38 protein-coding genes, 5 tRNA genes and 2 pseudogenes (1 of these 45 only partly in view) are annotated in these 57,671 nt (G+C 60.8%); 16 read left to right on the forward strand and 29 right to left on the reverse strand.

Annotation, left to right across the window (positions count from 1 at the left end):
• Nucleotides 1–88 (forward strand): annotated as a pseudogene (locus J5M71_RS11100) (septum formation inhibitor Maf); the annotation flags it as partial.
• A gap of 281 nt (nucleotides 89–369) precedes the next feature.
• On the opposite strand, the gene sppA reads toward J5M71_RS11100, so the two are convergent.
• From sppA to rluC, 3 genes are read right to left on the reverse strand one after another with little or no spacing between them, the layout of a single operon-like run.
• Complete coding sequence (gene sppA / locus J5M71_RS11105; protein WP_207832204.1) at nucleotides 370–1,359, reverse strand: signal peptide peptidase SppA; 990 nt, start codon at nucleotides 1,357–1,359, stop codon at nucleotides 370–372.
• 6 nt (nucleotides 1,360–1,365) lie between these two features.
• Entirely contained in the window at nucleotides 1,366–2,040 is a 675-nt protein-coding gene (locus tag J5M71_RS11110) for an HAD family hydrolase (RefSeq protein ID WP_207832206.1), read from the reverse strand.
• Between the two features lie 3 nt (nucleotides 2,041–2,043).
• Nucleotides 2,044–3,000, reverse strand: a complete 957-nt coding sequence (rluC, locus tag J5M71_RS11115; RefSeq protein ID WP_013971570.1) for a 23S rRNA pseudouridine(955/2504/2580) synthase RluC — start codon at nucleotides 2,998–3,000, stop codon at nucleotides 2,044–2,046.
• A 798-nt stretch (nucleotides 3,001–3,798) separates the two neighbouring features.
• On the opposite strand from rluC, the gene rne reads away from it, so the two are divergent.
• Nucleotides 3,799–7,014 carry a ribonuclease E gene (gene rne, locus J5M71_RS11120; protein WP_207832209.1) on the forward strand — a complete coding sequence of 1,072 codons (3,216 nt, stop codon included), beginning with the start codon at nucleotides 3,799–3,801 and terminating at the stop codon, nucleotides 7,012–7,014.
• Nucleotides 7,015–7,200: 186 nt separating this feature from the next.
• Here the strand turns inward: rne and murB are convergent, their stop codons facing one another.
• From murB to J5M71_RS11160, 8 genes are all read right to left on the reverse strand, one after another.
• A complete protein-coding gene (gene murB, locus J5M71_RS11125) occupies nucleotides 7,201–8,220 on the reverse strand; it encodes a UDP-N-acetylmuramate dehydrogenase (protein ID WP_207832211.1) in 1,020 nt (339 codons plus the stop codon).
• Nucleotides 8,217–8,681 carry a low molecular weight protein-tyrosine-phosphatase gene (locus J5M71_RS11130; RefSeq protein ID WP_063911712.1) on the reverse strand — a complete coding sequence of 155 codons (465 nt, stop codon included), beginning with the start codon at nucleotides 8,679–8,681 and terminating at the stop codon, nucleotides 8,217–8,219. Before J5M71_RS11130 ends, murB begins: the two co-directional genes overlap by 4 nt.
• Nucleotides 8,681–9,445: a 3-deoxy-manno-octulosonate cytidylyltransferase gene (kdsB, locus tag J5M71_RS11135; RefSeq protein ID WP_207832213.1), complete on the reverse strand. Its 765-nt coding sequence runs from the start codon at nucleotides 9,443–9,445 to the stop codon at nucleotides 8,681–8,683. Before kdsB ends, J5M71_RS11130 begins: the two co-directional genes overlap by 1 nt.
• Complete coding sequence (locus J5M71_RS11140; RefSeq protein ID WP_011532874.1) at nucleotides 9,442–9,627, reverse strand: Trm112 family protein; 186 nt, start codon at nucleotides 9,625–9,627, stop codon at nucleotides 9,442–9,444. Before J5M71_RS11140 ends, kdsB begins: the two co-directional genes overlap by 4 nt.
• Before the next feature lie 44 nt (nucleotides 9,628–9,671).
• Nucleotides 9,672–10,673: a tetraacyldisaccharide 4'-kinase gene (gene lpxK / locus J5M71_RS11145; RefSeq protein ID WP_207832215.1), complete on the reverse strand. Its 1,002-nt coding sequence runs from the start codon at nucleotides 10,671–10,673 to the stop codon at nucleotides 9,672–9,674.
• Nucleotides 10,673–11,107: a biopolymer transporter ExbD gene (locus J5M71_RS11150; RefSeq protein WP_046617071.1), complete on the reverse strand. Its 435-nt coding sequence runs from the start codon at nucleotides 11,105–11,107 to the stop codon at nucleotides 10,673–10,675. The genes lpxK and J5M71_RS11150 overlap by 1 nt, the downstream gene beginning before the upstream one ends.
• Entirely contained in the window at nucleotides 11,104–11,739 is a 636-nt protein-coding gene (locus J5M71_RS11155; RefSeq protein ID WP_003259970.1) for a MotA/TolQ/ExbB proton channel family protein, read from the reverse strand. The genes J5M71_RS11150 and J5M71_RS11155 overlap by 4 nt, the downstream gene beginning before the upstream one ends.
• Before the next feature lie 183 nt (nucleotides 11,740–11,922).
• Nucleotides 11,923–14,136 carry a DNA internalization-related competence protein ComEC/Rec2 gene (locus J5M71_RS11160; protein WP_207832217.1) on the reverse strand — a complete coding sequence of 738 codons (2,214 nt, stop codon included), beginning with the start codon at nucleotides 14,134–14,136 and terminating at the stop codon, nucleotides 11,923–11,925.
• Between the two features lie 142 nt (nucleotides 14,137–14,278).
• Between J5M71_RS11160 and J5M71_RS11165 the strand changes: the two are divergent.
• Nucleotides 14,279–14,791, forward strand: a pseudogene (locus J5M71_RS11165) (DUF2062 domain-containing protein); the annotation flags it as partial.
• A gap of 3 nt (nucleotides 14,792–14,794) precedes the next feature.
• Here the strand turns inward: J5M71_RS11165 and J5M71_RS11170 are convergent.
• The 3 genes from J5M71_RS11170 to J5M71_RS11180 all read right to left on the reverse strand — a co-directional run bounded on the left by J5M71_RS11170 (nucleotide 14,795) and on the right by J5M71_RS11180 (nucleotide 17,272).
• Nucleotides 14,795–15,574: an ABC transporter permease gene (locus J5M71_RS11170; RefSeq protein WP_085625335.1), complete on the reverse strand. Its 780-nt coding sequence runs from the start codon at nucleotides 15,572–15,574 to the stop codon at nucleotides 14,795–14,797.
• Entirely contained in the window at nucleotides 15,571–16,503 is a 933-nt protein-coding gene (locus J5M71_RS11175; RefSeq protein ID WP_207832221.1) for an ABC transporter ATP-binding protein, read from the reverse strand. Before J5M71_RS11175 ends, J5M71_RS11170 begins: the two co-directional genes overlap by 4 nt.
• A 145-nt stretch (nucleotides 16,504–16,648) precedes the next feature.
• Nucleotides 16,649–17,272 carry a glutathione S-transferase gene (locus J5M71_RS11180; protein ID WP_207832223.1) on the reverse strand — a complete coding sequence of 208 codons (624 nt, stop codon included), beginning with the start codon at nucleotides 17,270–17,272 and terminating at the stop codon, nucleotides 16,649–16,651.
• Nucleotides 17,273–17,459: 187 nt separating this feature from the next.
• On the opposite strand from J5M71_RS11180, the gene J5M71_RS11185 reads away from it, so the two are divergent.
• The 5 genes from J5M71_RS11185 to J5M71_RS11205 all read left to right on the forward strand — a co-directional run bounded on the left by J5M71_RS11185 (nucleotide 17,460) and on the right by J5M71_RS11205 (nucleotide 23,544).
• Nucleotides 17,460–18,950 (forward strand): hypothetical protein, encoded by a 1,491-nt coding sequence (locus J5M71_RS11185; RefSeq protein ID WP_207832225.1) that lies wholly within the window; start codon nucleotides 17,460–17,462, stop codon nucleotides 18,948–18,950.
• A gap of 132 nt (nucleotides 18,951–19,082) precedes the next feature.
• Nucleotides 19,083–21,530 (forward strand): acyl-CoA dehydrogenase, encoded by a 2,448-nt coding sequence (locus J5M71_RS11190; RefSeq protein ID WP_207832227.1) that lies wholly within the window; start codon nucleotides 19,083–19,085, stop codon nucleotides 21,528–21,530.
• Between the two features lie 121 nt (nucleotides 21,531–21,651).
• Nucleotides 21,652–22,062: a PA2817 family protein gene (locus J5M71_RS11195; RefSeq protein ID WP_207832229.1), complete on the forward strand. Its 411-nt coding sequence runs from the start codon at nucleotides 21,652–21,654 to the stop codon at nucleotides 22,060–22,062.
• A 159-nt stretch (nucleotides 22,063–22,221) separates the two neighbouring features.
• Nucleotides 22,222–22,749 carry a fimbrial protein gene (locus J5M71_RS11200; RefSeq protein ID WP_207832231.1) on the forward strand — a complete coding sequence of 176 codons (528 nt, stop codon included), beginning with the start codon at nucleotides 22,222–22,224 and terminating at the stop codon, nucleotides 22,747–22,749.
• Nucleotides 22,750–22,887: 138 nt separating this feature from the next.
• Nucleotides 22,888–23,544, forward strand: a complete 657-nt coding sequence (locus J5M71_RS11205) for a molecular chaperone (protein ID WP_325175957.1) — start codon at nucleotides 22,888–22,890, stop codon at nucleotides 23,542–23,544.
• Between the two features lie 9 nt (nucleotides 23,545–23,553).
• On the opposite strand, the gene J5M71_RS11210 is transcribed toward J5M71_RS11205, so the two are convergent.
• The 6 genes from J5M71_RS11210 to J5M71_RS11235 form a co-directional block, all read right to left on the reverse strand.
• Nucleotides 23,554–25,020, reverse strand: a complete 1,467-nt coding sequence (locus J5M71_RS11210) for a hypothetical protein (protein ID WP_207832235.1) — start codon at nucleotides 25,018–25,020, stop codon at nucleotides 23,554–23,556.
• 51 nt (nucleotides 25,021–25,071) lie between these two features.
• Entirely contained in the window at nucleotides 25,072–27,273 is a 2,202-nt protein-coding gene (locus J5M71_RS11215; protein WP_207832237.1) for an autotransporter outer membrane beta-barrel domain-containing protein, read from the reverse strand.
• 148 nt (nucleotides 27,274–27,421) lie between these two features.
• Nucleotides 27,422–29,380 (reverse strand): hypothetical protein, encoded by a 1,959-nt coding sequence (locus tag J5M71_RS11220; protein ID WP_207832239.1) that lies wholly within the window; start codon nucleotides 29,378–29,380, stop codon nucleotides 27,422–27,424.
• 192 nt (nucleotides 29,381–29,572) lie between these two features.
• On the reverse strand, nucleotides 29,573–33,502 hold the full coding sequence (locus J5M71_RS11225) for an RHS repeat protein (RefSeq protein ID WP_207832241.1): 3,930 nt from the start codon (nucleotides 33,500–33,502) through the stop codon (nucleotides 29,573–29,575).
• A gap of 25 nt (nucleotides 33,503–33,527) precedes the next feature.
• Entirely contained in the window at nucleotides 33,528–36,524 is a 2,997-nt protein-coding gene (locus J5M71_RS11230; RefSeq protein ID WP_207832243.1) for a hypothetical protein, read from the reverse strand.
• Between the two features lie 141 nt (nucleotides 36,525–36,665).
• On the reverse strand, nucleotides 36,666–38,480 hold the full coding sequence (locus tag J5M71_RS11235) for a hypothetical protein (protein WP_207832245.1): 1,815 nt from the start codon (nucleotides 38,478–38,480) through the stop codon (nucleotides 36,666–36,668).
• Between the two features lie 244 nt (nucleotides 38,481–38,724).
• Here J5M71_RS11235 and J5M71_RS11240 point away from each other — a divergent pair, with 244 nt between their 5' ends.
• The 4 genes from J5M71_RS11240 (at nucleotide 38,725) to J5M71_RS11255 (ending at nucleotide 48,893) form a co-directional block, all read left to right on the forward strand.
• On the forward strand, nucleotides 38,725–39,936 hold the full coding sequence (locus J5M71_RS11240; protein WP_207832247.1) for a hypothetical protein: 1,212 nt from the start codon (nucleotides 38,725–38,727) through the stop codon (nucleotides 39,934–39,936).
• Entirely contained in the window at nucleotides 39,933–45,041 is a 5,109-nt protein-coding gene (locus J5M71_RS11245; protein WP_207832249.1) for an RHS repeat-associated core domain-containing protein, read from the forward strand. Before J5M71_RS11240 ends, J5M71_RS11245 begins: the two co-directional genes overlap by 4 nt.
• Before the next feature lie 244 nt (nucleotides 45,042–45,285).
• Entirely contained in the window at nucleotides 45,286–47,811 is a 2,526-nt protein-coding gene (locus tag J5M71_RS11250; RefSeq protein WP_207832251.1) for a fimbria/pilus outer membrane usher protein, read from the forward strand.
• Nucleotides 47,808–48,893, forward strand: a complete 1,086-nt coding sequence (locus tag J5M71_RS11255; protein ID WP_207832252.1) for a fimbrial protein — start codon at nucleotides 47,808–47,810, stop codon at nucleotides 48,891–48,893. The genes J5M71_RS11250 and J5M71_RS11255 overlap by 4 nt, the downstream gene beginning before the upstream one ends.
• Before the next feature lie 104 nt (nucleotides 48,894–48,997).
• Here the strand turns inward: J5M71_RS11255 and J5M71_RS11260 are convergent.
• From J5M71_RS11260 to J5M71_RS11280, 5 genes are all read right to left on the reverse strand, one after another.
• Nucleotides 48,998–49,073 (reverse strand) — tRNA-Gly (locus tag J5M71_RS11260).
• A gap of 86 nt (nucleotides 49,074–49,159) precedes the next feature.
• Nucleotides 49,160–49,235, reverse strand: a tRNA-Gly gene (locus J5M71_RS11265).
• A 3-nt stretch (nucleotides 49,236–49,238) separates the two neighbouring features.
• Nucleotides 49,239–49,314 (reverse strand) — tRNA-Glu (locus tag J5M71_RS11270).
• Nucleotides 49,315–49,406: 92 nt separating this feature from the next.
• Nucleotides 49,407–49,482: transfer RNA gene (locus J5M71_RS11275), tRNA-Gly, on the reverse strand.
• Between the two features lie 4 nt (nucleotides 49,483–49,486).
• A tRNA-Glu gene (locus J5M71_RS11280) sits at nucleotides 49,487–49,562 on the reverse strand.
• A 377-nt stretch (nucleotides 49,563–49,939) separates the two neighbouring features.
• Here J5M71_RS11280 and J5M71_RS11285 point away from each other — a divergent pair.
• A complete protein-coding gene (locus tag J5M71_RS11285; protein WP_207832254.1) occupies nucleotides 49,940–50,707 on the forward strand; it encodes a hypothetical protein in 768 nt (255 codons plus the stop codon).
• A gap of 128 nt (nucleotides 50,708–50,835) precedes the next feature.
• Here J5M71_RS11285 and J5M71_RS11290 read toward each other — a convergent pair whose 3' ends face one another.
• Both J5M71_RS11290 and J5M71_RS11295 read right to left on the reverse strand, forming a co-directional pair.
• Nucleotides 50,836–51,318: a GAF domain-containing protein gene (locus J5M71_RS11290; protein ID WP_207832256.1), complete on the reverse strand. Its 483-nt coding sequence runs from the start codon at nucleotides 51,316–51,318 to the stop codon at nucleotides 50,836–50,838.
• Nucleotides 51,315–52,205, reverse strand: coding sequence for an ATP-binding protein (locus J5M71_RS11295; RefSeq protein ID WP_207832258.1), 891 nt, complete (start codon nucleotides 52,203–52,205; stop codon nucleotides 51,315–51,317). Before J5M71_RS11295 ends, J5M71_RS11290 begins: the two co-directional genes overlap by 4 nt.
• 198 nt (nucleotides 52,206–52,403) lie before the next feature.
• Here J5M71_RS11295 and J5M71_RS11300 point away from each other — a divergent pair, with 198 nt between their 5' ends.
• Nucleotides 52,404–54,761 (forward strand): response regulator, encoded by a 2,358-nt coding sequence (locus J5M71_RS11300; RefSeq protein WP_207832260.1) that lies wholly within the window; start codon nucleotides 52,404–52,406, stop codon nucleotides 54,759–54,761.
• Here the strand turns inward: J5M71_RS11300 and J5M71_RS11305 are convergent.
• Together J5M71_RS11305 and msrB are read right to left on the reverse strand one after the other, a co-directional pair.
• Nucleotides 54,751–55,239 (reverse strand): glutathione peroxidase, encoded by a 489-nt coding sequence (locus J5M71_RS11305; RefSeq protein WP_207832262.1) that lies wholly within the window; start codon nucleotides 55,237–55,239, stop codon nucleotides 54,751–54,753. The two genes, J5M71_RS11300 and J5M71_RS11305, sit on opposite strands and share 11 nt — an antisense overlap.
• Nucleotides 55,240–55,252: 13 nt before the next feature.
• Complete coding sequence (gene msrB / locus J5M71_RS11310; protein ID WP_015269381.1) at nucleotides 55,253–55,648, reverse strand: peptide-methionine (R)-S-oxide reductase MsrB; 396 nt, start codon at nucleotides 55,646–55,648, stop codon at nucleotides 55,253–55,255.
• A gap of 167 nt (nucleotides 55,649–55,815) precedes the next feature.
• Between msrB and J5M71_RS11315 the strand changes: the two genes are divergently transcribed.
• Together J5M71_RS11315 and htpX are read left to right on the forward strand one after the other, a co-directional pair.
• Entirely contained in the window at nucleotides 55,816–57,027 is a 1,212-nt protein-coding gene (locus J5M71_RS11315; protein ID WP_207832264.1) for a pyridoxal phosphate-dependent aminotransferase, read from the forward strand.
• Between the two features lie 291 nt (nucleotides 57,028–57,318).
• Nucleotides 57,319–57,671: the 5' portion of a protease HtpX gene (gene htpX, locus J5M71_RS11320; protein ID WP_003259721.1), read on the forward strand. The gene runs 535 nt beyond the window's last position; the window shows 353 of its 888 coding nt (coding positions 1–353); the start codon lies at nucleotides 57,319–57,321; the stop codon falls past the right edge of the window.

Raw genomic sequence — 57,671 nt, forward strand, 5'->3', positions numbered from 1 at the left:
ACACGGGTGCGATGCGACCAGCCTGATTGGGCTGCCGCTGATTCGGCTGGTGGATATGTTGACCAAGGAAGGGGTGGTGATTCCGTAACCCGCCTTGAGATTTTTAGCGCCTGCGAGATCGAGCGCCGCCCGCGCGGCGCATCGCGAGCGAAGCTCGCTCCTACATTTGTTTCGGGCCAGTAACGCCTGCGCCAGCGCGCGCGACCGCCCTGTTTGCCCGACACGATATCGAGACGGAAGCCAAGGGGCCGCACGCCTGCACCCTCAGGAATAATTGGCCCGAAACAGATGTAGGAGCGAGCTTCGCTCGCGATGCGCCGCGCGGGCGGCGCTCGATCTCACAAACACAGCAAAACGGGCGACGAACCCTCAGCGCAACTGCGGCCCCTGGAACCCCATCCACATCGCCAGGCGCTCAGCCACGCTGGCCCCCACGCGCTTGGAGAAGCGATCGAGCGCCGATTCCTGCACAGTGAAGTCCACCAGCTCCTTCTCACCCACGATCTCACGCGCCACATAGCTGGCACTGCCCAGCCCATCCACCAGGCCCAGCTCCTTGGCCTGCTCACCCGACCAGACCAGGCCACTGAACAGCTCCGGGTGCTCCTTGTCCTTGAGCCGATCACCCCTCCCCTGCTTGACCATGGCAATGAACTGCTGGTGCGTGGTGTTCAGCACGCCCTGCCAGAACTCGGTCTCTTCCGGCTTCTGCGGCGAGAACGGATCGAGGAAGGCCTTGTGCTCGCCCGCAGTGTAGGTACGCCGCTCCACACCTAGCTTCTCCATGGTGCCGACAAAGCCATAACCAGCCGCTGTCACACCAATCGAGCCCACCAGACTGGCCTTGTCGGCATAGATCTCGTCCGCCGCACTGGCGATGTAGTAGGCACCGGAAGCGCCAAGGTCGGTGATGACCGCATACAGCTTGATAGCCGGGTATTCGGCACGCAAGCGGCGGATTTCGTCATACACGTAACCCGACTGCACCGGGCTGCCGCCCGGGCTGTTGATACGCATCACCACAGCCTTGGTCTTGCTGTCCTTGAAGGCCTCGCGCAGGCTCTTGACGATATTGTCGGCACTGGCAGGCTCCTGGTCGGCAATCACCCCGCGCACCTCGACCAGCGCGGTATGGCTGGCACTGCGCGACGCCGCCTTGTCCATGTCCATCAACGGTGTGAACAAGGCCAGGATGCCGAACAGGTAGACGAAGGTCAGCAACTTGAAGAAGATCCCCCAGCGTCGCGCCCGTCGCTGCTCCTGAACACCTGCCAGCAGGGTCTTTTCCAGCAGCTTCCAGCTCTTGCGCTCTTCGCGCTCCTCGGGTTCGGCCTCGGGGGCTTTCCATTCGTCTGCCATGCTTACCTACCTTGGAAATGGAATTGCGGAACCACCCAGCCACTCACGCAACTGGGAGAAATGATCAATGCACACCTGCGGACCAAACTCGGCCAGCGCCTGCAACGACATGGCACCATAGCCCACGGCCACCGAATGCATGCCGGCATTGCTGGCCATCTGCAGGTCGAATGCCGAATCGCCAACCATCAGCGCGCGCCCCGGTTCGACAGCGCAATGGCCGAGGATTTCCTCGAGCATCCGCGGATGCGGCTTGCCGCGGGTCTCGTCGGCAGCGCGGGTGATGTCGAAGAACTGCTCCCAGCCATTGGCCTTGAGCACCCGGTCCAGCCCACGACGCGCCTTGCCGGTGGCCACCGCCAGGCGGTAACCCTCGGCACGGAAGGCATCCAGCGACTCGACCACACCCTCGAACAGCGGCGACGGCTGCTGGTCCAGAGCCATGTAGATATCGGCATAGTGCTGACGGAAGCTTTCGACCTGCGCCGGCGCCAGGTGCGGGTACAGGGTGTGGATCGCCTCGCCCAGGGCCAGGCCGATGATGCCCTTGACCGCAGCCTCGCTGCTTTGCGCCTCACCGGCACGCTCGGCGGCGGCGTTCATGGCCTCGACGATACGCCCGATAGAGTCGGCCAAGGTGCCGTCCCAGTCGAAGATCAGTAGCTCATAGCCTTTTTTCATAGGTCAGGACGCACTCAGACGCTCAACGGTTTTCGCCCAGACTTCATCCACCGGCGCTTCGAGCTTCAGCTCACCACCGTCCGGCAGCGGCACGGTCAGCGCGTAGGCATGCAGGAACAGGCGCTTGCCGCCCAGGTCGCGAATCTCGCGGCTGAAGTCTTCGTCGCCATATTTGCTGTCGCCAGCGATCATATGCCCGGCATGCAGGGTGTGCACGCGGATCTGGTGAGTACGACCGGTGATCGGGCGCGCCTCGACAATGGTGGCGAACTCGCCGAAGCGGCGCAGCACGCGGAACAGGGTCAGCGCCTCTTTGCCCTCGTCGTTCACCTCGACCATGCGCTCGCCGGAACGCAGGTTGCTCTTGAGCAACGGCGCACTGACCTGCTTCTTCGAGGTCGGCCAATGGCCGCGCACCAGCGCCATGTAGCGCTTGTCGACACCATCACCGCGCAGCGCGGCGTGCAAGTGGCGCAGCATGCTGCGCTTCTTGGCGATCATCAGCAGGCCGGAGGTATCGCGGTCCAGGCGATGCACCAGCTCCAGCTCCTTGGCGTCCGGGCGCAACTGGCGCAGCGCCTCGATCACGCCGAAACTCAGGCCGCTGCCGCCATGCACGGCGATGCCGGCCGGCTTGTTCATCACGATCAGCGCCTTGTCTTCGTAGACGATGGCCGCCTCCAGGCGCTGCAGCAGGCCCTGGGCCACCGGCGCCGGTTCGTCACGTTCCGGCAGGCGGACGGGCGGTACCCGCACGATATCGCCGGCCTGGATCTTGTACTCTGGCTTGACGCGCCCCTTGTTGACCCGTACTTCACCCTTGCGCAGGATGCGGTAGACCAAGGTCTTGGGCACGCCCTTGAGGGCCGTGATGAGGAAATTGTCGATGCGTTGGCCGGCAAGTTCCGGCGCGACTTCGATCAGCTGAACGCCGGAAGTCGGAGGGGTATTGGTCGTCATGGCGGGATCATAACAATTTTTTATGGAATTGAAGCACTTAATCATTGCTGCTATAGTCGCGAACGCCGCCAAAAGCGGCAGGCCAGCGGCACCAGGCTTCCAGCCGGCCCCTGACCAACGCAATTCTCCAGGACGCGAGGCCGTCCTACGGGGTTTTCGCCAGTTTACCGAATTGCCTGGAATCGCCACCAGCGCTGTGTAGAGAAGACCGAAAAAAACGACAAGTGCGGTGTTTCACCTGCTTACCCGATTCTTTTCGCTGCACCTCTGCCCGCCCCGTCGCTTCCACGCAACGCCCGGCGAATGCTTCGGAAATACCTGCCTTGGACATGAATGGCGCCAGCGCAGAACCTGCGCTGGCGAAAAATGCAACCCGTTGCGGATTCAGCGCGCGGCAGCACCCGAATTATCAGGGATACGTGCAGGGTGGAGATGCACAGCCCTCGGACCGTGTAGCACCGCGTCCGGCCCACCAGCCCACTGAACGGCTGGCGAGCGGATAAGGTCCTGAACAGATGCCCCCGGGCGTCCACGGCTGACGGTTGATTCCTCCTCCTGACTGAGTGCACAAGGCCCGCTTGGTTGATTCGGATTCCAATTCGAAGCCACCGGGGCCTTGTTGGCACCGCAGCAAACAGGACGCGTCGTCGCGACAACGGCAGGCTGGGCAACCGGCTGGTGCCGAACGTTGCTCGACACGGGGGTGGCCCGGCCACCCTTTGCGCACCTTGGCACCGACCATGAGACGTCGTGTGTGCCGAACGCCGTTTCCGGCAGCCCGGAAACCGACGGTACAACATGAAAAGAATGCTGATTAACGCGACTCAACCCGAAGAGTTGCGTGTAGCCCTGGTGGACGGCCAACGTCTCTACGACCTGGACATCGAGTCCGGCGCGCGCGAGCAGAAAAAGGCCAACATCTACAAAGGCAAGATCACCCGCATCGAACCCAGCCTCGAAGCCGCCTTCGTCGACTTCGGCTCCGAACGTCACGGCTTCCTGCCGCTGAAAGAAATCTCCCGCGAATACTTCAAGAAAACCCCCGAAGGGCGGGTCAACATCAAGGAAGTACTGAGCGAAGGCCAGGAAGTCATCGTCCAGGTCGAGAAGGAAGAGCGTGGCAACAAAGGCGCCGCCCTCACTACCTTCATCAGCCTGGCCGGCCGCTACCTGGTGCTGATGCCGAACAATCCGCGCGCCGGTGGCATCTCCCGCCGCATCGAAGGCGAAGAGCGCAACGAACTGCGTGAAGCCCTGAACGGCCTGACCGTACCGGGCGACATGGGCCTGATCGTGCGCACTGCCGGCCTTGGCCGCAGCAGCGAAGAAATGCAGTGGGACCTCGACTACCTGCTGCAACTGTGGACCGCCATCAAGGAAGCGTCCCAGGACCGCGCCGCGCCATTCCTGATCTACCAGGAAAGCAACGTCATCATCCGCGCCATCCGCGACTACCTGCGCCAGGACATCGGTGAAGTGCTGATCGACAGCATCGATGCCCAGGAAGAAGCCCTGACCTTCATCCGCCAGGTGATGCCGCAGTACGCCAGCAAGGTCAAGCTGTACGAAGACAGCGTGCCGCTGTTCAACCGCTTCCAGATCGAAAGCCAGATCGAAACCGCCTTCCAGCGCGTGGTCGACCTGCCGTCCGGCGGCTCGATCGTGATCGACCCGACCGAAGCCCTGGTGTCCATCGACATCAACTCGGCGCGCGCCACCAAAGGCAGCGACATCGAAGAAACCGCCCTGCAGACCAACCTGGAAGCGGCCGAGGAAATCGCCCGCCAACTGCGCCTGCGTGACATCGGCGGCCTGATCGTCATCGACTTCATCGACATGACCCCGGCGAAAAACCAGCGCGCCGTTGAAGAACGTGTTCGCGAGTGCCTGGAAGCCGACCGCGCCCGCGTCCAGGTCGGCCGCATCTCGCGCTTCGGCCTGCTGGAAATGTCCCGCCAGCGCCTGCGCCCGTCGCTGGGCGAAAGCAGCGGCATCGTCTGCCCACGCTGCTCCGGCACCGGCATTATCCGTGACGTCGAATCGCTGTCGCTGGCCATCCTGCGCCTGATCGAAGAAGAAGCCCTGAAGGACCGCACCGCCGAAGTTCGCGCCCAGGTGCCAATCCCGGTGGCTGCCTTCCTGCTCAACGAGAAGCGCAACTCGATCACCAAGATCGAACTGCGTACCCGTGCGCGCATCATCATCCTGCCGAACGATCACCTGGAAACCCCGCACTTCGAAGTCCAGCGCCTGCGCGACGACAACCCGGAAGTGCTGAGCAACCAGTCCAGCTACGAGATCGCCGCCGCCGAAACCGAAGAAGCGCCGCAGCCGACCGCCACCCGCACGCTGGTACGCCAGGAAGCTGCGGTCAAGACCGCCCCGGCCCGCGCCAACGCGCCGGTACCAGCCGCTGTTGAAGAGCCGCAGCCTGCCCCGGTCGCACCTGCCCCGGCCGCTCCGGAGCCAAGCCTGTTCAAGGGCCTGGTGAAGTCGCTGGTAAGCCTGTTCGCCGCCAAGGAAGAGCCTGCTGCCGCGCCGGTTGTCACCGCCGCCGAGAAACCGGCCACCGAGCGCAGCCCACGCAACGAAGAACGCCGCAACGGCCGCCAACAGACCCGCAACCGCAACGGCCGCCGCGACGAAGAGCGCAAGCCACGTGAAGAACGTGCCGAGCGCACGCCGCGCGAAGAGCGCCAACCACGTGAGGAACGTGCCCCGCGCGAAGAGCGTGCGCCACGCGAAGAGCGTGCACCACGCCAGCCACGCGAAGACCGCCGCGGCAACCGTGGCGAAGAGCGCGTGCGCGAACTGCGCGAGCCACTGGACGCCACCCCTGCCGAACGTGAAGAACGTCAGCCGCGCGAGGAACGTGTAGCCCGTGAAGAACGTGCTCCACGCGAAGAACGCGCACCACGTGAAGAACGTGCACCGCGTGAAGAACGTGCACCGCGTGAAGAACGCGCACCTCGCGAAGAACGTGCTCCACGTGAAGAACGTGCCCCACGTGAAGAGCGCGCACCTCGTGAGGAACGTGCACCTCGTGAAGAGCGTGCTCCACGCGAAGAACGCGCCCCACGCCCACCACGCGAGGAGCGTCAGCCACGCGTAGCCGAAGAAGCCGCCGAGCAGGCTGCCGAACTGGCCGAAGAGCAACTGCCGAACGAAGAACTGCTGCAGGACGAACAGGAAGGCACCGATGGCGAGCGCCCGCGCCGCCGCTCCCGTGGCCAGCGTCGTCGCAGCAACCGTCGTGAGCGTCAGCGCAACGCCAATGGCGAACTGATCGACGGCAGCGAAGAAGAAGGCGGCGAAGAGCAGCCACAACCGCACCAGGCCACCGAGCTGGGTGCAGAACTGGCCGCAGGCCTGGCCGTGACTGCCGCTGTCGCCAGCAGCAACATCAGCGCCGACGCCGAAGCCCAGGCCAACCAGCAGGCCGAGCTTGCCACCGCCGAAGTCGCCCAGCCGGTCGAGCAGGCTGAGAAGGTCGAGCAGGTCGAAGCTGCCGCCAAGGCTGAAGAAGTGGCCGTGGCCCCGGTGGTCGAGCAGCCGGTCAGCGAGCCTGTGGCCGTGATCGAGGCAACTGCCGAGCCGGTGGTCGAAGTCGTTCCACAGCCGGTGGTTGAGGCGGCACCTGCTGCCGAGCCGGCGGTGGTTGCCGAAGCACCGGTAGAAGCACCTGCCGTCGAGGCCGGTGAAATCGAACAGGCCCCGGCCGTGGTCGAAGCTGCTCCGGTTGCCGAGCAACCTGCCCCGGTTGTCGAAGCCCAGCCAGAAGTGGTGGCCGAGCCTGCCCCAGTGGTCGTCGAGCCTGCACCGGTCGAAGCCCCTGCGGCGGTGGAGCCTGCCACTGTCATGCTGGCCAACGGCCGCGCGCCGAACGACCCGCGTGAAGTGCGTCGCCGCAAGCGCGAGGCCGAGGCTGCCGCCAAAGCCGCGCAGGAAGCTGCTGCAGCCGCCGAGGAGCCAGCCCTGGAAGCCGCCGATGAGCACAAGCCTCATCACGGTTGATAGCCAAGGCTGAATGAAAAAGCCCCGCCAGTGCAAACTGGCGGGGCTTTTTCTTGGCTAGGCGTTTTGCCTGTACCGACCTCTTCGCGGGTAAACCCGCTCCCACAGGGACCTCACTACCCTCAGGCCCTGTGAGGTCCCTGTGGGAGCGGCTTTAGCCGCGAAAGGGCCAGCCCAGGCAATGAATCAGTAGAGGTTAGGCTCCATCTCCAGCTCGACCCCGAACCGCTCGAGGATATCGGCCTGGATCCGCCGTGCCAGCGCATGCATCTGCGCCCCGCTCGCCTGGCCATAGTTGACCAGCACCAGCGACTGCAAACGATGCACTCCGGCATCCCCCTCGCGATGGCCCTTCCAGCCAGCCTGTTCGATCAACCAGCCCGCCGCCAGCTTCACCTGGCCATCGGCCTGGGGATAAGCCACCACCCCCGGGTATTGCGCACGAATACGCTCGACCTGTTCAGCCGATACCACCGGGTTCTTGAAGAAGCTCCCGGCATTACCCAGCTCAGCCGGGTCTGGCAGCTTCTCGCGGCGAATGCTGCAGATCGCCTCGCTGATCGCCTGCGCGGTCGGCTCGGTCACGCCTTGCTCTGCCAGGCGCTGGCGCACCGGGCCGTAGTCCAGGCGGGCCTGCAACGTGCGATGCAAGGCAAAGCGCACACGCAGGATCAACCAACGCCCGGGGTTGCGCTTGAACAGGCTGTCGCGATACCCGAAGGCACATTCCACCAGGCCGAAGTCACGCAACTCGCCGGTCTCGCGGTGCAGGGCGGTCAGGCCGACGAACACGTCCTTGATTTCCACCCCATAGGCGCCCACGTTCTGCATCGGCGCGGCGCCCACGGTGCCAGGGATCAGGCTGAGGTTCTCCAGCCCGCAATATCCCTGCGCCAGAGTCCACTGCACGAATGGGTGCCACGGCTCACCAGCCTCGGCCTCGACCACGATACGTTCGCCATCGTCGCTGAGCACACGCCGGCCACGGCTGGCCATGTGCAGCACCAACGCATCGATATCACCGGTCAGCAGCAAATTGCTACCGCCGCCAATCACCAGCACCGGCAAGCCGCGTTGCTGCGCCTGGCTCAATGCCTGGCGCACCTCCTGGTCATCGTGTGCCGGGCTGAAATAGCGCGCCTTCACATCGATGCCAAAGGTGTTGTACGGCTTGAGCGATACCTGCTCCTGCCACTGCACTGTCATAGCCGCCCCTTGATTTCCAGCACCAGCGCCTGGCACGCCGCTTCAACCAGGTCGAGCACCTGCTCGAAGCCGTCGGCCCCGCCGTAGTACGGGTCTGGTACTTCATCCAGCGCTGCGCCATAGCGGCGCAGGAACAGGTCGAGCTCCGCCACTGCCGTGTGCGGGCGCATCGCACGCAAGTGGCCGAGGTTGCTCTCGTCCATGGCCAGAATCAGGTCGTACTCGGCAAAATGCGCCGCCTTGACCTGCTGGGCGCGCTGCTGCGACAGGTCGTACCCGCGCGCCAGCGCCGCCTTGCAGGTGCGGCTGTCAGGCGCCTTGCCAACGTGCCAGTCGCCGGTGCCGGCCGAGGCCACATGTACCCGGTCGGCAAGCCCGGCAGCCTGCAATTGATGGCGCAGCACGCCTTCGGCGGTGGGCGAACGGCAGATGTTGCCAAGGCAGACGAACAGGACGCGCATCAGGCCTCCAGCAAGCGCCGAACGCGCTCCAGGTCTTCAGGGGTATCCACACCCACGGCAGGCGCCTCGATGGCGTCTTCGACGTGGATGCGCACGCCATGCCACAGGGCACGCAGCTGCTCCAGCGCTTCGGTCTGTTCGAGCCAGCACGGGCCCCAGCTGACGAAGTCCTGCAGGAAGCCGACGCGGTAAGCGTACATGCCGATGTGCCGACGATACGGCACGCCTTCTGGCAGCGCGTTGCGGTCCTTGGCAAACGCATCGCGGGCCCAGGGCAGCGGTGCGCGGCTGAAAGTCAGGGCCAGGCCGTTCTTGTCGCTGACTACCTTGACCGCGTTGGGGTTGAATACGGTTTCCGGCTCATGGACCGGTTCGGCCAGGGTGGCGATGCCGGCTTCCGGGTGGGCCGCCAGATTGGCCGCCACCTGGTCGATGATCACCGGCGGGATCAACGGCTCGTCGCCCTGCACGTTGACCACGATGGCATCGGCCGGCAGGCCCAGATGTGCGGCCACTTCGGCCAGACGGTCGGTGCCGGACTCATGGTCGGCACGGGTCATCAGCACTTCGGCGCCGAAGGCCTGGCAGGCTTCGAGGATGCTGGCATCGTCGGTGGCGATGACCACACGGCTGGCACCGCTCTTGCGCGCCTGTTCCCACACATGCTGCACCATCGGCTTGCCGGCGATCGGCAGCAATGGCTTGCCCGGCAGGCGCGTGGAGCGCAGCCGGGCGGGGATCACCACGGTGAAATCCAGGCTCATTTGTCCAGACGCTCTTCGTCGGTCAGGGTACGTGCCTCGCTTTCCAGCATGACCGGGATGCCATCGCGGATCGGGTAGGCCAGGCCCGCGCCCTTGCTGATCAGCTCGGTCTTGTCGGCACTGAGCTTGAGCGGGCCCTTGGTGATCGGGCAGGCCAGGATATCGAGCAGTTTGGTGTCCATTGGAGACTTCCTTTAGGCCAGGTGGCCGGAAATTGAAAACGGGCTCAGGGCTTGCGCAGCAAGCGTTGCAACTGGTTGTCGAACCAGGCGCTGAAAGCCGGCGTAGGCTGCGCCTCGACGGCCAGGTACCACCAGTCGTCAGCGGCGAAGGCCCGGCATTTCACCGCATCCTTCTCGGTCATGACCAACGGCAGCGGCGGGTTGAAGGCCAGGCTCTGGGCACTGAACTGCGCGTGGTCGGCAAAGGGATGCGGCACCGGCTGCCAGTTTAGCCCCAGCAGGGTATTGAAGAAACGTTGCGGGTTGCCGATACCGGCCACCGCGTGCAGGCGTTGGCCTGCGGGGAAGTGGTCAAGCGCGCGCCGCTCGCCACTGCGCAGGTTGACCAGGGCGGACGGCTGCAGGCGGAAGCCGAAGCCATCGGCGCGGTCTGCGCTGGCGCCGTTGAACAGCACCGCATCAGCCTCGTGCAGGCGCTCGGCCGGCTCACGCAACGGCCCCGCCGGCAGGCAGCGGCCATTGCCCAGGCCACGGGCGGCATCGATCAGCACCAGCTCCAGGTCGCGTGCCAGGCGGTAGTGCTGCATGCCGTCGTCACACAGGATCAGGTCGAGGGGTTCGCTGGCCAGCAGTGCCTGCACGGCGCGGGAGCGGTCGGGGTCGATCATCAGCGGCACGCCGGTGCGCTGCACGATCAGCAGTGGTTCGTCGCCGGCCTGCCCGGCCGCCTGATCGGCCCGCACGCGCCAGGGTAGCTGCGGCGGCCTGGCGCCATAGCCACGGCTGACCACGCCCACCTTCAGCCCCTGCTGCCGGCAGTGCTCGATCAGCCAAAGGATCATCGGCGTCTTGCCGGTACCACCCACGGTGATGTTACCCACCACGATGACCGGCACCGGGGCCCGGTAGCTGGCACTTTCGCCACTGAGAAAACGCGCCCGCTTGCGCGTGACCACACGGCGATACAGCGCCTCCAGCGGGCGCAGCAGCGCCAAGGCCGGGTGCCCGGCGTACCAGGCGGCGAGCAGACGGTCGGCGAAGGCCATCAAGGCGTGCCCTGGGCCGCCTCGACGGTGGTCATGCGCAACTGGCTGAAACCGAGCTTGCCGGCGGCATCCATCGCGGTGACCACCGCCTGGTGCGGGGTCTTGCCGTCGGCACTGATGGCCAGCGGCAGCTTGTTGTCGCCGCCCGACTCACGCTCGATCGCTTCGCTCAGGGTAGCCAGGTCGCTCTTGGGCAGCAGGTGGTTGTTCACCGAGTACACGCCTTCGGCGCTGATGGTGATCTCCACCAGCTTGCCCTGGTCGGGTGGCGCCTGCTCGGCGCTGGCGGCTTCGGGCAGCTCGACGCGCAGTTGGGTCTCGCGGGTGAAGGTGGTAGTGACCACGAAGAACAGCAGCAGGACGAACACCACGTCAATCAGCGACGCCAGGTTGATGTCGACGTTTTCCCGCTGGCGATTGCGCCGGAACTTCACGCCTTGCCTCCGGCCACTTCCACTTCACGGTCACCCTGGATCACTTCCACCAGCTTGATCGCCTCCTGCTCCATGCCCACCACCAGCTCGTCGATGCGGCGCAGCAGGAAACGGTGGAAGAACACCGCCGGGATACCGACCATCAGGCCGGCCGCGGTGGTGACCAGGGCCTTGGAGATACCACCGGCCAGCACGGCGGCGTTGGCAGTCATCTGCGAGCCCATGAAGGCGCTGAAGATATCGATCATGCCCAGCACGGTGCCCAGCAGGCCCAGCAGCGGGGCCATGGCGGCGATGGTGCCGAGAGTGCTGATGTAGCGTTCGAGTTCGTGGATGACGCGCGAGGCGGCCTCCTCGATGCATTCCTTCATGATTTCGCGGCCATGGCGTGAGTTGGCCAGGCCGGCGGCGAGGATTTCGCCCAGTGGCGAATCGGCGCGCAGCGCCTTGAGCTTGTCACTGGTCAGTTGCTTGTCCTTGATCCATATCCACACCTGGCCGAGCAGGTGCGGCGGGGTGACGCGGCTGACGCGCAGGGTCCACAGGCGCTCGACGACGATAGCCATGGCAGCGATGGAGCTCAGAATGATCGGCAGCATCATCCAACCACCGGACTTGACCAATTCCCACACAGTAAACGCCCCTTCGGAAAAAGGCCGCCACTCTACCATAGGCGCGCCGGGGGCTCATCTGCCGGAGGTCAGGGAATTGGTGGAGGCCAGATGGGTATGCCTTGGGTTGGCATCAGGGCCGGCAGGTGCTCGCCACGACAGGCGCTGGAAATGTAATGGCAAGCACCTGCAAGCCAATGCACCTCACGGTGCCCGAACCCGCCAAAACCGCCGCTGCTCCCTCACCCCCTCAACTTCCCCCTGCCTCCCCAGCACCAACCGCAACGCCCCTTGCTCGGCCGTGTCATGTATCACCATCCCATGCCGCCGATAACGCTCGACCACCTGCGCATGCGGGTGCCCGAAGCTATTGTTGCGCCCCCGCGAAATCAGCACCCCGCGCGGTGCCGTGGCGCGGATGAAGGCCTCGCTGGACGAACTGCGGCTGCCATGGTGCGGCGACTGCAACCAGTCGATACGCGGTACTTCGTGGGCCGCCAGCCAGGCCCGTTCGGCACCGGCTTCCATATCCCCCGCCAGCAACAACCGCTCACCCCGCGCCTCGACCAACAGCACACAAGAGCGGTCATTGCTGCTGCGCCCATCAGCCCAGCGCCACAGCGAAAAGCGCACGCCATCCCACGTCCATTGCTCGCCACTGGCACAAGGTTGCAGTTGGATGTCTTCCAGCACTTCGCCACCGACCACCCGGTTGACCGGCAGACCACGCTGGATTGCGCCAGCACCACCGGCATGATCGGCATGGGCATGACTGACCAGCATCAAATCCAGGCTACCCACGCCCAGCTTGCGCAAGGTCGGCAACACCACCCGCTCGCCCAGGTCGCTCTCGCCTCTGGCCGGCCCGGCGTCGTACAGCATGTTGCGATGGCGGGTACGCAACAGCACCGCCAAGCCTTGGCCGACGTCCAGCTGCCAGACCTCGACCTGGCCGAACGGTACCGTCTCCCGGGGCACCCACAGCGCCAGTAGCATCACGCCCCCCAACCCGCGCAGGGGTACGCCATGGGGCATCAAAACCAGCAGCGCACCCAGGCAGACCAGCAGCCAGGCCCACAATGGCAAGGCCGGCGGCACCCATGCAGGCCGTTGCTGCGCCACCAGCGCCAGCAGCTGGAACAGTAGATCCAGCAGGCCACCTGCCAACCAGAGCACCGCCTCCCCTAACCCACCCAACGGCAGCAGTAACGTACCCAGCAACGCCAAAGGCAACACCGCCAGGCTGATCCACGGCACCGCCACAAGGTTGGCCAGCGGCGCACTCAGGCTCACTGGCAAGCCCGTGGCCAACAGCACAGGCAGCAAACCGATGGCCATCACCCATTGCGCCCGCGTCCAGGCCTGCCATGGCCGCCAGCCGCCCAAGCGGGCGCTGAAGCAATAGACAAGCGTGGCCACTGCAGTAAACGACAACCAGAACCCGGGCAACAGCGCCGCCAACGGTTCGACCAGCAGCACCGCGATCAGCGCCAGCAACAGCGGCAGTGTTGCACCAAGGTGGCGATAACGCAGGCGCCAGAGCAACACCACGGCCAGCATCAGGCAGGCCCGCTGCACCGGCACGCCTGCACCGGCCAGCCAGCCGTAGGCCAACGCTGCGGCCATGGCCAGACTGCAAGCCCAAGGTAACCACGGCAACCGTGCCGGCCACAGGCCCCAGCGCGCCAGCCCGGCGACCAGGCCATACAGCAAGCCGGCAACCAGGCCAATGTGCTGGCCAGAAATCACCAGCAAGTGCACCGTGCCGGTGGCCTGCAACGTTTGCCAGTCCTCCCGCGCCAACCCCGCCCCGTCACCAAGCACCAGTGCCACCAACGCTGCCTGCCGGTCATTGGCCTCGACGGCCAGCAGACGCTGGCGCAGCGTGTCGCGCCAACCACCGGCAACCGGCGCCAGCAACTGCCCGGCCTTGACCGTACCGGTGGCACCGACCCGCCGCGCCAGCAATTGCGCCTCACGATCCGGCCCATGCGGGTTGAGCAGCCCGGCCGGGCGCTGCAAGGTCACGGCCAGTCGCCACTGCTCGCCCGCCCGCAGTGGTGGCCCGTCAAACCAGCTCAGTTGCAGACGTTGCGGCAGTTCGGCCCGCCGTGAACGTGGCGCCTCCAACTCGAAGCGCACGCCTTGCGCAGTGCTGGTCGGCAAGCCGACCACCCGCCCCTCCAGCCACAAGGTGCGACCATCCAGGCCAGCAGCCAGGCGATTATCAATTGCCTGCTGGGCAGACCAGCAAGCCCAACACAAGCCCAGCAGCAAGCAGCCCAACGGCCAAACGCGGGTAAACAGGCTGACGGCAGCGCAGACAGCCAGCGATATCAGCCATCCGACCGATGGCAATGCGGGGAGAACGCCCAGGCACAATAACCCGAGCGCGAGCGCAAACATCCCTGTGCGCATGAAGTAGAGCTCCAGAAGCGAAATCACCTTCTGAGGCATAGCCCAACTGGCGGCAATGCTTGCTCAACAATTGTCACAAACTCTAAACGAGGCTGAGCGGGAATCAGGGCATACTGCCGGGATAAACGCTCCGGGAGCCTACATGCCGCGCCGACTTTTCAAACGCTACATGCCGGACCCGACCAGTATTCGGGAACACAAGTCCTTACGCTTTTTCGGCAAGTTGCTGCACGACCCGAACCTCTGGCATCTGAATCGCCATTCGGTGGCGAGGGCCATGGGCGTCGGCCTGTTCGCGGCGCTTATCCCGATGCCGGCGCAGATGCTGCTGGCCGCCGCGCTGGCCATTCCGCTGCGCGGCAACCTGCCGATCGCGGTCAGCCTGGTATGGCTGACCAACCCGCTGACCATGCCACCGGTGTTCTTCGTCACCTACATGACCGGCGCCTGGCTGATGCAGGTACCGCCGCGCACCCTGCCCGACGAGTTGACGTTCCAGTGGATCACCGACCAGCTGTCGACGCTGTGGCAGCCCTTCCTGCTCGGCTCGGTGGTGTGCGGCGTGGTGCTGGGCATACTTGGCTACTTCACCACCATGTTCTACTGGCGCTGGTGGGTAGGCCGGCAGTGGCGTCGCCGCCAATGCCGGTGCAAGGCCTCAGGCACGCATGCCGCGGCCGCTGACCAGCAGGCGCACGCACACCAGGTAGAGCACCGCGGTGGCGACCAGCATGAAGGTAATCGCCGTGCCAATGCTGATATCCGACACCCCTAGGATGCCGTAGCGGAACGAGTTGACCATGTGCAGCACCGGGTTGGCCAGCGACACGGTCTGCCAGAACGGCGGCAGCAGATTGATCGAGTAGAACACCCCGCCCAGGTAGGTCAGCGGCGTCAGCACGAAGGTCGGGATGATCGAGATGTCGTCGAAGTTGCGCGCGAACACCGCGTTGACGAACCCCAGCAGCGAGAAGATGGTAGCGGTCAGCAGCACCACGGCTACGGTCACGCCCAGGTGGTGCACCTGCAGGTGGGTGAAGAACAGTGACAGGAAGGTCACGATCACGCCCACCGCCAGGCCGCGCAACACGCCACCCAGCACATAGCCGACGAGAATGGTGTGCGGCGATACCGGCGACACCATCAGTTCCTCGATCGAGCGCTGGAACTTGCTGCCGAAGAAGCTCGACACCACATTGCCGTAGGAGTTGGTGATCACCGACATCATGATCAGCCCTGGCACGATGTACTCCATGTAGGTGAAGCCACCCATGTCGCCGATCTGCCGGCCGATGAGGTTACCGAAGATGACGAAGTACAGGACCATGGTGATTGCCGGCGGTAGCAGGGTCTGCGGCCAGATGCGCAGGAAGCGCCGCACTTCGCGGTAGACGATGGTGTTCAGGGCGACCCAGTTGGTGCGCAGTTCCACACTCATACGGCCACCTTCGACAGGTTTTTTTCCACCAGGGACACGAACAGCTCCTCGAGTCGGTTGGTCTTGTTGCGCAGGCTCTGCACCTCGATGTTCTGCAGCGCCAGCTGGCCGAACAGCGCGGTGATGCCGATGTCCTTGTCCACCTGCACTTCCAGGGTGTGCGGGGTCAGCAGCCGGCACGGGTAGCCCTGCAACGTCGGTGCAGTGGCCAGGTCCTGCTTGATGTCGAGGACAAAGGTTTCGACATGCAGCTTGCCCAGCAACTGGCGCATGCTGGTGTTCTCGACGATGGTGCCGTGGTCGATGATGCCGATGTTACGGCACAGCTGCTCGGCCTCTTCCAGGTAGTGGGTGGTGAGGATGATGGTGATGCCTTTCTGGTTCAGCTCGGTGAGAAAGCTCCACATCGAGCGGCGCAGCTCGATGTCCACACCCGCGGTAGGCTCGTCGAGAATCAGCAGGCGCGGCTCGTGGATCAGCGCGCGGGCAATCATCAGGCGGCGCTTCATGCCGCCGGACAGCGAACGCGACTGCACGTCGCGCTTGTCCCACAGGCCGAGCTGGGTCAGGTACTGCTCGGCGCGCTCCTTCGCCACCTTGGGCGGAATGCCGTAGTAGCCGGCCTGGGTCACGACGATGTCGAAGGTTTTCTCGAACTGGTTGAAGTTGAATTCCTGCGGCACCACGCCCAGGCAGCGCTTGAGCGCCGAGGGCTCGCGATCCAGATCGTGGCCAAACACGTTGACCGTGCCGCTGGTCTTGTTCACCAGCGTGGAGAGAATACCGATGGTGGTGGACTTGCCGGCACCGTTGGGGCCGAGCAAGGCGAAGAAGTCGCCTTCGGCAACATCGAGGTCGATGCCTTTGAGGGCCTGAAAGCCATTGCTGTAGGTCTTGGTCAGCTGTCGAATGGACAGGGCGGAACTCATAGCGGGTCACTTACCGAAGAAAAAGGTGCAGGACACGCCAGGCGAAGTCACTGGCGCAGTGAGTGCGGCCAATGGTGCTTGGCCTGGCCGCACAAGTACAGTCATGTGTATTGATAGTGACTATCGAAACAGCCGTGGTGTTCGATCAGGTCAGCGCGGTCATCACCGCGGCCTGATAGGCCGGACGGGCCTTGAGGCGTTCGTACCAGGCCTCCAGGTGACGCATGGCCGGGCGCTCGATGGGCATTTCGAACCAGGCATAGATGAAGCTACCCAGTGGGATGTCGCCCATGCCGATCTGGTCACCGGAAAGATACGGTTGTTTGGCCAGGGCTTCGTCGGCAATGGCCAGCAGCTGGGCGCATTGCTTGTGCGCAGCGTTGATCGCCACCCAGTCGCGCTGGTCTTCCGGGGTGCGCAACAGGCCCCAGAACAGCGGACGGAACGGAGCGGCGAAGGACGAGGTGGTCCAGTCCATCCACTTGTCGGCCAGGGCGCGCTGGCGTGGGTCTTCGAGGTACCAGCCCTGCTCGGTGCCGTACTCGGCGCACAAGTAGCGGACGATAGTATTGGATTCCCACAGGGTCAGGTCGCCGTCTTCCAGCATCGGTACCAGGCCATTGGGATTGCGGGCGCGGTAGTGCGGCTCGTTGACCACGCCGAAGGCGCCGCCAGCGTCGATGGACTCGAAGTCCAGGCCCAGTTCATGGGCGATCCACAGCGCCTTGCGTACGTTGCTCGAATTCTTGCGGCCCCAGATCTTCAGCATGTCGACATCCCTGAATGAACACGAAGGGAGAGTCTAACCCTACAACCTTCAGGTTGCAGCCGAAACCACGCTTGCGCAACCGGGCAGCGCCTACCTGCTAAATCTGCCAGTAGCTGGAATGCAGTGCCGATGTTGCAATCAGTGCACCTGCCAGCGCAGCGAGGCCACACCATGGAACAGGAAACTCATGCCCCCCATTCAACCCGATCACGATATGCGCGGCTGGCGCATGCACGTGGTTTTCGATGCGGCCAAAATCAATGCCGCGCGCGAGCGATTGATCGGATCGAAGCCACCCGTGCTCCACGAAACGATTAACTACGAACGGCTCAGGAGTGTAACCAGCGAGCATGTGATCTGCGAACTTGCGACACCCTTCGTGGAATATCTCCAGGACCGTGTGCGGGTCTGCTCACGCATGATGTCCTTTGCCAACTTAATCTGGTCCGCACCGGTATTCGGTGGCAAACCCAGGGCAAGCCTTGAAAGAGTGGTTGCATTTACCAGGAACGAACCGCAATACCTTTATCAGGAGTTCCCCCTGGATGGGTTTGTCGGGCATTGTGCAGGGCCTGGCGCTGCGTTGACGCTGAAAGTTAAAAACGACTCAAGCTTCTATATACAGGCCACTGGCTCGGCTAAGCCTGACGTAGAGCTGGCAGACATCTTTCGCCAACGTTTCAATGCCCTCCCGGACGAGCAGCGCATCCTCCAGCCTTACAAGGTCGAAGCCAGCACACAAAGTCGATGGCTGCTGGATGAATTGCGATTTTACCTGCGCAAGCACCCGAGTTCAGGGGCTCACGTTCTCTATATCGTGAACGGGAAGAGCGACACAGGAACGTACCCCACGCAAGACGACACCCCCGTGGATCAACTGGCCGTCTATATGCCCCATGCCCAAATGCCAGACCCGATCTACTACAATGACTTCACCGACCTTGCCCTCCTCTTGCTACCGCCGTCCCATGTGCTGTGTGACAAAATTGAGGTAGTTCAAAACCATGTTCACAAGATGTCTTACAGGTTCCTGCGCGCCAATGCGGAGCAGGCACAACCCCAGGCACCGCTGAGCTTCCACGCCGACCCTCTGGTCGCAGCGGTCAGCGCCGGCAGCACTGCACACACGATTGAACTGCAGCCGCAAGGTACGGCTATACCCCGCTGGGAATTGGACGGACGCGGCCACGGCTCATTGAAGCCCAATGGCTATAAATGCGATTACTCGGCACCAGCCAAGCCGGAAATTCGCCTGGCTGACAACAGCCTGACCGAGGCACCAACAGCAACCAGGACGTCATTCGAAGAGCCGCTGCGAATAGACCGGGTACTTACAGGTTTTGGCTTGCTTCCCCTTGTATCGACCTTCGTGGTTCTGAACATCGCCCCTAATTTCTTCATCAAGGCCGAGCTTGATCAAGGCCGTCTGAAGCTGCGCTTGTTCTACAGCAACAATGGCAAGGAAACCGAAGCCCCTGCCCACCTGACCAAATGGAAAGTAATGGCAGGTGACGGAAAACTTGATAAGTCCGGCATCTTTACGCCCGGCCTGACCAGCCGCTTCACCGTAATCCAGAGCGTAATGGAGGACCTGACGAACTGGTACTGGGCCTACATCATCGTGCCCGTCCCCTTGATGACGGCCGAGACCTTCGTGGCCAGATGGAACAAGACCTGATTGCCTGCCCCTCGATACCTTGCAGCGAACGCTTCCAGCCACACCTTGTCACTGTTCAGGTAAAGCCTTTGCCAAGCGGCCGTCTAAGCTCTTGGCATAGGCTTCGAACACCGTTTCCATGGAGGAAGGGCTATGTGGCTGTTGTGGTTGGCGGGGTTGGTGATCGGCGCGGCGTACCTCACGCACAGGCGCCTGGCACCCTTGCAGATACTGGGCATCATGGCGGCCTATTTGCTGCTGATGGGTATATTCAGCCATGCACCCGGCTGGCTGCTGACGCTGATCTGGGCCGTGCTGGCGCTGAAAATCGCCCTGGTGGCCTTGCCCGATTGGCGCCGCAAGGTATTCACCGGCCCGGTGTTCCATTGGTTTCAGCGCACTCTGCCGCCGATGTCGCAAACCGAACGCGAGGCGATCGATGCTGGCACCGTGTGGTGGGACGGCGAACTGTTCAGCGGCCGCCCCGACTGGCGCATCCTGCTCGATTACCCGGCGCCGAAGCTGACCGAGGAAGAACAGGCCTTCATCGATGGCCCGACAGAAGCACTCTGCGCCATGGTCAGTGACTGGCAGATCGGCCAGGACATGGACCTGCCGCCCGAAGCCTGGGCACATATCAAGCAGAATGGCTTCTTCGCCCTGATAATTCCCAAGGAATACGGCGGCAAAGGCTTCTCGGCCTACGCCCACTCCCAGGTGGCAATGAAGCTGGCCACCCGCAGCGGCGACCTGGCCTCCACGGTAATGGTGCCCAACTCCCTCGGCCCGGCCGAACTATTGCTGCACTACGGCACCGATAAACAACGCAGACATTACTTGCCACGCCTGGCCCGCGGCGAGGAAATCCCCTGCTTCGCCCTCACTGGCCCGCTGGCAGGCTCCGACGCGGGCGCGATGCCGGACACTGGCGTCGTCTGCAAAGGACAATGGCAAGGCGAGGAAGTCATCGGCCTGCGCCTGAACTGGGAAAAGCGCTACATCACCCTCGGCCCGGTCGCTACCCTGCTGGGCCTGGCGTTCAAGGCCTACGATCCGGACCACCTGCTGGGCGAGGAAGAAGAGTTGGGCATCAGCCTGGCGCTGATCCCCACCGACACCCCGGGCGTGGAAATCGGCAAACGCCACCTGCCGCTGGGCGCCGCCTTCATGAACGGCCCCAACAGCGGCAAGAACGTGTTCGTGCCGCTGGACTGTCTCATCGGCGGCCAGGCCATGCTCGGCAAGGGCTGGATGATGCTGATGAACTGCCTGTCGGTCGGTCGCTCGATCTCCCTGCCGGCCGTGGGTACCGGGGCCGCCAAGTACACCAGCCTGGTCACTGGCCAATATGCCAATATCCGTGAGCAGTTCAATGTGCCCTTGGCAGCTTTCGAAGGCATCCAGGAATCCCTGGCCCGCATCGGTGGCAATGCCTGGCTGATGGACAGCGCCCGCCTGCTGACCGCCAGGGCCGTGGACCTGGGCGAGAAGCCTTCGGTGCTGTCGGCAATTCTCAAGTACCACCTCACCGAACGCGGCCGCGAGTGCATCCAGCACGCCATGGACGTGCACGGTGGCAAGGCCATCATCATGGGCCCGAACAATTACCTGGGGCGCAACTGGCAAGGCGCGCCGATCTTCATCACCGTCGAAGGCGCCAACATCCTCTCGCGCAACCTGATGATCTTCGGCCAGGGCGCCATCCGCTGCCACCCGTTCGTGCTCAAGGAAATGGCCCTGGCTGGCCGCGAGGACCGCGAGCAGGCGCTACGGGAATTCGACGATCTGCTGATGAAACACATCATGTTCGCCGCCGGTAACGCGGCCAGCACGCTAGTGTTCAACCTGGGGCTGGGCCGCCTGGAAAACGTGCCGGGCGATGCCCTCAGCCAAGGCTACTTCCGCGCCCTCAACCGTCAGGCGGCGGCCTTCGCCATGCTGGCAGACCTGTCGATGATGCTGCTGGGCGGCGCGCTGAAACGCCGCGAACGCCTGAGCGCAAGGCTCGGGGATGTGCTGAGTTACCTGTACCTGTCCAGTGCCGCGCTCAAGCGCTATCACGATCTGGGCTCACCGGAACACATGCAGCCTTTGCTGCGCTGGGCGATGGAAGAGAGCCTGGGCCAGGCGGAAACAGCCCTGGACCGGCTGCTCGAGAACTTCCCCAACCGCTTTGTCGGCTGCGCACTACGGGCCCTGGTGTTCCCCTTCGGCCGCCGCCATACCGGGCCCAGCGATGAACTGGATGCCGAAGTCGCGGCGCTGATCGGCCGCAGCAAGGGCGACCCGGCTCTGGAAGAGTTGCTTGCGGGTTGCTTCAGGCCGCAGGCCGAGGGCGACCCGGTGGCAGCACTGCAACGGGCTTGCGCGTTGCTGGATGACGCAGCGCCACTGCACAAGGCGCTTCATCAGGCGATAAAGGAGGGCAAGGTACGGCCAGCCCCCGGCCAGTCGGTGATTGCTGCGGCTGTAGAGGGTGGTGTACTGCAGCCGGGTGAAGGGCAACGGCTGCAGACCGCGGAACAGGCACGCCGGGCAGTGATCGATGTGGATGCCTTCGACAAAGCGCAGTTGCTGCCCGAACAGGGCAAGGTGCGCTGATCCGTTGCCCCGTCTGCCGGGTGGACGGAGCCTGAGGGGGCGGTACGGCCACCGCCTTCCCCAACCCGCCCCCAACCGGCGTATACTCCGCCCCCGTTTCAACCACCCCGAGGACCACCCCATGGCCAACCCCCATCTGGAATACCACCTGCAACTGCTGAATCACCTGCGCACCATCCTGGCAGCCCTGGGTGAGGCCGAGCAGGTACCGGAGGAAAGCCACGTCCTGTTTCTCGAACGCTTCGACGAACTGCTGACCCTGCTGCCGCAAGATCCCCTGCAAAGCCAGTACCTGGGCCAGGACCTGATCTGCCAGGTGATCCAGCGCTACCCGCAAATCGCCCACCTGGTGCCACGCGACCTGCTGTGGTTCTTCGGTGGCGACTGCCTGCACTTCATGCCGGATGAAGAGCTGAGCCTGTACCAGGCCCTGGAAGAGCGCCGCTACGAATGCGAACAGCGTGGCGAACCGTTCGACTGGCTTGAGCAAAAGCAGTTGCTGGCTTCGACGGCAGCCGATACCCGCCACTGATCCCGGGCTGCACAGACGAAGGGGCATGGCTCCCCTTCGATCAGCCTGTTTCCCCCGCATTGTGCAGCCTTCGCCTACAGCCCACCTGTGTTGCCCTGCGTACTCTGTCTGCGCGCTGAGATACATGAGTTCGCAGCCATTCAACACAGGGATCATCCAATGAAAAAAACACTATCTGTACTTGCGCTGAGCCTTTGCAGCAGCGCGGCAATGGCAGCCATCATCAACTTCGATGGTTCTGTCAGTGCGCCTGGCACCTGCCCTATCGAGGTCGTTACCCCAGGCGGTCCAAGCCTGCCAGTGGTCTTCCTGGGTAACTTCAACACGTTCGACTTCGATGCAATCGGCCAGGAAACCACCAAGAGAGAATTCGCGTTGCGCGTGCCGGCAAGCTGCGTGACTGGCACCCAGAATGCCTACGCCACCTTCCAGGCGGGCCTCGGTGCGGATCCGGCAAATGCCGATCTTTATGCCCTCAGGGACGGCCTTGGCTACACCACTGGCCTGGGTCTGGCAATCAACGACCTCACGAAACGCCTCAAGCCCAATACCGAATCGATGGCCTATGAGGTGAAAGACACCGGCGACACCGACATGGTCTTTTCAGCACGCCTTGTCACCACCGCTGCGAAGGTGAGCGAAGGGCAGATCGACAGCAACATCTCATTCAATGTCGACATCCGCTGATTCTCCCCCCCTGCGCTGCCAGGGGGACTCATCCGTTTCGCCTATCATGCCGGCCCCACCATGTCCATAACCACGCTGCGCAAGTACGTACTCAGCTTTGCCTGCCTGGCAACGCTTTCCTCAACCAGTGAAGCGGCCTTGACCATCAGTGCCACCCGTGTTGTCCACTCCAGCGACAAACACAGCAGCTCGGTGGTTGTCGCCAACCCAAGCCAGGCCACTTACGCGGTACAGGCCTGGGTAAACACCGAGGCCGACGACACCAGTACCGCAGTGCCTTTTGCCGTATCCCCCACCTTGTTCCGGCTCGACCCCAAACGCGAGCAGCTGGTCAAGATAAACGCACTGCCAAACAACCTGCCCAACGATCGCGAATCGCTGTTCTACTTCAATGTGCAGGAAATTCCCCAGGTCGATAGTGGTCTGCAAAATGTACTGAAAATAGCCCTGCGCACCCGCATCAAGCTGTTCTATCGACCCAGCCAGGTGAAAGGTGTGCCCGAACAGCACCTGGATAGTCTGCAGTGGTCACTGGCGAGCAAAAACGGCAAAACCTACCTGCAAGTTCACAACCCCACGCCTTACCACTTCACCTTCAGCCGCCTGGAGGTTTACAAAACAGGGACCGGCGAGAAGATTGACACGGCTCTGATGGCATTGCCCATGCAAAAGCAGTCCTTCGAACTGAAGACAACCCGGGCTGCAGACGGCCTGAAGGTTCGTTTCACCACGATCAACGACTACGGTGGCAGCACCCGGTTGATGGAAAAACCACTGCCCATTTCGTCGATATAGTCCAACTGCTCAATCGCGCAGATACATGTCAAGCAGTGGAAAGACGGGCGATGACGGCCATGTCTGGCCTTGATCGAAGCTGATGGAGATCCGGACAGAGAGCTTGTCACGCTTGAGCCGTGACAGAAAAGGCTTGCTCGCCTTGACCATATCGTCGAAACCCAAGCCACTCATTACTTGCTCCGGGGTCACAGCATGCTCCTTCAGCACTTCTTCGCTCTGGGCGTTACCCTGCGCATCCTCTCCGCCGACGACCAACGTTACCCTGTGGTCCGTATGGATATAGCGCCAGGCATTGACGGTAATGACCATCCCCTCTGCCGGGACATTGGAAACATAGACCGTGCCATGGGTGGCAGAAGGAGGGGGAATATCCGGTGTCGGAAACCCTTGAGTCAGCGGCAAAAACGATACCAGGCGGGCATCGGACTGATGAACCTTGCCATTTTTGTCGGTCACATGAAAGGCTACTGTCAGCACTTTACCGCTGTGCTGTGCAATCAGGTTCAGCGGGATATCGTACTGACCGGGAAAGCCTGGTGCCTCCTCTGTCGCCAGGTAGCTCCCGATCCCTCCCGGCGCTCCCCATGACACCTCGACCTTCTCGCCAGGGAACGCAGCCCCCGCTGGCACAGTCACCCGCATGTAGTTCAGCTTCTTGTTGGGGTCCAGTTCCACCTGCTGCCCGCTTCCCGTGGTATGGCTGATTTCCGGCCAGCCCAGCTCTCTGGGCAAAGGTGCCGTATCAGCCTTCAGCTGGACCACTTTCGGCTCTTCGGGTGAACTCTTGTTACCGGCATAATCGTTTAGCCGGTAATGCACGAAACGCACCCCGTCCCCTCGCGCCCGGATGATATCGCCGGAGATTTCCAGCGTAACGGGAAAGTCCCCCTGCTTGAGAACCTTCTCACCGACAAGATTGTCTTCGTACAGCGTCGTATCCCAAAACCAGCGAATGTGGTCTCCAGGCACAAAGACCTGATAGTCCGGCACCCGTGCGACCAGCACATCATCGTGACGCTCCAGGTAATCCGCCGTTACGCCATCGGTGAGCACCTCTGCTTCGAATATCAGGCCACCGCGATCACCGCCCAACCTGGGCCCGGTCAAGTCCAGGGTTATGATCAGCGGCTCCGAATACCCTTCAGCACCGTTGTAACCCGTGACCCTGTAGATCAATTCAGGGGTGCTGTCCTCCCTGAGGTAAAGCAGAGGGATTTCGACATAATAGTCATCAGGATCAATGGGAGCCTCCCATTGCCTGGGTTCACCTATCTGTACACCATCGCACAACAACACCAGTGTCTCCGGCGTGCCTGGGGCGGGGTTGGAGCCCGGCCACGGCGTGACATCCACACGTAGAGGCTTTTCCAGCAGATCCAGAGGGATGACGTTTTGCGCGCCACCCTCCAGGTTTTCAAGCGAGCCGTCCACCCAGGGTGGAGGAAAAAGCGTTTCCGACTTCCCGTTTCGCATAACCTAACCTCCAACGTGTCCAGTCCGGCGCAATGAGCGGCTCGCCATGCCTTACCAGCTGTAATGCACTCCCAGGTTGACGCCCCACGGCTGCTCCAGTGCCTTGCCGTTGCTGTAGTCGAAGTCGGCATGCAACTGCAGGCGGTCCATCAACGACACCGCCACCCCCATGCCCAATTCACCACGCGAACCTGACAGGTCATTGTCGAAACGGTGATCGTTGACCTTGACCTGGTTGTTGTTGGCAAACTCGTGCACATAAGCCAGGCGCACATAAGGTTGCAGCCACTGCCCCCCCTCAAGCTTCAAGGTACGGCCCGCCGTGGCGCCAACCTTGCCCAGCACCGAGCGCGTCGTATCACCGTCAGCCTTCAGGGCATTGTCCAGGTGGTAGTCCTGGCCCTGGATGCCGACCACCGACAGTTGCCCGAAAGGCTCGACGAAATAGTCGTCATCCAGCGTCAGGTGGCGCCCAAACTCCACCGACGCCCCCAAGCCGACGTTGTCATAATCGCCTTCGGTGCGCTGGCCATCACTGAGGCTTACCTTGGCCTGGTTATCGAAGCGGTTCAGCTTGACCACGCTGTCGAGGTAATAGCCACTCTGGGCGTCCAGCCAGGTCGCATACAACCCCAGGTAGTAGCTTTTCACCTCACCCGAAGCCCCCCGGGTCAAGTTCAGATCAGAGCTGCTGTAACCCGCCATCACCCCGGCCAGCCATTGGCCGTCGCCCAGGGGCAAGGGGGTGTCGGCACCCAGCGAGAAACCCTGTTGAACCTGACTGTACGGTGTACCGGTCGAGGAAGAGACGTTGTACTTGTTGCCATAGCTGCGCGCCCACAGGCCCGCTTTACGCTCGTCGAGCCGCAGCTCGCCCATGCGGCTGCGCAAGGATGACAGCTCGCCATACCACACGGTCGGCGCGGTGTTGAACAAAGCCATCGCCGCCTCGGTGCTTGGGCTGATCACCTTGGTCGCGCCATCCAGGTACCAGTCATTGCCACGCTGCACCAGGTCATACGAGAAAGCCCCCAGGTCCACCGGCCCGTTGAGCAGGGAGAACTGCGCATCACCCGCCGCAGCGTGAATCAGATGCAGGCTGTTTGCCTGGGTGGGTTCACTGCCGCTGCTGCCCACCACCAGGCTGTGGTTGCCGGTGGCCGTGCCAGTTATGTCGAGAAAATCGCTTTCGCCGGTGCTGAACCTGGCATCCATGAAGAACGTGCCGCTGCCCGACAGGCTGCCCAGGGTAAGGCGCTGGTACTGCGTGGCCTCACCGAACCGCACCGAGCCACCCGCCATGGCCAGTTGCCCGACTTCACTGTCCTCCACCATGTTCCAGCGCCCGCCATCATTCAGCGCCAGACGTTCGACATTGGTCAGGCGCCCGGTCAGGCTGGCCTGGTTGCCCAAGGCCAGGTTGGCACTGGAGCCGGACTCCACCCACACATCCCCCACCAGATCGCTGCCCTCGACCCGCATGGTGGCGTTGGAGTTGTTCGCCACCTCCAGCAGGTTGCCATTGCTGCCAAGCAGCGTAGTACCGCCAGTGACGGTGATCGTCGCATCGCCGGGCGCCTGGTTTGCGCTCCCCACACGGATGGCGGCGCCATTCTGGCCTTCCACGTGCGTGCCCTGCAGATTGATCGATGCAGCTTCGGTCGAAAGGCTATCGCCAACCACCCGGATGCCATCCGTGGCGCCGGTCAGCCGGCTGTTGATCGCATCCAGCCGGGCATCGCCGAATAGCAAAGCAGCACCGGCCGCCCCTGTACTCACCAAGGTACTGTCAGTCAGGGACAGATGAGAACTGCCGGCCACCCTGGCGCCGCCTATACCCCCTTCGATATGGCTGCCATTTACCGACACGCTGGCACCAGCCGTAGCACTGCGCAGCACATCGAGGCCGAACAGGTTGCTGGTCAGGCGCGAGCCACTGGCGATGGTTGCCGACGCACCGCCATTGACCATCACCGCAGCGACCCCCGTGGCTGACACCGTGGTGCTCTCAAGGTGCAAACCACCGCCTGTACGCACGTCGATCTGCTGTGTGGTGGCGCCCTCGGCTACCAGGCGCCCGCCGTCAGTGACCCTGTAGCTATCAACAGGGGTGCCGGCACCGATAGTTTTCTCATGGTCCACCAACGTCAAGGCATTTGCCGGCCCAACGAAAAGCACGGCCGAAGCGCCCATTAACAGTTGCCCGATGGCCGATGCCAAGGGGGACAGGGTGGAACTGCGTTGTTTGATCATTGCACTTTGGCCTCATCGATTTACCCAAGAACGGGCAACAGAAACGTGGGCAAGGCTATTAAGAATTCACCTAAAAACGTGTAGGAAAAGTCCGAGGATTGATGCGACTTTTCAACAGGCCTCACCCAACATGCTGTATCGCCGACACTCAAGGGCGAACGAGAGGGCACTCAGTACCAAAACTGTGCATTGATACCACCGCCACGGCGGGATCGGATTTGACAACTTTGCCATTACGCATGAATGCATAAGTAAAGGTCGCCAACCCATCATATTTATTGTTTGCTTTATCGAACTCGTAGATCGGCTTCAGGCCATCGGCGTAAGGAATTGGCCAAACGAAACCGATCGGCGGGTTGTCTTTGTCCAGCTCGATGATTTTCTCATACTTGGCATCGGGTATCTCGGCCCCACCGGGAGCCGTTCCCTGCGTCGCTGTCCAGGTCAGTGTCAATTCGTCACCTTCTGCCAACCATTTGCTCAGGTCAGGGATCTGGATACGTACATCAGGAGTAACATCAGCTGAATCATCCGGGTCAAACAACGAACTGCAGTTCAGCCACAGGCGCCCTCCGCTGGTGAACCCGCCGCGGATCTCCGCCGCTTCGGGGTGTAGAACAATAGCCTCCACCACAATTGGCTGAGGTTTGGAAACAGCCTTGTTCGGCACGTCTTTGCGGCTGACCTCATAGTGAGCAAAACGGCTACCATTGTCGTGCCGAAGAATGTACGACCATGGAATCGTCACTTCGATTTCAGTACCGGGCTCATCCTTCCCAAGTACATGATCCGCCTCCACGACATGCTCATCGGTGTAGTAGAACTCGGCCAGGTCACCTTCCTTGAATGCAGCATCGATCGTTACTTTCAACACGGCATCGGCCAGCTCGTCTTTCTCGGTCAGCCGATTTTTCTGGTTGTCATTACCGCCATAAACATCCGGCAAGGCCATGCTCGGGTTCACAGGCCCCGGCCATTCCGGATCCGGATCAGGTACAACTGGGCCAATGCGCTCGAGGTTGACGTTGAAGGAATCCTTTTCGCCACCTAACAGGTAGTCACCGCGGTGCACCTCATACGTGACTTCGACCGGTTTCACGCCGGTAGAGCCTTTTCCATAAATAGCCAGGACAACGCTGGCAGGGATGGCCAGCTTGACCGGGAACGTGCCGACAGTCCGCGTTTCGAAAGTATGCGTACCCCACTTGATCGTGATCAGGTCAGTCGCCTTGAAATGCAGGAAGGCACCAATTTCCACCGTAATACCGTTGAACACGGCATCCTGGTCCACCACTCCGCCGTTCATGCCCAAGACCAGGGGCTTTTTGAAGTCCGCCGGGGTAGGCAAATTGCCAGTCGCCACCGTAACGCGCGTGGGCACTGACACGGCACTCACATTGCCGGCAATGTCCTTTAAAAGGTAGGCAATATGGATGCCGCCATCCCCTGCATCCCGAATGACCTTCTCAGGCACCGGTATCGACAATGGCACTGCAGTGACAGGCGTGAAGCCGTCAGGCACCAGGTCGCCCGGGTCGCTGGGCACTTCCCTGCGCCAGATCCACGCCACGATGTCTCTGGCATCCCAATCCGGATAGGCGGGCAAACTAAGCTTGACCGCACCAATATTGGCATCCAGCACAGCGGCAATAGCCGGGAATGCTGTCGGAAGTCGATTTGGATAAGGAGCCACACGATCGAAAATCAGGCTCAACGGAGGGAAATCCACAGGCAAGGGACTATTGTAAGGGATCACCCTGATGAAAAAATCATGTTTGCCTTCACCCCATGATTTTACCTTCGCCTTATCCAGCTTTACCGGGAAGGGAAAGGTACTGTCCCTGTCATATTGACCACTGTGCAGCTCCTCCTCCACGCCCCCCTCTGGCAGGTGATACAGCCACATCTGGTCAAACTCCCCCACGCTGGGATCGCCTGCGGCATTCCAGTCTTCGATGGTCAAGTCCATCTCGACGGTATCGTCGGTCAAGGCCGTGCTCAACATCGTATTGTCGGTAGTGTCGGCCAACAGCGCCGGGTCGATTTTGGGTGCGACGGGTGCAAGTACAACATTATCGTTTGCGGGTGTGTATTCGTCGTCTTTCATTTTGACCTCTCAACGATACAGGGGCTGCAGGGAAAAAATACATACTTATTGAAATCCACGATTCAACCCCCGCACAACTGGCAAATTTGTCAGTTGCCAGCAAGGCCGCTGTATCATCCGCACGCCAGCCAGACAATAAAAAGCCCGCGCTAGCGCGGGCTTTCAGCAGGTAATAACGCTACAAGCAGAAGATCAACTCTGCCCGCTCAAACGATCAACACCATCATAGTAATAGTTCGAGGTCACGCCACTCTTGACCACTGACCTCAGCCGACCAGTAGCGTCATAATCCATTTTCATGCCCTCACCATCGTCCTCGAGGTTACCGTCATCGTCATAGCTCAACTTCACCTCGGGCGCATACCCTTCGTAGCTATTGGTTATTCCGCTGAGCTGCGCAGGGTCTTCATGTTCGAAGAAGTACTCAGCCACGTTTTCACCCGGTTTATCAGTATCTTTATCTGTCAGTTCGGTAATAACCAGAACAATGTTGTCGATGGCATCGAACTCAAACGCCTGGGTACGAATCACATGACCTTGCGGGTCGACCGGGGCCAGTGTTCCGTTACATTTATAGTCATACAGGCGACCGCGGCTATCGTAGGCATACACCTCGTGCCGCAACCAGTTTTCCTGGGCCGGGTCTGCTTTAACATTCGACCGATAGGGCGTGTGCCTGGCATAAATCGCCCTCAACAGCTGATCGGCTTTTTCAGTCACCGCAGGCTCGTGCAGATTACCTCGCACATGATTGGCATAGGCTTCGGCCTGGCGCAGCATCTTGTCGTCCGGCTCACCAGACCACAGCGTTTTCAGCTCAATGCGGTCGCACTCATCATACTCCTGGGTCAAGGTCTGAATTTCACCTTTCATATCGAAGCGACGACGCCGTTCACGATCGAACTCGTCATACTCCAACTGGGTAATCAGGTAGTTATCACCATCACGGGTCTCGATTTTCGACGTCCTGCCCAGCTTGTCGTACTCGAACATCGCCACTGTGGAGCCCAAGGTAGTCTTCTGCAGGCGCCCGGCATCGTCATACTGATAGCTCTGCACCTGGCCCAGTACATCGGTATAGCTCAACATACGTGCGCGATAGCTGTAGCCATACGTCATTTCGAACGTTTCGTTGCCCTCAGTGCGCTTCTCCGATTTCATCTGTCCGGTACTGAAATAATCCCGCTGCAGGGTTTGCCCATCCTCTTCGCAGCGTAGCAACCGGGCATTCTGCGGGTCATACTCGTAGTCAGCCGTGAACCGGCTGGATGCCCGCTTGAGCGGCTCCTCACCCAACACCGGGTTATATTCATACTCGACCCATTGCCTGGAAGGCGTGAACACCTTCTCTGGTCGGCTATGCCCAGGCTTGTAGTACAAGGTGCGCTCTCGACCGCCGGTGACAGACCGGTAAAGCCGCTTCAAGCCATCGAACCTTTGCGTGCCCAGCTCAATACCATTGACACCGATGTACTCCGGAAGGTCATCACTGTCGAACGTGGCATAGTGGCGGGTAACCACCGACCTGTCGGGGAGCGTCTGTGTCAGCAACCGGCCAAAGATGTCGTACGTACTCAGCGTGGTGGCCTTGTCGGCAGCCACTTCCCGGGCCACACGGCCCAGGCCATCGTAATGATAGGTGTGCTGGCTGTACGCAACGGTATCGTCCTTTTTCTTGAAGCGCCTGACGTGGGTGGCCTGCTCGAAGCGGTTGAGCCAGGTCTCGGTCACGCCGCTTGCAACAGTGCCATCCGCCGACTCCCGCCAGCTGCGCTTGATGGGCATATTGGCCGATGCTTCGGTGCCAACCGGGTCCGTCACCTCGAAATGGCAGATGCCGTCCGCCCCCCTTTGCCAAGCTTGCTGGCCCCAGTCGTCGTAGCCGTATGTTGTCTGCAGCGTCAGGTCCACCGCCTGATGGATACCCGGCCCGGTAACCATATCGGCCAACCAGTCATACTCGGTTTCTTCGACAAGCTGGCCATAAGCGTCGTAGCTGGCCGAGTAGGTCTTGCGATACTGCTCACGCCGCCAGATTTCCTCACTGTCGGCCTCCATACGATACTCTTCGATCACCCGGCCGAGGCCGTCGATCACGGTGCGGACTGTCACGCCCTTGACATCGGTCGAAGTCTGCACAGCCGGGTTGTTACCCTGAGCCAGCACGTAGCTGTACTTGCGGGAAGCCTTGTAAAGTGGGTCGTTGGGCGCAGCCGTCTCGAGAATCACACGCTCCACAGGGTCATAGGCGTAGGCAATTTCCACATCGTTGTCGTCGCGATTGAGCAACGGCTTTCCGGTCAATGCCGAGTGCTTCAGGTCGAAGGTTTTCTGCACATGGCGAATGGTGCCGTCTTCCAACACCTGCCCATGATCGAAACCCGTCACTACCTGATTGACGACCAGGGCTGGATGGTTCTCCACCACTTCCGTCGTGTAGCTGTATGAGGTGGTCGTAGGCTTGTCGTCCATGGCCTTGATCGTCTTGGCCGGCCGCCCATAGCTCAACAAGTCTTCCTGGGACTCATGGTAATGGGTAATCGTCTGACTCAGCGGCACCTTCACTTCACCTGCCAGCCTGAAGGCATGTTCCTCGCTCAACACGATCCACGGCTTGATAACAGGTTCGGGCGTGTCTGCAGGCAGGGGAACCGGATCAAGGGCCTTGTACACGAACTCGGTATGCTCGGTCGCAGCTGAGCCCTCACCGTTTGGCGACGGTTTGATGGTCTGGCTCTTGCGCCAGCGCACAAAATTCTGTGGGTCGGCCGGGCACTTGCCAGGCTCCCCGCCAACGGGATAGTACTCGTACTCCGTCTCGACGCCCGTGGCGGCAATTTCGCGGGTCAGGTTGCCGAACAGGTCATACGTGGTGGCATGTACAGCCTTGGCCATCCCACCGTTCCCGTTCTGCCAGGTCTGGGTCGATAGCTCCTTGGACTTGTAGTTCGCAGGTTGCTTGGCGAACGGCTCCTCCGATTTGCCGTGGTACTTGGTAACCGTGGTTGTGACGCTACTGCCCTGAACCCGTTTTTCCTCGACCAGACGATGGAAACGGTCGTAGGTGCTCAGCAGGGTGCGGTCTGCTTGCCCTGGGCAACGCTCGGTGGTTTTGCTCCAGTAGTGATAGCTGGCGTCGGTCACATCGTAGAGGTTATCGCGGCCATTATTGTTCCAGACAACAGAGCTGCCATTACCCACGAAGTTGGTCGAGGAGTAATCGTAATCGGTGACCTGTTCGGCCTGCCCCGCCCCCGGAATGAGGCGGTGGCGCTTGACCCTCGGCAAGTACTGCTCGACCCCTGGTAGTTTGTGGCCAGGATCACCGCCTGTGCCGTATTCGATATGCTCCTCCGCACCACCAGGACTGCGCACCCAGCTCACACATGTTTGCCCGTGCACCGGTTGATACTTGAACTCCCACTGTTCACCGGTGGGCAGTTTTACACTCTTTAGCTCCCGCCCGCTGAACGCGAGGGTATAACTGGCCCGCGCCCCAGGTTGATCGGGGTACAAGGTGATGACCATGTTGCCCGGGTACTCGATCAACAACAGACGCCGCGGCAGTTGCCCACCCAGACCGGACTCACGCACTTCATGCAAGCAAGGGTTGCCTGGCAGTTGCGGGTTGTCACGGTAGAAAAATTCCAGCCAACGCTTCGAATCGGAGTAAACCTTTGTGGGCAGCGCCAGTTTCTTCTGGCCGATTTTTGTAAGCTCCAGTATTTCTGTCAGCTGAGTATCTTTATGCTCGATTCGGAACTTACCCTCGCCATCCTTGTGAAAATGGAAAGAATCCAGTTTTTTCTCACTGATACTTTCGACACCATCCACCGTGAAACGCTCACCGGTGTACAACGATAGCGCTCCTCCCCCCTCGGGGTAGGCATGCTCGATGAAGCTGCTGAGGTTGATATCCCAGCCTTGCCCATAGCCGAAGTCACCTGCGCCCATCGAACTGTACATAAGACTTAAGGGAAACTCTGCCCCGCCCAGATAATCCCCACGCAATACGGGCAAGACAATACTCAGGCCATACTGGCCTGTACGTGGATCAACACTATTACTGATGAAGCTGTCAAAGCTAAAAGCACCTGAATGCAGCGCAGTTTTGCCGGACATAGTGATACTCCTCCAAAAACCAATATTAACGAACCGAGAAAGTCAGCTTGTCGCGGCTGCCCTGCACACCGTTGGGGTGTTGAAAATCAACCCGGAGCCGATGCCAATTACCAAATTGATCCATCACACGGAACAATAATGGTTTTTCCAGTGGCGCCCGCCATTTTTTGCTCACGTCTTGTTCACTGTCATAGAAAATCGGCAGGTTCGATACTCGGTGGATAGCAAAACATACATCGCCCCGCCCTGGCTTGGCGCTCTCAAGCAGTTCAGTATCCAGAAACGCTGGATCGGCGACTTGAGCGTTCACCAAAGATTGCAACAGGCCGTCATGTACCAGGTACTTTTCCGGATTTTCCGGATTCTCCGGGCTTTCCGGATCCTCCGGCTTGGGCTTCAATGGGGTAAACGAATAGCTGGTAAAACTGCAATACTTCTCTTTGCGCTGATTGGACTCCCAGCGGATCATCGAAACCCTGCTGTCGTCTTCAAACTTCAGCCTGAGGAAACTCAGCGTTTTGAATTCATCGCTCTTCGCCCCTGCCAGTACCCAATAGTCGGTAGTGTCATCTGTTTTGTCGAAGGCTTCGGTTTCATTGCCTTCCCAACCCTTGACTGGGATACGTTTGAATGTATAGGCATCCTCAGTGTATTTTTCTGGCGGCGCCTCACCGGTTACCTTTACTTTATCAATACCTGTGTTGATGTCAGTGGACTTGTAAGAAACATTATCGTCACCGGTGAACTGAGCGCCTACAGACAGGCTTCCGACACTGTTGGTCAGCAAGAACAAATGCTTGGTTCGAGTACTGGCGTCGAGGACCGAGGGTTCTTCCGCCTTTGTTCCTGGCCGTGTTCCTACCCGATTACGGTCTTCATGCACCGCCCAAGTTCCGGGCTTCAATGGGTCATTAGGCTCCAACCCTTCTTCACCGGCAGGCAAAAACTCGATCACCTTGCCGCCTTCAGTGTTGAACAACTGGAGGCTGCCCAGTTCTGTGTCACTGATCGGCGGCGAAACCCCTGTCCCCTGACTACCTTTCGTCTTGATGGTTATCAACACTTCGATTTGCTGCATACCGTTGGCGAAACACACGCCTTGGCTAAGCAGTTCGATGCTGAAAACGCTAAGATCCTCCCAGCCACTGCTCGTCGGGCGGGACTGAACGACCGGGCGGTGCTCGATGATTGCGTAGCCGCTACTGAGGTTATTGTAATCAGCCATGACCACAGTAACGGGCCACTTGGCTGCCTGGGGTGGTGTATACAGACCGTCCTGACCTATATCGCCCTCGCCGAACACATGCCATGTCAGGCCAGGCGGTGTGCCCTTGACGCTGAACGGCAAGGTGCTGTTAGGTTTGTAGTCCGAAACGTAATGGGGTTCGACACCAAAACGTTGCGGCCAGGTCACGATCACGACTGTCGCATCTGCATATGCGCCTGAACGGGTGTCCGTAGCCCGAATGACCTGGAACAGGATTTCAGGCTTGCCCTCCTCGATAATGGCCGGGGTAAACCTGGCCTGCCCATTGCCCAGGTCCTCGAGTTTGCCCAGATCCCCCACGTAAGTACCTGCAAGATCGCGTTTCTCTGGGTTAGCAGCCCGCTGCGGCCCTCGTGAAGCACGAAGCGTTTGCGGCGTTTCGACCTTTTCCCAGCGAAGGGTACCGCCGTCCACGCTTATGGCGGAAAGGCTGATCGGCACACCATTGGCGCCAGTGGTTGCCACCCGCGGGGAAATCTGCACAGGCCTCACATGCTCGATCACCAACCCGGCACGTTGCTGGTCGCCGTTACCGCCATCGGCATAGTGCCCCGTCACCAATGAGACCTGGCTATCCGCCGTGAACGCGTCCGCATCGGGAGACGAATACACACCCGCAGAGGTGACTTGGCCGCTGGCAGCAGCGTTCCTGATGTTTGTAGTTGTCCACGCCCTGGCGGGAGTGCTGCCTTGAAGGCTGAACGACACCCCCCCTTTCGCAACGGTTCTGGTGATGCCTGGCTCGACCCGATAGGTACCAACAGTGGGCGAGACATGACCAAAACCGACCACATCGCTCGGCACGAACTTGTCACCAGCCTTGCAGGTGTACCGATGTGCATTGGGCATACGCACCGGCCTCAACACTTGGGTCAATGGCTCGGCGCGCTTCCCCTCGTTGACAGGGTCAAGCAACAAGGTGCATGAGTACTGGGTTCCTGCTGCGGCCGTGCCAGGAAGCAGGAAAGGGAAATCGTGACCAGGTTGTGGAAGCGTGCCAGCCAGCAGATGCGAGCGTGGCTGCATCAGCAGGAGCACGGCACCATCGCCTTCGCTGGCGGCCTTGTCCTTGAACGCCTTGTTGGTCTTGCCCCCCCAAGGCGCCGTCTGGGTCAATACCTTGATCCCCATGGGCGACATCGACGCATAGTCTTCACGATCGAACTGGGCCAGTATATAAACCTGACGATAGCCGGGTTGCTCAAGCCAATGGCTGAATGCCGCCTTGCCAATCTGTCTCGAAGCGTAGCGGGTGGTGCCAAGCTCACACTCCAGCGTATTTGGCTTGGCGTCGGAAAGCGAAAGCATCAACTGGGTGTACTGACCGCTCTCGCTCTGCTGCAACTTCAGCTCGACTTGCGCACTGACCGCATACCCCATGGCCTCGTCCAGACTATGGGCCCGCAGCATGATCGGCGGGCTGCCTGGCAGGTGGGCATGCTGGACATAATCGCCTGAAAGGATATTCATCCGCACCGTCGTCACCGCCGAGAGCAACGTTGCATCTTCGAATGAAAGTTGTGGCGGCCCAAATACCAGGTTGCGGAATTCACCACGCAATTCGCCACCCTCGTCCAGGTCGAACTGGCTACGCATGGGCGCAATGAACGATTGGTCGGTATATCGCAACAGGAACTGGTCGCGAAACAACAGGTTAATGTGGCTTCGCGCAATCGCGCCAATAGCGCCCCAACCCCTCATGACAGTACCGGAGGCCAAACGCGTCAGAATTTGTTCTTTTGTAAGGTCAGCCATGATCAAAACCTCAATCGATTGGTCCAATTAGTTTCATGAATCAAATGTTACTGCACGAATCTTCTGACTACCTGGCAACAGAACATGCCAGGCTTTGATATATTTCAAACATCCCGAGCTCGCCGCGGAATGGCGCTGTTTTTACCTTTTGAACGTCAGATACAACGTTGGAAAGCGCCACCATTGAGTGCCGTCAAAACTGACGCTGGCCCAGACAGAGAGCGGCGAATCCGATTTCAGCTTGTCCAGTTCCTCGTACGGAAGTACATCTCTTACACCTTCTTTAACCTCCGACTCGCTAACCGCTACGCTATCCCGCAGAACGCCCACCAGCTGCGTGCCATCCTGCGCCACACCGGAAAAGTGAATACTCAGCCACTGGTTCTCATTGATGAAAATCCAACGAGCCAACGTAAGCCTTGCCCCACCTGGCACCAACACCAAGTGTCCGTCACTCGAGGCATCCGGGCAGTCAATTCGCATATATCTGCCTTCTTCCAGCGGTGACACCAGTAACTTCACCGGCTTGCTGTCCAGGAAATGGCCTGTGTGCTTGTCAACGATTCGGTAAAACACGTCAAATCGCTTCGATGGTGTTGTTCCCATATTGGCCGGGATATATTTTGCTGGCACGTTGAATACCCGTGGACCTTCAGCACTCGGGGTTGTAATGACCACCCGACCAGCGTTCGGCTCGCCCTGCCAATGCACTTCAAATTCCTCACCCTCGCGAAGGTCGGCTTCGTCGGGGATGATGACGTATGCACCACTGTTCCTGATATCGTAGGCATCGATACCGAATTCATTTGGCTCTTCCCCCTTCTGAGTACTTCGCCTGATTGTGGGCATTGGAGGGGTTACGCGGGGCGTCGTAACGTTCAGCGACAATACTTCTGATGTCAGCGAGCGCCCTTCACGGCCATATTGGTAAAACACCTGCACCGCCCCCAAACTGGCAACTAACCATTTATGTTCGATGCGCAGGACGAACTGCTTTGCCATCAGACTGCTTTGATCCAGACGGAAAACTTGCACGTGCGCATCACCTGACGGCACCATCCAGGCCAACACCATGTGATCGCCAACAGCTCGCTGCGAATAGGCGTCAATGGCAACAGGCAGACCGTTGGTGTAATTACCAGGGTCAATCTCGTCACTGCCACCATTTTCCACACGGGGGACCGGCAGGAGTGTACCGGTGTCGATAACATCACGGATGATGAACTTCTGGGTACGCGAGGCCTCAAGCTGCATACCGTCCCTGAGTTTTATCTTATAACTAACTTGCAGATGCCCCCCTGTATCGAGGGAATTCAATTGGGCCTTGGGTATCTGCCATTCGAGGGGGGCCCCGTCAAACTTTTGCTGGCTGATCAATTGCGTTACGAACGGCGATAATTCGGTGCCATTGCTTCGGATGCGACGTACAGTCAGCTCAGCGCTGTCACCTTCTTGTATGGCTTGATAAGCTGCCGCCACTACATTGACATGCTGCTGTACCTCAGCCTTGACGATTTCCAGACCATGTGATTGCAACACCTGCACCACTGGCAGTCGGCTGGCGGAACGCAAACCTATATAGCAGAACTGCCGCAGCGACTCGTCGCCTGCAGTACTGTTGACCTGATAAGACAAAAACGCATACCCGCCGCGGGCAGCGGTCACCAGTTTATTGTCTATTTCGACAATCACGTTATCCGGGTCATTTACCGGAGTGCCATTCCCTACCAGGTCAAATGCAACCCCCTCTGCATCCACGCCTCGCCAGTTGGTAAACACCACATCGCCAAGTTGCAAATTTGCCCCTCGGATAAAAAATTTGAGATTTACCTCGCCCAATGCGTCCAGATCGACCTCAAGGTCTTGGGTCAACCCCTCGATAACTGGCATTGGATTTCTCGAGCGCGGGCTGTTTCCCGGGCGGGCGATGGGGCTGTTATCAGCCGTCGAATTCATTACAGTCACTCCGTATCAACCGTTCCGGAATGAAGTTCTACGCCCCCCGGGTCATTTCCACTACTGGTAAAAATACTAGGTATGGACATTCTCAGCGGATACGCAGCCACGCTGCTGCCAGCAACCTTACCTGTCATTTCTGCCAGGTGCCAACCTGAGCCTGGTGTTTTAGCCTGAGCACTGCCAGCCCTGCAAACGCTGCGGCCCGCGTCAACAACTTCTTCAAAAACGAAGGAACTCGACCATGACCAATACGGTAAAGCGAAGCCTGCTCCGCCTCGCCTCAATGACAGTACTATTCCCTGTTTTCATAATTATGCTTTTTGGCTTACCGGCATCCAATGCCAACGCCGGAACTATTACGCTGATCTCAGCGCCCATGGATGATCATGGGGAACGTCGGTGCACCGTAGACATCCCCGCTGCCGGCGCCGGCAAGACATTGAAACTTTCCCTGGCCGATATAGGCGGTATCGGCATCGGGAACTGCTATGATATGCAACCCAGTGAAATCATCATGCAGGACATCCCCTCTGCAGCAGAAATTCTGCTGACCGACGACTGGTTGTGCAACACGGAACCGGGCAGTAAGTTCTATACGAAAGATGACCCGCAAGATAACAAGAGTTTTGTCATCAGGCTCGAAACCACACGCAATCTGTCACAGCTTCCAGAAATCGGCATTGACCGACTGGTAGAATTTGAAAAGGGCAAATACCTGGACTACGTCAATGCAAACCAGGAAAAGCCGATCGGGTTCAAACTGGTCGATAAAAGCCACACCGGCGAAAGCCGGATTACTCGCAAGCTCAGCTGCCTTGAAATAAAAATTTCGGAGGGTGAAGTAATACCAGAATTAAAGTCCGCGGAGAGAACATTCGTGGAACGCATCGAAACAGGTGAAAGGCACTCCGATGTTACTTGCAGGGAAAACGCATTCATGATTGCCCGTAAACATACGGGTGACGAAAACGGAAAGACGGAATACGAATGCGCCATGGTAGACGACGACCAAGAAGAATTCGTGACAAAGGCAAGCTTCACCTCCGCAAAATTCCCTGAATGCGGCAGACGCAAACCAAAAGGTGAGCATGACAAACCGGAGGAGGAAAGTTGCGCAGAGGCCCTGTACCACAAAGACAAGGTAGACCCGATTTATTTCACATGCCCAACCGACACCGTCATGATTGGACGAAAACATGATGGCGATGAGAAGGGCTATACCCGCTACACCTGCGCCGAGATTTATGTAGGTGAAGTAGACGAAAAGAACAAGATGATCGTAGAACCCGGTGAGTGGGATGGCTGGGATTATGAATATCAATCCGATTTCAAATGCGAACCGCCCACCGTCATGATCGGCCGCGCTCACAAGTCTGATGAAAACGGCCCAACCGAATACCGTTGCGGCACGCTGTACTACCCGATCGGCTACAAATCACAGGTGACCCCATGAGTAACATGGCCGCGTACTCCAACGCCAACAACTTCGCAGTCAAGAACCGCGTCGATGAACGCACAGGGCAATACGGGCTAAGCATCGCAATCCCTAAACTGGTTGCCAATAGCGGTACAGGGCCCAATCTCGAGCCGGTCCTCGATTACAACTCGATGGGCGGGGGCGATGTCGGTTACGGCGAAGGCTGGGACTTGAACTTTTCCCGCTTTGTCGAGCACGCCTACCCTGAAGGCGGCGGCGCCCTGTCACTGTCTACCGGTGAGCATTTCACCGTGGATGGCATCGACAGCATCAGCGAGAAGAAGCTCGATACCTTTCATTTCCACAAGGACGGTGAAGGGCGCTTCCGTGTCGTGCACCGTAGCGGCGTGGTCGAAGTGCTGGAAAACATGGGCGAAGGCAAACAGCGTGTGGCATTGCCGACCCGAATCTACGCCCCGACCGGGCAATGGATCGAGCTGAAGTATGCCAATAACCCAATTGCACCTGGCTGGTTCTGTTTGACCGAAGTACGCGACGGCCATCCCGACGGCCCCGACAAAGGCCGCCGTCTGCTGGAGGTGACATACAGCGGCGCTACCGTGTTCACCCGCTATCCTGACGACGAGGATGTACGGGCCAGCCATAGGCTCGAATTCAAGGGGCGGCAACTGCAGTATGCAATCATGCCCGACCAGACCCGGTGGGAATTCGACTACCAGCCTGTGCATGGGCAAACCTGTGTATCCAAAGTGACCTGGCCAACAAAAGCGGAAGAACACGTGGAATATGGCGTTGACGGTGACCCCGGCCATTCACTGCCGGGTGTTGCCAAGAAACTGCCACGCGTCAAGCGCCATCGCGTTCTGCCGGGGTATGGCCAGCCTGAGATACGCACGGTTTACGACTACTCCGCTGAAAACTACATGGGTAACGGCGGCAACATTACCTGGCGCAACAACGGCCGCGACAATTTGTACGACATCGTCGACCCAGGCTACAGCTATTGGTGCAAGACTACCCGGAGTTGTGCAGGCGAGGCCGACCTTGTCATCACGACCCGCTATGACCGTTTCCACCGCACCGCCACGAAAACCCGCGCTCAGGGCAAGGAGGTCACCCTGACCGAAATCGCCTATCACGGTGAGCTGGGCGAGCCCTTCGCCAAGCAGCCCCCCAACTTCCTGACGGCCAAGACAGTCACGACCACCTGGCAAATAGAGGGTGACAGCAATAAAACGCGCTCCGAAGTCATCACCACCGAATACAACCCTGAGGGCAACCTCACCAAGGAAATCAGAGCGGATGGCTCGTACACCGAACTGGAGTACTTCGACGCCAACGGCGAACCCGGTAGATGCCCAGCCGAGCCTAACGGCTTCAAGAAACATGTGAAACGCCAGACGGTCTACCCAAGTAAGCATGACAGAGTTGTAGAAGGGGCGATCCCGCAATGCACGGATTTCACCTACAAAGCGCTGGATACCCTGAAAGGCCGTGACGACCTGCCCGAAAACGGCAAAATTGCCTCGACCTGGCTGGCCATCGAGCAGGAAGAGCTGTCGGACGCCTCCGATCCAGACAACCTGCGCCCCCTCAGCACGGTCAGGCGTAGCTACCTCACCATCCCCGGAGATGCAGTTTTACATGGGCGCATGAGAAAACGCACAACCACGTTGCATGGCGAGCATGATGGGACAGACCTGGGCAAAGTGCTGGCCGATACCACCACCACTCTTGTGTGGAAGTTCAGCCGCGGCCTTCACAAGACGCTGGGCAATGTCTTGCAGACCACACAGACGGCCATCGGGCACAAACAGAGCACGAAGGTGTCGAAACAAAGCCAGCATTCGCTGACAGGTCAGGTGCTGGAGAACGTCGATATTCATGACACGGTAACGCGCTTCACCTATGACACAAGCGATCGGCTGACCAGCGAGACCTCCGCACCGGACGATGTCGATCGGCGCGCCAAAGTCGAATATCGCTACGTGGTATCGCCCGAGAAGAATTGCCAGGAAACCGAAAACAACCAAGGCGTGATCAGCCGCGTGCTGTTCGATGGCCTCAACCGCGTTATCAAGGAAGAGCGGATATGCGATGCACTGCCCTTGCACCCCGGGCAAAAGAAAACGTATGACGTCTACTCGGCCTCGTACAACGCCTTCGGCCAGCTGGAAGAAGAAACCACCTACGACCACCTGCCCGACCGCATACTGACCTCGACCAGCAAGCATCGATACGACAACTGGGGTAACCGGTACGCCACCGTTCGCCCGGACGAGGTGACCGTGTTCACCGAGCGCTCCCCATTCGGCAGCGAGGGGGATATCGTCACCTCCTGGGAGGAATACCCGGATCAACCCGGTGTGCGAAAAAACCAGAGCGTCACCACCTTCAACCGCTTCAACAAGCCAGAACGCGTGCAAACACTGGACGAGAAAGGCGACACGGCATCGACACGCACATACCGCTATGACGGTTTTGGACGCAGCGTCGAAGAAACCTTTACCTTCGGCGTACCGGCAACCGACAAGCGAACAGCGCGCGCCGAACACAAACGCACCACCGGTTACAAGTACGACGTCTGGGGCCGGATGACGCGCACCGACCGCCCGGATGGTTCCGCGCTGAGCCGGGAGTTCGCCCGCCACAGCACCGAAGAACTGGCTACCAGCATTCTGTTGCACCCGCAGCGAAACACTGAAGGGCTTACGGTATGCAAGCGCGAGTTCGACGACATCGACCGCATGGTCTCGATGACCGTTGGCCCACACAAGGAAACGCGGGAGTACGTCGGCTCGCGGACTCTGCCAGACAAACGGATCACAAAGTCTGGCCGAACCTTCAATTACGAATACGACCTGGCGGTAGGCGCCTCGCCAACACGTATCACAGCGGGGAAAAACCAGAAGCTTTCCCGCTTCAAGTACAGCATGGCCTCGGCAGACATTACCGAAGCCGAGAACGAGCAAGGTAAACGCGAATACAACTACACCGACCAGGGTTACCTGCTCAGTGAAAGCTGGACAGACAATCAATCGGGCAAATCCTACACGCGCAATTTCCTCACGTCGTTGCAAGGGCGCATGCTGGAAAACAACGACGGCGACAACAGCCGAAAGGTCTACGACTACGATGACCTTGGCAGGTTGCACAAGATAACCCAAGGCTCGCTGGAGGCCGTGTTCTGTTACAACAGCGCCGGGCTGCTGCACACAACACGGACAACCAGCACCTCCGATGCCAGCAGTACGCAGCAATTGCTGTGCACACAAAACTATGACCATCGAGGCCGGGAGACTTCGCGCACCCTGAAACTGAGCCGTATTCGGCAGGACGTTGATCCGCCCGCCGAGGTAACCCTGGATGAACGCACATTAAAGCAGGTGTGGCGTGACGACAACATGCTGCACAGTCGCACGCTGATCAAGGCGGGTGAGCCGGTGCTGACGGAAACCTTTGATTACGATGACCGTGATCGCTTGTACAACCACAGGTGTGAAGGCAGCGTACTGCCGACCAATAGCAAGGGCCGGGCGATCATCAACCAGGCCTTTGAGTTTGATGACTACGACAACATCTACTTCTGCCTGACCGAGTTTGCAGATGGTAAAAGCGATGAAGCCTTCTACGATTTCTTCGAAGATTCGCCCTTCCAGCTGAAAAGCGTAAGCCATTCGCTGACAGAGGATTACCCGGCACTCGTGACGTTCGACAAGGACGATTACGACGCCGACGGCAACATGCTGAAGGACGAACAAGGCAACAGCCTGGTATACGACGAGGATACCGGCCAGCTCACCAGCGCAACGGCCCCCGATGGCAAGCCCTTGGCCAGCTTCCGCTATGACGGCCACGGGCAACTGGTGGGCGTGCGCTACGGCGCGCAGGCCGAGGAGCAACGGCGTTACGAGGGTTATCGCGTCGGCAGCACCCTGCGCGATGGCCTGCTGACAGAGTACCTGTTTGGCGGCGAGGTACCGCTGGGGATGCAACAATCGGGCAAAGGCAACGAAACGCGCCTGTACATGGCCAGCAGCAACAACAGTGTAATCGCCGAATGCGCGGCCAATGACGAGGTGCATGAAGCAACCTACAGCGCCTATGGCGAACTGCCGGAAGGCAAGCTGCTAGGCCTGCTGGGGTTCAATGCCGAAGCGCGCGAGCAGACATTGGGCTGGTACATGCTGGGGCGTGGTTTCCGCGCCTTCAACCCAGGCCTTATGCGCTTCCAGAGCCCGGACAACATGGCCCCCGAAGTGGCGGGCATCAACCCTTACGTGTACTGCCTGAACAACCCGGTGATGTGGCAGGACCCCACCGGGCATTACAGCCGGGGCGACTGGGGCTCGAAGGATGACCCGGTGCAGGAGAAAGAAAAGCGCGGGGTTGAATTCTGGCTGAATATTGGCGTTATGGTGGTGAACGTGGCGCTGACCATCACATTTACCGTGGTCTCAATGGGAGCCTTTACCCCGCTGGCCATTGGAGTGGTGGCTCTAGGTGCAGCCGCGACGGTGGCATCGGCGGCTACGCAGGTTGCTGCAGAGTTCACGAAAGACCCGAAAAAGAAAAAGAAGCTCGCAATCGCATACCTGTCATTGTCGATCGCCGGTACGCTGGCGTTGTCTACAGCGAATTTGAAAGGAGCCTGGGATAAGAGGCAGGCCAAGAAAAAAGCAGCACTTGATGCTGCAGGAAGTGATGGGGATAGCGACAGCAGCCTCTCAAAGCGCTCAAGTTCTACCCCCGGAAACTCCAGGACACCGGATGCTGAAATCTCAATGGAAAATCCAGAGCTCCGAGAACTCAATACGCATGAAGCGCGTAGACCATCCAGCAGCTCTGGAACATACGATGCACCGTTATCGGATGTGGCTGGTTCAACAAGCAGCAGGCGCAGTAGCACAACTAACCAAGCTAGTGAGGGAGCCCCTGAGGTTCAAAGTACCTCGCTTGCACCGCCACCTCCTGATTTCAAATTTAACGTTACAGGCCATATAGTTGAAGTCATGTCAAGCAATGGACTGCACCGTGGCGTATTCACACCAGCAGAAATCAACAACAAGGTGCAAAGATATCAAGAGCTCTTAGCTAAAAACTTCCGATTTGACCCTTAACATCACTGTATGGCAATGCAGGCTCACCCTGCATTGCCATCATTCATCCGCACCGTCCATTTCAGGTGATGTCGCAACCTCTCATTTATCCCTACCGCCCCCAGACTAGCCCTACAGACCTCCCCCACCTTTCTCCTTATCCTCGCCCCACCAAGCGATCGCCTCGCCTAGCCAAACACGCCTCGCTTGCCACCGCCGGCACCGCCTAACCGCCGCGCTTCAACGTCCAGACCAGGCATCCGTCATGCTCAAGCCCCTCAAACGCCGGCAGGCGCTGTCACGCCTGCGCTTTTTGCCCTTCCCCGCGCTCGGCGCAAGCCTGCTGAGCCTGCAAGCTGTAGCCGCCCCGCCCGATCTGCAGTTCGAACCCGGCTTCATCCGCCAAAGCCCGGGTCAACCCGCCAACGCGGGCGCTCTTGCCCTGCGTGCCCTGGCCGAACATCGGCCCCTCGCAGCTGGCCGCTATACCCTGGAGCTGTATGTCAACCTCAGCCCACTGGGCAAACGGGAGATCACGATCAACGAGAGCAGCGACGGCCAGACCCTGTTGCCCTGCCTGAACGCCGAACTGCTGGGTGAAATCGGTGTGCGCGAACAGAACCTGGCCGTCAGGCAACCCGGCAACGAAGGCAACTGCTTCGACCTTGCCACCCAGCTGGACGGCGCCAGTGCCGATCTGGATACCGGCAAGCTGCGCCTGAACCTGTCGATACCGCAGTCCTACCTGCGCCGCGACACCAGCGGCGCCATCGCCGAAAGCCACTGGGACGACGGCATCAATGCCGCGTTCGTCAACTACCAGGCCTCGGCCCAGCACAGCAACCGGCGTGGCAGCGGCAGCCGCAACAGCCAGGACCTGTACCTGAACAGTGGTGTCAACCTGTACGGCTGGCGCCTGCGCAGCCAGCAGGCCCTGCGCGAGAACCAGCAGGGCGACCTGCGCTGGACGCGCAGCAATACCTACGTCCAGCGCGACCTGCCGGCGCGCTGGGGCACTCTCACCCTCGGCGAAACCTTCACCCAGGGGGAGGTTTTCCGAAGCTTGCCGTTCAAGGGCGTCAAGCTGGCCTCCGACACCGGGATGCTGCCCGACACCCTGCAAAACTACGCCCCTGTGTTGCGTGGTGTGGCACAAACCTACGCCAAGCTGGAGGTACTGCAGAACGGCTACCCGCTCTACTCCACCTTCGTCGCCCCCGGCCCATACGAAATCGACGACCTGGCCGTTGGCGCCAGCAGTGGCGAACTGGAAGTGGTGCTGACCGAAGCGGATGGCCAGGTGCGCCGCTTCATCCAGCCGTACTCGACCCTCAGCAACCTGATGCGTGCCGGCGTGTGGCGCTACGACCTGGCCCTTGGCCGCTATCACGGCGCTGGCCAGGCCGACACACCAGCGCTGTGGCAGGGTGCGCTGGCCCGGGGCATCGGCTGGGACAGCACGCTGTACACCGGCATACTCGGTGGCGACTACTACCGCGCCGCCACCCTGGGCCTGGCGCGGGACTTCGGGGCACTCGGCGCATTGTCGCTGGACGTCACGCAAGCCACTACCGACCTTGGCCCCGCACTGGGCGAAGTGAAGGGCAACAGCCTCTCGGCCCGCTACGGCAAGGCCTTCGACATCGGTACCAGCCTGAACTTTGCCGGCTACCGCTATTCCACCGTCGGCTACCGCGACTACGACGAAGCCGTCCTGCAGCGCAACGCCTCCAGCCTGTACCTGGGCAACCGCCGCAGTCGGGTGGAGGCCTCGGTGTACCAGCATTTCGGCAATGCCGGCACGCTCAGCCTCACACTGTCACAGGACGACTACTGGCACAGCAGCCTGCAACGGCGCCAATATCAGCTGCAATACAATGCGCAATTGCCGCACAACGTCAGCCTCAACCTGTTTGCCTCGCAGTCGCTCACTTCGTCACGCAGCAACGACCGCCTCATCGGCCTGGGCATTACCCTGCCGCTGGACTTGGCGCATGCCTCCAGCGCCACGTTCGACCTGCAACACAGCGCAGGCAAGTCCAACGAACGCGCCAGCCTCAGCGGCCACTTCGACGAGCGGCGCCTGAACTACCGGGCTACGCTGGCCAACGACACCCGGCAAAGTGGCAGCCTGTCGCTGGGCTACCAGGGAAGCCATGCCAACTACGGCATGGGCTACAGCGAGGCCTCCGACTATCGCAGCCTGTCACTGAGCACCAGCGGCGCCCTGCTGGCGCACGGCGGCGGCATGCTGTTGGCACCGTTCATAGGCGAAACCAACGCCGTGGTGCATGTGCCGGATATCGCCGGGATCGGTGTCAGCCAGGGGCAGCAGGGCAAAACCAACGGCGACGGCTATGCCTTGGCACCCTATATGCGCCCTTACCGGGCCAACCCCGTGGTGCTGGAACTGGACCAGCTCGACCCGGAAATCGAAATCGACAACGGCGCCACGCAGGTGGTGCCACGCCGCGGCGCTGTAGTACTGGCGCAATTCGCGGCGCGCCGGGTCAACCGCCTGGTGCTGACCCTGTTGCAAGCAGACGGCCGCCCCTTGCCCTTCGGCGCACAGGTCAGCGATGAGCACGGCCAGGAACTGGCGATAGTCGGCCAAGGTGGCCAGGCACTGGTGGCCACCCACCTTGAGAACCAGCAACTGCTGGCCAGGTGGACCGCAGGTACAGAGCAGCAATGCAGCTTCGACATCACGCCCGCCACCTTGCCGCTTGAACAAGGCTATCGCCTGCAGACTTTGCGCTGCCAAGCCCCCTCCGACAGGAAAATCCAATGACCACTTTCACTCGCCAGCGCCTGCGAACGGCCCTGCTGTTTGCCAGCCTGCCTTTCATTACCCTGCAAGCCGCCTATGCCGCATCAGGTTGCGCCACCCAAAACGGTCCTGGCCCCGCGGTATTCACAGCAGATTTCACAAATGTATGGGTACCCAGGGATCTGCCAGTCGGTGAGCCAATCGTCACCAAAACCTTTGCCGGGCTGCTGGACCCATCAGCCACTCGCATCCAATGCGACAACGACGGCTCAGGCCTGCTGGAGGCGCGCATCGATTACACCGCTCCATTCGCCCACAACCTGCCCATGCGACTGGGCAATGGGCGCTTCGCCAACAGGGTTGTCAGAACACGGATCGCCGGGATTGGCGCAGTGATCGAGATGCGCTGGCCGTTTGCCGGTCAAGCCTTCAACAACTTTTATTCGGCAGGCAGCGACAATACCGTACCTTACTACGGCACCAACAACCGCCTGATAGGCGCGCCCCCTCTGTTTATCGGCCCGCTCTACATGGATGTGACGCTGGTCAAGACCGGGCCCATAGCCTCTGGGCCGATCCTCCTGGATGAAGAACTGGCCCATGGCAGCACCACGGATGTGCCCGACGCCTTTCGCCTGCGGGCAAGCGCCACCCTGCACCAGGCACAGTGCACGCTGAAAAGCGATGCCGTCAGTGCCGACCCCGTGGATTTGGGCAGCCACACAGTGGCGGACTTCCCGGGAAAGGGCACCACCACAACCAGCATACCGTTCCACATCACTTTGAGTGACTGCGAGGACGACCCTGCCGCGAGCACCGCCACCGCCTACATCTACTTGACAGGTACCGACGGCTCGGTGGCAATTGACCCGAAGCTTGGCCTGTTCAGCCTGGGCAATGGCTCGACGGCGAAAGGCATCGGCATCCAGATAACCGATGACCTGGGGGTTCCCGTCCCCCTGCAGGAACACGTGTCGAGCAACAAAAAACTCGAGCTCCCTCTCACCCGCCTGCCCTATCGTGCGCATTTCTACCAGACCGACGACCGAGTTACGCCTGGCTCGGCCAGAGGCGCGCTCGACTTCACCATCAGCTATCGCTGAGCACTACGATGCCTGCGCAGCGGCGTTCGCGCAGGCATCGCCGGAAAATCAGGCATGCAAAAACGCAGAAAGGAACCCGAAGGTTCCTTTCTGCGTTACATGTTTGGAGCGGGAAACGAGACTCGAACTCGCGACCCCGACCTTGGCAAGGTCGTGCTCTACCAACTGAGCTATTCCCGCATTTTGAAGCATTTACCACTATCGGCGTGAAGCGCCATGAAGACCTTCACCACCACTGCACCGCATAGACGCCACAGTATTTAAACTGGAGCGGGAAACGAGACTCGAACTCGCGACCCCGACCTTGGCAAGGTCGTGCTCTACCAACTGAGCTATTCCCGCATTTGGCGTCCCCTAGGGGACTCGAACCCCTGTTACCGCCGTGAAAGGGCGGTGTCCTAGGCCACTAGACGAAGGGGACACACGACACTTTTCAGTGCACCAGAACATGAACCTCACGATTCAGCCTGGATTTTCTTTTCCTGCCCCGCCGCTAGGCGTTGCCGGAGAAACTGGAGCGGGAAACGAGACTCGAACTCGCGACCCCGACCTTGGCAAGGTCGTGCTCTACCAACTGAGCTATTCCCGCAATTTGGCGTCCCCTAGGGGACTCGAACCCCTGTTACCGCCGTGAAAGGGCGGTGTCCTAGGCCACTAGACGAAGGGGACACGCTGCTGGCATTACTGCCTGCTTTCACTCCCTGCCGCGTTTCGCTGTGTGCTTTACGCTGCAAGTGGCGCGCATTCTATGGATGGTTCGTACAGGCGTCAACCCCTTTGTAGAAATTTATTTAAATCAATGACTTCCGGGTAGGTGGGGGTGCAGTTGCGGGCCGGGTTGTCGATATAGAGAGAGGGGTACCTGCACCGCCCTCTTCGCGGCTAAAGCCGCTCCCACAAGGACCGCACGAAGCCTGAGGGCGGTGCGATCCCTGTGGGAGCGGCTTTAGCCGCGAAGAGGCCAGTACAGGTATATAGCCGCTGTTCGTCCCCAGACGAACTCACTACACTCAAGGGTGTAATTCTTCTTCAATGAGGCATTAACGGTGACACCACTTCTGATCACCCTGCTCATCGTGGCGGGTATCGCGTTGCTGATCGTGATCGGCTACCTCAACAACGTGGTCGAGAACGGCAAGCTCGAGCGCGCCCGGATGAAGGTCGAACTGGCCGACCGCCTGCGCCGCTGTGGCGAAATCACCGAGACCTTCCCCGGCCAGTTCATGACCCCGGCGCTGAAGCTGCTGCTGACTCGCCTGGAGCTCAACCTCAACCAGCGCCAACTGGCAATGGACAAGCACAGCGCCGAACTCAAGGCGCGCATCGCCGAACTGGAACGGCTGATTGCCCTGGGCGGGCAGATCCCGGTAAACAACCCGCCCAATCCGATCCAGACCGAGATCAAAGCCAAGGATGTGCGCTTCCTGCTGGAGGCGCTGCACAACCAGGTGACTCGCGCCGCCCAGGAAGGCTTCCTGCCCACGCCCGAGGCCAAGCACTGGGTCAAGGAAATCCGCCATGTCCTGGTGTTGCTGCATATCGAGTTCTTCAACAACCTCGGCCAGCAGGCCCTGCAGAAGAACCAGCCGGGCCAGGCACGCCTGGCCTTCGAGCGCGGCGTGCAGTACCTGCGCAAACAGCCGGAGCCAAAGGTGTATGAAGAGCAGCTGACGTACCTGGAAAAACTGCTGGCCCGCGCCAACGCCCAGGTGCTGGACCGCATGGCTCCGGCGGAGGACGAGCAGAATGAACTGACCCAGGGGCTCAAGACCGATGAGGAAGAGACCTGGAAGAAGAAGGTGATGTACGACTGATGCTTTAACCTGTACCGGCCTCTTTCGCGGCTAAAGCCGCTCCCACAGGGACCGCATCGCCTTCAGGCCTGGTGCAATCCTTGTGGGAGCGGCTTTAGCCGCGAAGAGGCCGGTACAGGCAACCAATATCAGCAGTCGGTCAGCGCCAGGAAAATCGCTGCCAACCGCTCCAGCCCCACCTGATCCGCCTCGCTGAAGCGCCCAGGCTTCGGGCTGTCCAGGTCCAGCACGCCAATCAGCCTGCCCTCCTTCACCAGCGGGATCACCAGCTCGCTGTTCGACGCACTGTCACAGGCAATATGCCCCGGAAACGCATGCACGTCCTCTACCCGCTGGGTCTGCCGGGTGGCCGCTGCCGCCCCGCACACGCCCTTGCTGAACGGGATGCGCACGCACGCCACCTGGCCCTGGAACGGGCCCAGCACCAGTTCTTCGTTGCGGTTGAGGTAGAACCCCGCCCAGTTCAGGTCGTCCACGTGGTTATAGAGGAATGCCGAAAACTGCGCGGCATTGGCGATGAAGTCACGCTCGTCGGCAAACAGCGCCTGCACTTGCGCCGCCAGCAGGTTGTAGCCGTCGAGGCCGGCGCCACTGGCATTGAGGTCGATCATTTATTTTGCTCCAGCAATTGCAGCCCGACCCAGTAGCGGGCGAACTGATAGGCACAACGGCCATTACGGTTACCGCGGCCGGTGGCCCAGCGCACGGCGAGGATGTCGAGTGCTTCACTGCGCTGCCAGGCCAACCCGGCAGATTGCGCAAGCTGGCCGATCCAGTGCTCGACCACATTCAGGAAGTGCTCCTGGGTAAAGGGGTAGAACGACAGCCACAGGCCAAAACGATCGGACAGGGCAATCTTGTCTTCCACCGCTTCGCTGGGGTGCAGTTCGCCGTCCACCCGCTTCCAGTTCTCGTTGTCGCTCTCCTTCTCCGGCACCAGGTGGCGGCGGTTGGAGGTGGCGTACAGCAGCACATTGTCCGGGGCCTGCTCCAGCGAGCCGTCGAGCACGCTCTTGAGCACCCGGTAGTCGCCCTCCCCGGCTTCGAACGACAGATCGTCGCAGAACAGGATGAAGCGCTGCGGCAGCTTCTGCAGCTGCTCGACTACACGTGGCAGGTCGGCCAGGTGGTCGCGTTCGATTTCGATCAGGCGCAGGCCGGCGCCCGCGTGCTCGGCCAACAGGGCACGTACCAGCGACGACTTGCCGGTACCGCGCGAGCCCCACAGCAGTGCATGGTTGGCCGGCATGCCGTTGATGAACTGGTGGGTGTTGCGGCCCAACTGGTCACGCTGCTGGTCGACGCCGATCAGGTCGCTGAGGCGGATGTCCAGGCTCACTTCCAGCGGCAGCAGGTAGCCGCTGCGGCCATCGCGCTGCCAGCGCGCGGCCAGGGTGGTGGCCCAGTCGATGTTCGGACGTGTTGCCGGCAACAGGGGTTCGAGGCGCGCCAGTACCGATTCGGCGCGGTCCAGGAAAGCAATCAAGCGAGCGTCCATCAGGGCTCCTGCAAATTCAGATTCGGGCTGCTGTGCCGGCCTCTTCGCGGCTAAAGCCGCTCCCACTGGTTTATCACCACCCTTGAGACCTCTGGTGTACCTGTGGGAGCGGCTTTAGCCGCGAAGAGGCCGGCACAGCCAATAGGCAATCAAGGCTGAATGTGTGACAGACCCACCAGCAGCCGGGGTTGATCGGCTATGCTTGCGCAGCGCAAGGAACGTGAAACCGGCTCGGGACTCATGGATATCAAGTTCACCAATCGCCTGTCATACAAGCAAGCCCGGTTGACAGTCCTGGTCGGCTTCATCCTGGGAACATTGCTCAGTCTCATCCAGATCGGCATCGATTATGCCAGCGAAGACGCATCCATCAACCGCGAAGTGCGCGCCTTGCTGCAAATCAGCCACAACCCGGCCTCGCGCATCGCCTACAACATCGACTCCGAGCTGGCCCTGGAGCTGACTCGCGGCCTGCTGGAGTCGCCAGCGGTCATCCGTGCGCGGCTGATCGACAACAACGAAACGGTATTGGCCGACGTCGAACGGCCGCGCCTGCAGGACCGCTACCGACCACTGAGCGACTTCCTGTTCGGCGAGCAGCGCCAGTTCAAGGAGCGCCTGTACCTCACCCACATGCCCGAAGAAGACCTCGGCACCCTGTACCTGGAGGTGGATACCTTCGCCTTCGGCAGCCGCTTCCTCGACCGCGCCGGCATCACCCTGCTCAACGGCTTCGCCCGTAGCCTGGTGCTGACCGGCATCCTCCTGGCGCTGTTCTACATGATGCTGACCAAGCCGCTGGTGACGGTGATCGGCGCGCTCAGCGGCAGCGACCCGCGCAAGCCCCGGCAAACCCGCCTGGCCTGCCCGCACGGCCACGAACACGACGAGATCGGCGTGCTGGTGAAGGTCGCCAACCAGCAGTTCGTCAGCATGGCCACCGAGATCGAGCAACGGCGCACCGCGGAAAACCGCCTGACCCAGTACCTCAACGAGCTGGAAGACATCGTCTCGGCGCGCACCAACGAGCTCAAGGCCAGCAACAGCAGCCTGAGCCTGTCCAACCAGGAGCTGGAAGAAGCCCGCCGCCGGGCGCTGGACATGGCCCAGGCGCGCGCCGCCTTCCTCGCCAACATGAGCCACGAAATCCGCACCCCGCTCAACGGCATGCTCGGCATGATCGCCCTTGCCCTGGACAGCCCGCTGCCCAGCGAGCAACGCCAGCAGCTGGCGATTGCCCACGACTCGGGCAAGGTGCTGGTGGAGTTGCTCAACGATATTCTCGACCTGTCCAAGTTCGATGCCGGCCAGCTGGAGCTGGAACGCATTCCGTTCGACATGGGCTCGATGGTCGAGGACACCGCCAACCTGCTGTCGCAAAACACCGCGCAAAGCGTGGAGCTGACCTGCCTGATCGCCCGCGACTTCCCCAGCAGCGTACTCGGCGACCCCACACGGGTGCGGCAGATCGTCAGCAACCTGCTGTCCAACGCCCTCAAGTTCACCCGTTTCGGCCGCGTGGATGTGCGCCTGACGACCATGGTCGGCGGTGTGCGCCTGGAGGTGCGCGATACCGGCATCGGCATCCCCGAAGAAGCCCAGGCACGGATCTTCCAGCCGTTCACTCAGGCCGGCGCCGGCATCACCCGCCAGTACGGCGGCACCGGCCTGGGCCTGGCGCTGACGCACAACCTGTGCAAAGCCATGCAGGGCCGCCTGCATATCAATTCCGAACCGGGCTTTGGCAGCCGCTTCAGCGCCGAGCTGCCACTGGCGGTGCACACCGAAGCGATCCCGCCGGCACCGTTGCACGGGCGCGTGGCTGCAGTGTGCGCAGCCGGCAGCGGGCTCGACGAACTGTTGCAGGACCAGCTGCCCGCCTGGGGCCTGACCTACCAGCAGCAAGACAGCAGCGCGGGGCTGGAAGCCGCTGCCATCGACCTGCTGATCACCGACCGCCTGGACCAGCTGTTCGAACTGCGCCCGGCACTGAAAACACCGATCCTGCTGGTGACCGCCTACGGCAACTTCCTGCCCAACGAGCAGTCGCTGGCCCTGGCGCCGTTGCATCAGCTGGCCCGGCCACTGGCGCGCAACGCCCTGTACCAGACCCTGCGACGCACTTTGCAAGGCCATGAGCCCGAGCACCCGCTGGCCACCCCGGCCATTACCCTGGAGCAGGGCCGTGCGCGCATCCTGCTGGTGGAGGACAACCCGGTGAACCAACTGGTTGCCAAAGGCATGCTGGCCAAGCTCGGCTGCCAGGTGCAACTGGCCACCCAGGGCGCCGAAGCCCTGGAGCTACTGGAACAGGACGAATTCGACCTGGTGCTGATGGACTGCAACATGCCGGTGATGGACGGCTACGAGGCCAGCCGGCGCATCCGCCAGAGCGGCCGCTGGCCCGACCTGCCGATCGTCGCCCTCACCGCCAACGCCATGCCCGAGGAGCGCGAGCGCTGCCGGGCAGCGGGCATGAACGACTACCTGGCCAAGCCGTTCCGCCGCGAAGAGCTGCTGGCGCTGGTGGACCACTGGGTGCCCGTCAACGGCTGAGCAGGCGCTCGATGTCCGCCTCCAGGGCCTGCGGCTTGGTGGTGGGGGCGTAGCGCGTTACCTGGCCAGAGGCCGGGTCGACCAGAAACTTGGTGAAGTTCCACTTGATCTTCTGGCTGCCCAGAATGCCGGGGGCGCGCTGCTTGAGTTCGACGAACAGCGGGTGGCTGCCAGGGCCATTGACCTCGATCTTGCGGAACAGCGGGAAGCTCACGCCAAAATTGCGCTCGCAGAACTGGGCGATTTCCCGTGCATCGCCAGGCTCCTGCTTGCCGAACTGGTTGCAGGGGAAGCCCAGCACCACCAGGCCGCGCGCGCGGTAGGCCTGCCACAGTTGCTCCAGGCCCTTGTACTGCGGGGTAAAGCCGCACTGGCTGGCGGTATTGACCACCAGCAGCGCCTTGCCGGGGAAGTCGCCGAGCTTCTTGTGCTCGCCGCCCAGGGTCACGCAGGGGATGTCCAGTATCGATCCAGCCATGGTCGGGCTCCGGTCAGTCGCGCGGGCGCAGGTCGATGCACACCGAGTTGATGCAGTAGCGCAGGCCGGTCGGTGGCGGGCCGTCGGGGAACACGTGGCCCAGGTGCGCATCGCAGCGGGCACAGGTGACTTCGGTGCGGATCATGCCGTGGGAGGTGTCGCGGATTTCGATCATCGCGCTTTCCTCGATGGGGGCGTAGAAGCTCGGCCAGCCACAGCCGGAGTCGAACTTGGTCTGCGCATCGAACAATGGCAGGCCGCAGCAGATGCAGTGGTAGATGCCGTCGCGGCGCTCGCTGTTGTACTTGCCGCTGAATGGCCGCTCGGTGCCCTTGAGGCGGCATACCTGGTACTGCTCGGGGTCGAGCATCGACCGCCATTGTTCCAGGGTTTTCTCGATCTTTTGCATGTAGGGACCTCGGCAGGCTGAATTTCACTGCGCACCGTCTTTTCCGGGGCGCGGGTGGCACGTATATTAGGTGGCTTCGTGTGCCAGGCGTTCAGTCTGGCACCCGCTTCCTGCCCTTTCAAACCTTTCGGCGTGGGTTGCGCGTTTTCTCATATCGGGATCCCATCATGCAGTTCAGCAAATCGAACAAGCTCGCCAATGTCTGCTACGACATTCGCGGCCCAGTGCTCAAGCACGCCAAACGCCTGGAAGAGGAAGGTCACCGTATCCTCAAGCTGAACATCGGCAACCCGGCGCCGTTTGGCTTCGAGGCGCCTGACGAAATCCTCCAGGATGTGATCCGCAACCTGCCCACCGCCCAGGGCTACAGCGACTCCAAGGGCCTGTTCAGCGCGCGCAAGGCGGTGATGCAGTACTGCCAGCAGAAGCAGATCGAAGGTGTCGGCATCGAGGACATCTACCTGGGTAACGGCGTGTCCGAGCTGATCGTCATGTCGATGCAGGCGCTGCTCAACAACGGCGACGAAGTGCTGATCCCGGCCCCCGACTACCCGCTGTGGACCGCCGCCGTGAGCCTGGCTGGCGGCAAGCCGGTGCATTACCTGTGCGACGAGCAGGCCGACTGGTTCCCCGACCTTGAGGACATCAAGGCCAAGATCACCCCGAACACCAAGGCCCTGGTGATCATCAACCCGAACAACCCGACCGGCGCGGTGTACTCCAAAGAGCTGCTGCTGGGCATGCTGGAACTGGCCCGCCAGCACAACCTGGTGGTGTTCTCCGACGAGATCTACGACAAGATCCTGTACGACGAAGCCGTACACATCAGCACCGCCTCGCTGGCCCCCGACCTGCTGTGCCTGACCTTCAACGGCCTGTCCAAGTCGTACCGGGTGGCGGGCTTCCGTTCCGGCTGGCTGATCATCTCCGGGCCCAAGCACCACGCGCAAAGCTACATCGAAGGCATCGACATGCTGGCCAACATGCGCCTGTGCGCCAACGTGCCGGCCCAGCATGCCATCCAGACCGCGCTGGGCGGCTACCAGAGCATCAACGACCTGGTGCTGCCACCGGGCCGCCTGCTGGAGCAGCGCAACCGCACCTACGAGCTGCTGAACGACATCCCGGGCGTAAGCTGCGTGAAACCAATGGGTGCGCTGTATGCGTTCCCGAAGATCGACCCGAAGGTTTGCCCGATTCACAACGACGAGAAGTTCGTGCTCGACCTGCTGCTGTCGGAGAAGCTGCTGATCGTTCAGGGCACGGCGTTCAACTGGCCGTGGCCGGACCACTTCCGCGTGGTGACCTTGCCGCGGGTGGATGACCTGGAGGCGGCGATTGGCCGGATCGGCAGTTTCCTGCGGACCTATTCGCAGTAAGTGATGGCCTCTTCGCGGCTAAAGCCGCTCCCACAGGTACAGCGCAGCCCTTGAGCTTTGCGCAAACCCTGTGGGAGCGGGTTTACCGCGAATGGGCTGCAAAGCAGCCCCCTGCAATCTCACAGGATGTTTCTTACATCCTGCAACGCTCTATCCCACAGCCCCCGCGCCATCCTCTGCCATACTCCGCCGTACACAGTTTGAAATAGTCGCCCGATTGAATCGGCACGGCCGGCCCCTTATATACCCCGCAGTAAGCGACAACTCATCCGTCAGGAGAACGTAACAACCATGATGCGCATTCTGTTGTTTGTAGCCACCAACCTCGCGGTGGTGCTGGTTGCAAGCATTACCCTGAGCCTGTTCGGTTTCAACGGGTTCATGGCCGCCAACGGGGTCGACCTGAACCTCAGCAGCCTGCTGGTGTTCTGCGCCGTGTTCGGCTTTGCCGGCTCCCTCGTCTCGCTGTTCATCTCCAAGTGGATGGCGAAGATGACCACCGGCACCCAGATCATCAGCCAGCCGCGCACTCGCCACGAGCAGTGGCTGTTGCAAACGGTCGAAGAACTGTCCCGTGAAGCGGGCATCAAGATGCCCGAGGTGGGTATCTTCCCGGCGTACGAGGCCAACGCCTTCGCCACCGG

This window comes from Pseudomonas sp. 43(2021) (genome assembly GCF_017490805.1).
GTDB lineage: Bacteria > Pseudomonadota > Gammaproteobacteria > Pseudomonadales > Pseudomonadaceae > Aquipseudomonas.

Coding starts and splice junctions, on each gene's coding strand:
- murB (WP_207832211.1), bottom strand. CDS start 8,220: ATGACAGTGCAGTGGCAGGAGCAGGTATCGCTCAAGCCGTACAACACC.
- J5M71_RS11190 (WP_207832227.1), top strand. CDS start 19,083: ATGTGGCTGTTGTGGTTGGCGGGGTTGGTGATCGGCGCGGCGTACCTC.
- rluC (WP_013971570.1), bottom strand. CDS start 3,000: ATGACGACCAATACCCCTCCGACTTCCGGCGTTCAGCTGATCGAAGTC.
- J5M71_RS11300 (WP_207832260.1), top strand. CDS start 52,404: ATGCTTGCGCAGCGCAAGGAACGTGAAACCGGCTCGGGACTCATGGAT.
- J5M71_RS11215 (WP_207832237.1), bottom strand. CDS start 27,273: ATGATCAAACAACGCAGTTCCACCCTGTCCCCCTTGGCATCGGCCATC.
- J5M71_RS11230 (WP_207832243.1), bottom strand. CDS start 36,524: ATGGCTGACCTTACAAAAGAACAAATTCTGACGCGTTTGGCCTCCGGT.
- sppA (WP_207832204.1), bottom strand. CDS start 1,359: ATGGCAGACGAATGGAAAGCCCCCGAGGCCGAACCCGAGGAGCGCGAA.
- J5M71_RS11175 (WP_207832221.1), bottom strand. CDS start 16,503: ATGAGTTCCGCCCTGTCCATTCGACAGCTGACCAAGACCTACAGCAAT.
- J5M71_RS11295 (WP_207832258.1), bottom strand. CDS start 52,205: ATGGACGCTCGCTTGATTGCTTTCCTGGACCGCGCCGAATCGGTACTG.
- J5M71_RS11170 (WP_085625335.1), bottom strand. CDS start 15,574: ATGAGTGTGGAACTGCGCACCAACTGGGTCGCCCTGAACACCATCGTC.
- J5M71_RS11235 (WP_207832245.1), bottom strand. CDS start 38,480: ATGAATTCGACGGCTGATAACAGCCCCATCGCCCGCCCGGGAAACAGC.
- J5M71_RS11250 (WP_207832251.1), top strand. CDS start 45,286: ATGCTCAAGCCCCTCAAACGCCGGCAGGCGCTGTCACGCCTGCGCTTT.
- J5M71_RS11255 (WP_207832252.1), top strand. CDS start 47,808: ATGACCACTTTCACTCGCCAGCGCCTGCGAACGGCCCTGCTGTTTGCC.
- J5M71_RS11225 (WP_207832241.1), bottom strand. CDS start 33,502: ATGTCCGGCAAAACTGCGCTGCATTCAGGTGCTTTTAGCTTTGACAGC.
- msrB (WP_015269381.1), bottom strand. CDS start 55,648: ATGCAAAAGATCGAGAAAACCCTGGAACAATGGCGGTCGATGCTCGAC.
- J5M71_RS11220 (WP_207832239.1), bottom strand. CDS start 29,380: ATGAAAGACGACGAATACACACCCGCAAACGATAATGTTGTACTTGCA.
- J5M71_RS11315 (WP_207832264.1), top strand. CDS start 55,816: ATGCAGTTCAGCAAATCGAACAAGCTCGCCAATGTCTGCTACGACATT.
- lpxK (WP_207832215.1), bottom strand. CDS start 10,673: ATGGCCTTCGCCGACCGTCTGCTCGCCGCCTGGTACGCCGGGCACCCG.
- J5M71_RS11110 (WP_207832206.1), bottom strand. CDS start 2,040: ATGAAAAAAGGCTATGAGCTACTGATCTTCGACTGGGACGGCACCTTG.
- J5M71_RS11240 (WP_207832247.1), top strand. CDS start 38,725: ATGACCAATACGGTAAAGCGAAGCCTGCTCCGCCTCGCCTCAATGACA.
- J5M71_RS11290 (WP_207832256.1), bottom strand. CDS start 51,318: ATGATCGACCTCAATGCCAGTGGCGCCGGCCTCGACGGCTACAACCTG.
- J5M71_RS11140 (WP_011532874.1), bottom strand. CDS start 9,627: ATGGACACCAAACTGCTCGATATCCTGGCCTGCCCGATCACCAAGGGC.
- J5M71_RS11130 (WP_063911712.1), bottom strand. CDS start 8,681: ATGCGCGTCCTGTTCGTCTGCCTTGGCAACATCTGCCGTTCGCCCACC.
- J5M71_RS11245 (WP_207832249.1), top strand. CDS start 39,933: ATGAGTAACATGGCCGCGTACTCCAACGCCAACAACTTCGCAGTCAAG.
- J5M71_RS11200 (WP_207832231.1), top strand. CDS start 22,222: ATGAAAAAAACACTATCTGTACTTGCGCTGAGCCTTTGCAGCAGCGCG.
- rne (WP_207832209.1), top strand. CDS start 3,799: ATGAAAAGAATGCTGATTAACGCGACTCAACCCGAAGAGTTGCGTGTA.
- kdsB (WP_207832213.1), bottom strand. CDS start 9,445: ATGAGCCTGGATTTCACCGTGGTGATCCCCGCCCGGCTGCGCTCCACG.
- J5M71_RS11180 (WP_207832223.1), bottom strand. CDS start 17,272: ATGCTGAAGATCTGGGGCCGCAAGAATTCGAGCAACGTACGCAAGGCG.
- J5M71_RS11305 (WP_207832262.1), bottom strand. CDS start 55,239: ATGGCTGGATCGATACTGGACATCCCCTGCGTGACCCTGGGCGGCGAG.
- J5M71_RS11210 (WP_207832235.1), bottom strand. CDS start 25,020: ATGCGAAACGGGAAGTCGGAAACGCTTTTTCCTCCACCCTGGGTGGAC.
- J5M71_RS11185 (WP_207832225.1), top strand. CDS start 17,460: ATGCCCCCCATTCAACCCGATCACGATATGCGCGGCTGGCGCATGCAC.
- J5M71_RS11195 (WP_207832229.1), top strand. CDS start 21,652: ATGGCCAACCCCCATCTGGAATACCACCTGCAACTGCTGAATCACCTG.
- J5M71_RS11160 (WP_207832217.1), bottom strand. CDS start 14,136: ATGCGCACAGGGATGTTTGCGCTCGCGCTCGGGTTATTGTGCCTGGGC.